The sequence below is a fragment of the Aromatoleum tolulyticum genome (assembly GCF_900156155.1).
Taxonomy (GTDB): Bacteria; Pseudomonadota; Gammaproteobacteria; order Burkholderiales; family Rhodocyclaceae; genus Aromatoleum; species Aromatoleum tolulyticum.
This window is the reverse complement of sequence record NZ_FTMD01000009.1, coordinates 170,593-228,263: the sequence shown is the minus strand read 5'-3', so window position 1 is coordinate 228,263 and position 57,671 is coordinate 170,593. Positions and strand designations below refer to the sequence as shown.

Sequence of the window (57,671 nt, the reverse complement as noted above, 5' to 3'; positions counted from 1 at the left end):
GCCTTCCAGATCGGCCTCGTCTTCGGCCGTACCGGGCAGTTCAAGCAGGTCGGCCAGCGGGAAATCGCGGGCTTCGCCAAAACGCAAGGCTTCGCGGCCCACGGCGTCGAGCCGGCGCAGGCGGTCCAGGCCACAGGCTTCGTCGCCTGCCACCCAGAGCCAGTCGCCGGTAAAGGCCGCACCCGACAAATTGTTTTGAACCAGGGAGCCGGGCGCGAACTCCAGACGAACGGCGTTCGGGTTTCGGGTGTTGGGCATAGGACGTGTTCTCCGGAAGATGCAGCGCTCTATGAAGTCTGCGGATTGGAAAGAATTGCCGAGACATCCGTCTTTCTGGCCTCTGACGCTGCGAAAAACATTTTCGGACAGGAAATCGTGGTCGATGGCGGCTATACCGTCGGGTAGCGTGAGGCGCTTGGCGAAACCGCTCTCGTGAACTGCAGCGCCGGCGAGGGCGGAAGGGCCGGGGCTGGCGGTTCGAACCAGTCGGTGAATGAACAGCGTCACGGCGCGGCGCGCACCGGGATGAGTGGGGTGGGGGCGGGCCATACGCCGCGCTCGACAAGCCGCGCGCCCTCGAATACCAGCCAGCTCTGCGCGCCGTAGTGAGGCAGGGGGCGCAGCAGCGCCCGCAGCGATTCCGCGTCCCGCGCCGAGATCACCGCCACCGGTGCGCCGGCCGGGACCGCGACGGTCCACACCTGGGCGCTGCCGCGACCGGCCAGACGCTCCGGCCGGGGCGGCAGGCCGGCGCGTTCCAGCGCAGCATCCACGTCCGCGTGCAGGCCGGCCAGCAGCACCGGCCCGCTTCCCTTGGTGATCTCGCCCGGCGCGATCGCATGGGGGCTGACTTCGAACAGGCGCTGGGCCAGCGCGACGCTCGCTTCACGCACGTCCGGCGCAGCAGAGGCCTGCGCCAGATAAGGATTCCGCGCAATGACCCACTGCCGCAGGATGGGCGGCAACTGTTCCTGCCCGAGCATGCGCCAGACCTGCAGTTCGGGGTCCAGGCGTACGCCTGTGGGCATCGCCACCACATCCAGCGTAACCGCCTGCCGCGCCTTGTCGACGTCGATCCAGCGCATTTCCGCGCGGTCGGGAAAGACAAGCTGCACGGGAAGGTGCAGGGCATAGGCCGGCGCGTTCTGCTCCACCGCGAGCGTCAGCCGCGCACCCTCCGCCGTGCGGCGTGCATCGGCTGCGGTGATCCTGACCGCCGGGCCGCCCGCACGGTTGATCCACTGCTTGAAGAAGGCGTCCAGAGACCGCCCCGAGGCGCGCTCGAAGGCCGCCTGCAGGTCGCTCCAGGAGGCGGTGCGGAAGTTCTGCGTCTGCCAGAACGCACGGATGCCGCTCCGGAAGGCCTCCTCGCCGATGGTGTCGCGGAGCATCACGAACAGCATCGCCGCCTTGCCGTAACCCACCGCCGCCGCAGCGCCGTGGGTGCGGGAGCGGAAATCGGCCAGCGACTGGTGGTCACCCGCGGGTACGGCGGCAAAATCGCGCAGCCATCCCAGCCGCATCGCGCCGGCCGCCTCGGCGGACTCCGATTCCTTGTAGGCGTAGTCCGCCATGAAGGTGGTCAGCCCCTCCGACCAGTTGCCTTGGGCAAAATCGACGTAGACGCCGTTCCCCCACCAGTTGTGCAGCACTTCGTGGCCGAGCGAGGTCGCGCGGATGAACGGCAGCTTCAGCACGTCGGCGCCGAGGTAGGTCAGCGTCGGCATGCCGAACCCGGTCGGCAGCGGGCTCGCCACCACCGAGAACTCGGTGAACGGATAGGTCCCGATCTCCTTTCCATAGCGCTCGAGGTAGCGCTGGCTGTCGTCCAGATAGCCCTCGGCAAGGCCGGGGATGGCGTCCAGATCCCGGAAGAAGTAGGTGCGCAGGCGCACCGGCTCCGCTGACGCCCGCGGCATCATCTTCTCGCGGACGACCCAGGGGCCCGCCATGAGGTCGATGCCGTCGGCGGGCTGCGCGAATTCGAAGCGTGCCCGGTAATGGCCAGATCCGTGGCCCGCAAGTTCTTCGGACTTCAGCCGCCCGGCCACCAGCGCCCGCTGGTTCCCCGGCATGGTCAGTGTCACGTTGTATGCGAACAGCGCCGCCGGCCGCGGATACCACCCGCCGCCGGAGGGCAGGAAGCTCCCTTCCGCCGAGGCCACCGGCGACAGGCCCTGGACCACGTCGCGATGATCGAGCGTGCGGTCCAGGGCGGGCAGGGTGCCGGCATATTCGAGATGCAGCCGCTCGGCGGCGGGAGGCAGTGCGACCTGCCAGGTGCGGATGAAACCGCGGCGTTCCGCTGGGCGGACCGCAACGGGCTTGCCGTCCGCCGTGGCAGCGGTCACTTCCAGCGCCTCGTGCAGCTCGAAACGGAAATCGCGGGAAGCTGGGGACAGGTCGGCCCGCACCGCGAGGCGGCGCGTGGCGGGATCGAGCTCGACCGCGAGCTCCAGGGTCGGGGCCTCCGCCCGCGCCGCGGACGGGAAAAGGAACAGGATGGGGAGCAGAACAGCGAGCAGAACCGCCACAAGGGCTGACACCACTCGCGCGAGGGAACCCGTCTTCACGGCGCGGGGGGGAATTTGACGACGAGATCGACCGTCTCGTTGCCGCGCTTCACGCGCATCGGCAGCCAGCTCCCCGGAGGCTGCGCGCGCACCGATGCGATCACCGACCGCAGCTGCTTCGCGGGCTGGCCCCCCACTTCCACCAGATGGTCGCCGTTCTTCAGGCCCGTCTTGTCGGCCAGGCTCCCGGCGGTGACGTTGGCGATGCGTACGGCGCCACCGTCCTCATCCAGCCGCACGCCGAGCCGCGGGGGCTCCGGCTTGGCCGCCGCGTACGTCGGCAGCGCGAACACGGCGTCTGCGAAGCCGGTACGAACGTCCTCGCAGTTGAAGTCCGCCGGCACGGGGAGCAGGGTGCCGATGCGGGTCACACCGAGGTTGCGCAGCTGATGGGGCACGCCATGGCCGTAGCGGATATGGCCGCTGCCCATGACGCCCACCACCAAGGGCTTTTCCCCCGCCGGTCCCGCGGACAGAGCCCGCGCCAGGGCTTCAGCCATCGCCCGGTCCCAGGTGGTCTGCGCCTCGACGAAGTGGGCGAACGCCGCATCGCCGCGCGCCGCCTTGTCATCCGCCGTGCCCTTCCGGGCCGGGTGTTCGCGATACACCTGGAACAGAACGTCGCGATAGTCCTCGGCCGGTGCCGCGGGGCGGCCCACGCCTTCCCGCTCTGCCGGCGGGATCGCCTCCCAGCCCTTGTCGGCGATGGCGCGGGTGAGCTGCTGGTCGACGTTCAGCGCGACCATGCGAATACGGTTGATGCGGGCGAATTCGAACAGCGGCAGATACAACTCGGCCGGCAGGTTCCACACCTTGTCCCACTGGGACTGCTCCAGAAACTCCTTGACCGTGAGTTCCCCGGCCACCCAGCGGTCCAGCGCCGGCTGCACACGGCGCGGGAACATCTCGAAACCCAGCACCATGTTCGGCCGCTGGACATGGAGGGCGGCGAGCGCCTGCAACTGCCAGCGGTGATGGTCGTGCTCGTCGTGGAGCTCACCGAGCAGCACAACGTCGCGCTTCGCCATTTCCGTCAGCAGCGGCAAAGCGCTCGTGACGCGCGGCCGCTCCCCGTCAAGGCTGCTCCAGGCAGCGGGTGTGAGACAGGCGGAGGCGGCGGCCGCGGTGGGGAGGTCGCGGGCGGCGGCCCCGTCGTGGAAACCGGGTGCCGCCAAAGCGATGGCGGCCGTGAACAGGCGAACGAGGTTCGAGGTCATCGCTTTCCGAGAGTGCGGTGGCATATCTCCGATTGCATCGTGGGCGCCGAGTTCCCGGAGGGGAAGAACTCTGGCATGCGTCTGGCGTCACTTCGCTGTCCTGCCAGCCTTCGCCCGAGGGCAGGGCAGGGGCAAATCGTCAGCTGGCCGCTTCGGGCCGCGGGTGTTCGAGGAAGAAGCGCAGCAGGTGCTCGGCCGCATCCGGGTCTTTGGGATCTATATAAGAGCCGCACGCACTGCCGCCGTATTGGCTCGCCGCGCGGTGAGCCCCCAGGCCCCTGGTGCTCGGCGAAACCGGCGTCGGCAAGGAGATTTTCGCGCGCTGGCTGCACGAGCACGGCGACCGCGCGGACCAACCCTTCGTCGCGATCAACTGCGCCGCGATTCCGCACGACCTCACCGGCAACCGCTCGGCGGAAACTCCTATACTGTCATTTCCGCAATCGCCCGACGGCGCCGCCAGTGACTGCGCATCCTATCCGGACAAGAGGCAGGAAGATCATGGGCAGATTAGCGCCACCTGAGGCCGTGCCTGTGCGATGGCAAAAGGCGGGATCACGGAACGAATTCACGGCCGATTCGATTCGGACACGGCCCAAGAATCCGGTGTCGCAAGTCGGCGTCGCCGCGCTGATCGACGTCGAATCGCTGCGTTCGTTTCTCGACGGGCTGTCCGACCTGGTCGGTATCGCCACGGCGTTGCTCGACCTCGACGGCAACATCCTGCAGAGCGCCGGCTGGCAATCGGCCTGCACGGCCTTCCATCGCGCGGTTGCGGGTTCGGCCGTCAATTGCACCGAGAGCGACCTCTTTCTCGCCAGCCATCTGCGAAAGGGCGAGTTTGTCGATTACAAGTGCAAGAATGGATTGTGGGACGTCGTCACGCCCGTATTCGTCGGCAAGGAGCATCTCGGCAATCTCTATTGCGGCCAATTCTTCTACGACGACGACGTCGTTGACGAAAGCTTCTTTGCGGCCCGGGCCGAGCGTTTCAACTACGACAAGACCGCGTATCTGGCGGCCATCGCCGGCATCCCGCGCTTCAGCCGCGAGAAGGTGCGCAGCGTGATGGGCCTGGTCGTCAACCTGGCTGCCTACCTGTCGCATCTGTCGCTGACCAATCTGCAACTGCGCGAAAGCCAGGGGCGCATGGAAGCGCTCATCAATGCCTTGCCCGACCCGGTCTGGCTCAAGGATACGAACGGCGTGTACCTGTCCTGCAACCGGGCGTTCGAGCGCCTGGTAGGCAGTACCGTCGCTAAAATCGTCGGTCGCCGCGACGAAGACTTCTTCCCGGCCGAACTGGCCGAATTCTTCCGCGGCAAGGATAGGGAAACCATCGCCGCCGGTGAGCCGCGCCGCAACGAGGAGCTGGTTCCGGCGGCCGACGGCGGGCCGGCGATCCTGCTGGAGACCGTAAAGGCACCATTGCCCGGCGCGGATGGGGCGCCGGCCGGCGTCCTCGGGATCGCGCGCGACATCACCGAGCGCAAACGGGCCGAGGACCGGATCCGTTTTCTCGCCCACCACGACGGACTGACCGGCCTGCCCAACCGCAGCAGCCTTTACGAGCGCATGGAACAGAGCATCGCCATGGCTCGGCGATGCGGCAAGGCGATGGCCGTCATGCTGATCGACCTCGACGGCTTCAAGTCGATCAACGACACGCTCGGTCACCACGTCGGCGATCGACTGCTGATCGAGGTCGCAAAACGCCTCGAGCACTCCGTGCGGCACAGCGATATCGTCGCCCGGCTGGGCGGCGACGAATTCGTCGTCGCCCTGACCGCGATCGAAAATATCTCGGATGCGGCCGAGGTCGCCGCCAAGATCGTCGATCAGCTCGCCGCGCCTTATCCGATGGTCGACCATGAGTTGCGCACCTCGCCGAGCATCGGCATCTGCTTCTATCCCGACGATGCCACCGAAATCAACGAGCTCGTCAAGAATGCCGATATCGCGATGTACCGCGCCAAGGCGGCCGGCCGGTGCAATTTCCAGTTCTATACCGAGGAGATGCGGACGGCCGTCGCTGAGCGCGTAACGGCGGAGAAGGCGCTGGAGGTCGCGCTGACCGAAGGACAGTTCGTCCTGCATTACCAGCCGCAGATCGAGCTCGACAGCGGCCGGGTCGTCGGCGTCGAAGCCCTGGTGCGCTGGCGTCATCCGGAGCGAGGAACCATTCTCCCGGGCGACTTCATTCCCCTAGCCGAAGAAACCCGACTGATTCTGCCGCTCGGCAAATGGGTCCTCGAAGAAGCCTGCCGGCAGCTCAAGCGCTGGCACGACGCGGGGCTGAACGAGCTGGAGATGTCGGTGAACTTGAGCGCGATCCAATTCCAGGAAAAGGACCTGCCTGACTTGGTCAAGCAAGCCGTGGAGCGTGCTGGCGTGCCTGCCAGTTGCATTCATCTGGAGATCACCGAATCGATGGCGATGCGGAATCCGCAGCAGAACATCGTGATGATGAAGGCGCTGACCGATCTGGGCGTCAAGGTGGTCCTCGACGATTTCGGTACCGGCTACTCATCGCTCGCCTATCTGAAGCTCTTTCCCATCGACATTATCAAGATCGATCGCTCATTCGTGAGGGATCTCGAAACAGACGAGAACGACTCAGCGATCTGCGAAATGACGATGCTGCTGGCGCGAAAGCTGGGCCTGCAGGTGGTGGCCGAAGGGGTCGAGACGGAGGCTCAGCTCAACTTTCTGGGGAGCATCGGGTGCCAGAGGATTCAAGGGTATTTGTTCAGCAAGCCCATCGCAGCCGAGCAGGTCGAGGAATTTGTTGAAGGCTTTCGGGCGCCGCGGGTGGAAGTGGAGCGTGGCTAGGCTGCTCGGATCGGGCGCGTGGCTGAAGGGCGGCGAAGGGCAAAGTGGCTGGCCCGTTGGGATAGGGATCGTGGGCATTGCCTGCAGCCGCCGACGATACTAGAACGGTGGAAAGGCTTCGCTTCTGCGCGGAGCGGCAGTTGTCTTCGACCTCATCGACAAGAGGGGCAGCGAAATGAGCAATGCCAACCGAGAGCTGGTCAAGTTGTGGTTCGAGCAGGTGTGGAACAAGGGCGACGAGAGCGTGATCGACCGGCTGATGTCACCGACCGCGACGGTCCACGGGCTAGGTGCTGCCGACGACAAGCCGGTCAGCGGTCCCGAAGGATTCAAGACCTTCTTCCGGGCCTTCCGCACGGCCTTCCCCGACATCAGGATCCGTATCCTGCGCACGATCTGCGATGGCGACATGGTGGCCTGCCACTGCGCCGTCACGGCGACACACACCGGCGGAGGCCTCGGAGTTGCCCCGTCCAAAGCGCCGATCGAGATCTATGGCGTTTCGATCGCGAGAATCGAGAATGGCCAGATCCAGGAAGGCTGGAACTGCTACGACTTCTTGTCCCTCTATCAGCAGATCGGCCTGCTTCCCAAGCTGGCTGAGAAGCCAGGGGAAGCGCCGCCGCTCGCGTGACTGGCTACTTCCGCCGGAACGGCAGGAATTGGCGAGAACTGCCGCAGCTGGAAGGTCATCTGTTTCGGCCGGCAGGCGCTGCGTCTCGGCGGCCGAGTGGGCGGATAAAGTTGTGGGCTGTCCCCTATTTCACCTAAAGATTCCAGCACTTAGGCCAACCCAACCGGGGTTGGCCTTTTTGTTCCATGGTCGATGTCTGGTCGCAGCTGGATCACACCCAGTACACCCAAGTCACGCACGGAGCCGATCTTCGCGTCGAAACGGCAACGACTGCCCGCAGGCCATTCCAAGCTTGAGAGCACCGCGCGCTACCTCGGCATCGAAGTCGATAATGCCTTGGAGATATCCAAGCAAATCGAGATCTGATGGTGACTCGGCCGCTGGTCGCACGCGTTCGGCACGACTGACGGACGCTCGCGGGCTAGATGCTGGAGGGGTCGTATCGGCCAGGAGCAGCTCCTCGGGTCCGCGTGTCGGGCGCCCGTTCCTGGCTAGGTGCGGAGTTCGTAAACCGCCATTAAACTATGCCGTGATGGCATAGAACAATCTCATGAGACGTGGCGTAGACAGCCGTCCTTCGAGGGAGGAAGAATGATTGATGAGCGGGCCGTAGTGACGGCCAAGTTCTGGGAGGCGCTGCGCTCGTTGCGTGCTTCCTCCGGGCTAAGGGAAAGTGAGTTCGAGCAGTTCGCGCTGATGGTACTCGGGCTCGCCTGCGTGGCGGAGTCGTCCTGGCGTTGGGCGGATGAGGCAGTCGTCCGGACGCGAAGGTTTTTTGAACTTTTGAATACGGAAGGACCACACTGGAATGAAGCTCAGTTTCGGCAAGTATGGAACGACGCTTGCGACGCACTGACCGGCATATTCAAAGCTGATGTTCCAAGAGAGCCGGCTTCCTCCGAAGCATGCCATCGCATCGTCAGGCTCCTCAACGGCTTTGAGTGGAGTTGGGGCTCCAGAGCAGAGTTTCTGACGGAATGCTTTGACGAGGTGTTTCACCGAGTCGTCGGCCGCCTGACGGGAGCAGGGTACCGCAGTGGTGACACGGCAGCGGCTCTGGCCGCTCACCTCTCCGCGCACGTCGACCGCCTCTCTGAGTACTTCGCCACGACAGGCGAATGCGCCGTGTTGCGGCGGACGGTCTTCGATATTGGATCGACCGCGCGTGTCGCGGTAATTGACCGCTTGCACTTTCTTGTCGGTCTGCGGCTGGCCCTGCACGGCATCAATGCCGAGGACAAGTTGCCAAGCGAAGGCGACCTTGCATCGTTCTTCGGCGGTTCCTTTTTGTTGGTCGATCATCCGCGCCGAAACGCCACTGTGCGGCGTCCGCATTCGCAAATATGGGCTGATCAACAGACGTCGCTAGAGGCCCTCGACCATCTCCTCCAGAACCGTTCCGATTTCGAAGTGGGCCTGATCGTTGTTCCTGGTGCGGATCGATCGGCCGGTGGGTGGCGCAGCGAGCTGCGAGCGCACCTTGTACAGAGCGGTCGACTGCTCGCGGTGATCGATTTGCCGCAGGAACGCAGCAATCGATCTCGCAAGTCGATCTCAGCTTGGCTCCTTGCGGAAGGAGGACGTTCCGGCAACGATGTGCTCATGCTGGACGCAAAGAGCCTCGCAGGCAGCGGGGAGCTTCGCGACGCCAGCCTATTGATGGAATTCATGGCGGCCATTGTGTCGTTCGGCGTTCCGGAGGGTTGGCCTTCGCCAAGATCTGCGAGATCGCGCCGGTCTAGTTCGGACGACCTCGACGCGATGCTTAACTCCTTCTTCAAGGACGGGTATCGAGACGTTGAGGGTGTCTGCCGACGGGTGCGACCAAGCGAAATTGAGGCGAACGGTTTCAAGCTTGCTGCGTCTGCCTATCTCAGCAATGCCGTGAGGCGCAAGACCTTCATGTCGCTACTCAATAGTGAACCAATAGTGGCGGCCCTACGGCGAGGACAGGATCACGGCACGCGAATTTACGTCATCGGCAACAACGGCGAAGGCAAAAGCATGCTGCTCGCCGATCTGGCGGAGCGCCTAGTACAGCAAGGCCGACGCGTGGTGGGCGTCTCGTTCGGATTGACCGATAGATTTCCGTTCGAGCGACCGAAGAACGACGGACAACCCTTCATCTATGTTGGGGCTCGAACGTCCGAACGTGGCATCGCGCTGGGCCGCACTGCCGCGGACGTACATCGCATGGTGCGCGAGATACATGTGAGCGCCCCTCGGCTCAACGTCTTTGATACGATCGTGAGGCACCTCGGCTTCGGCGAGCGTAGGTACCTAGTGCCGCTTGGTCTAGGCAGCTCGTTCGATGACGATCGAGCACGCTATGCCGAACTGCAGCAACTCACGGAGAGCGCTGACGACAACGCGCGCATCTTTCAGCGCGCGACACCCAACAGGTATGCACTAGGTCTGATGCGGCAGGAATCGCAGAGCTCCATCACTACCTTCGGCGAGTTGAGCTCTGGCGAGCAGCAATTGTTGATTCTCGCGCTCAAGCTCACGGCTTACGCCGCTGATAGCACTGTAATATTGGTCGACGAGCCTGAGTTAAGTCTTCACGTGAGTTGGCAGCGCGCCATCCCCACGATGCTGGAAATCGTTAGCTCTCGCCTTGGCTGCTCAATCGTCGTAGCGACACACTCACCTGTCATCGTAGCTAGCGCGACCCATCGTGACGACCTGTGCTTTGTCGCGCGCAGGCATGCGCTGACTGAACTCAGCCTTCGCCAGCGTCGATCGGTCGAGACGGCGCTTTTCGATGGATTCCGAACCTATACGGCGAACAATCGGCAGGTGCATGAGCGGTGCGCCGCCATGGTGTCGCAGGCCATCCAACGTCTCAACGCTCCGTCGCCCATACAGGATGCGGAACTTCCGACGGTGAAGTCGCTGCACGAAGAGCTGGAGTTAATGGAGCGAATCATTCAGATGGCGGGCTCGGCGCAGTTGTCGCATGCTCGGCAGGACCTTGAGCTGGTTTCGCACACACGGGCGGCCCTCAATGAACTCGTTGCAATCGAAGGAGGAGGCACATGAGTTGGTTCGCGGGAGCCCATCCGTTACCAGCCGAGATGCGTCGGGAAGTCCAGCTGTACCTGCACGTAGCGCATGTAGCCAAAAAGCATGTCCCGCGCACGCGCGTGGTGCTTCGAGATCTTTGGAAGCAATCACGCAGACGCCCATATATCGACGTGTGGCCGATGCTTGATGCAATGCAGGATGTCACGACGCGTGGGACGATCACAGGTGCGGCCATCAAGTCTGCCTTCAGGCGCAGACTGTTGGAGCTGCAGGGCGGGCGTTGTTGCTATTGCCGCCGCTGGCTGGTCAGTACCGCGTTTGCCAAGCCTATTGAGCATATCCTGCCGCGGCGACGCTATCCGCAGTTTTCGATCGAGTTTTGGAATCTGGCGGTAGCGTGCAGCGATTGCAACGGTGCCAAGAAAGATCACGTGTGGGGGACTATTTCCACAGTGCGACGCCGGTACCCGAGACCCAGAGAGTTCACTGATGCTTTTCATCCGCGGTTTCATCGATACGATGAGCATGTCCGCTACGTGAGGCTGGAAACAAACGCGACCACTGTGGCGCTGTTCACCGGGCTGACGCCCCAAGGACGGCACCTTTGCAGAACCTTGCTGCACAGAATCGCAGCAAAGGAGACCTTGGTCGAGAACAACCCGGCCTTAGCACCCGCGATGGACCAGATCCGCAGCTTCGAGGTCAAGGCCGAGGGCCTGCGTCTTGCAAAGTTCGACACTTTTCGAGAAGCTCTTGAGGAAAGCTTTCTTCACCTAATTAGCTAGGTTGTCAGTGGCGCAGAGCAGCCTTCTCAATACGCGGGCGTATTCACAGCTCGTGAGCGCTACGAACGACGCTTTGCGGCGATACTGCGAGTTCAGAAATCGGCTGAGACTGGCCGCAATTGTCTTTTGCGGATGTTGATACCGCCAGCTCGATGAACCAGAGACCTGTCCGCTCGACGACGGTGGGCGTTGTGCGGCAGCTGTCTGCACAACTGCAACCGCTCAACCAACTCAGGCCGGCTGGCAGCAAAGGCCGACTAGGCGACGGAGACGAACAGGCCGCGACCGGGCGAATTCCGATCGGAACACCCCGCGCGTCGCGCGGGCGCACCAAGCCGGCGCCCGGTTATGGAGTTCTCGCTGCCGATGCCGGCCATTCAGCAGCGGCGAGATTGATCACTTCGAGCCGTGCGTCTCGTAGTAGCGCGCAATGGCAGGAATCCCGGCGATCCGGTCGACGAAGGCCGCTAGCTTTGGCGTTACGGTCTCGACCAGGTCGGCTGGAATGTGGTCCAGCTTGCCGGAGCCAAGCCAGCGCAGGACGACGAAGGCCTTGAGGTCGGCCACGGTCAGGCGATGGTCCGCACAAAACTCGCCACCGTGACCTTCGAGCTGGTTCTGCAGCCATCGCAAATAGCGTGGCAACGTTTCCGTTGCCAGCTCCTCGCGGGCGTTTTTCAGCATATCCCCGGTCATTCCGAAGGTCGCCACGAGTTTTGTGTTGATGTCTTCAAGCGCGCCCATCACTTCGTCGCAGAACAACGCTTGCAGGTCGTCTTCAGGGTAAAGCCCGGCGAGCTTGCCGGCATAGCGCGTAATCGCGTCGCTCTGGGTGACCTGCACGTCATTGATGTGAAGAGTCGGAACCTGTTTCAGCGGCGTGGTTCTACGGATCTCTGGAAAATCGCCAGGCGCAAAACGATTGTCCTCGAACGGAATGCCGCCGATGTGCAGGGCCAGCCGCGCGGGCTCCGCCCGTCCGCCGGAAAAATCGAAGTAAGTAAGCTTGAGTTTATCCATGGGTCCTTTGTCGTGCGTGCGCGCAGCGTTGTGGGTCGGGGAGCCCTGCGATCGGGCCGGAGCAGGCGGGTACTGCAAGAAATACGTATAGGCCACGTCGCGCGGGCATGCAAGGGCATCCAGTTCGTCCAGGAAAACTTGTGCACCGCACCGTGACACTTTTGTAAGGCGAAATCCGCCGATGGACAAAAGTGTCAGCGGGGAATTTCACCCAATGGGTGCGCAAATTTTCCCAACGTCACAAAAACAACGACTTACGGCGCATGGCACGGCGGGTGCATTAGTAGGCCTGAGGGCGGCATAAGCGAGTTTGATTGATCGCCCCGAGTGACGAAAACGTCAGCCCCCGTCCAGCGGCGTGAAAACGACCCCGAGACGCAAGGGCAGGCGAGTCAGAGTCCTACGAATAGAGGAGACAAGAGACATGGCAATGACAGGCGTACTTCGCCCCGGTCACGCGCAGGTTCGGGTGCTGAATCTGGAAGAGAGCGTACGGTTCTACCGCGACGTGCTCGGTCTGGTCGAGACCGGCCGTGACGCGCAGGGCCGCGTGTATTTCAAATGCTGGGACGAGCGCGATCACAGCAGCTACGTGATCCGCGAGGCCGACAGTGCGGGCCTCGACTTCTTCGCCTTCAAGGTGCTCGACAAGGCCACGCTGGAGAAGCTCGACGCCGACCTGCAGGCCTACGGCCTGAAGACCGAGCGTATTCCCGCGGGCGAGATGCTGGCGACGGGCGAGCGCGTGCGCTTCGAGCTGCCGTCGGGTCACCTGATGGAGCTGTACGCGGAGAAGACCGCCGTGGGCAACGGGTTGGGCGTCGTCAATCCGGCGCCGTGGGGGCGCGAGCGCGAGCATGGCATCGGCCCGGTGCGCCTCGACCACGCGCTGCTGTACGGCCCGAACGTGGCCGAGGTGCAGAAGATCTTCACGGAGGTGCTGGGCTTCTACCTCGTCGAGCGCGTGCTCACGCCGGACGGCGAAAACAACGCGGCGATCTGGCTGTCGTGCTCGCACAAGGTGCATGACATCGCCTTCGCCGAATACCCGGAGAAGGGCAAGCTGCACCACTGCTCGTTCCTGATGGAGACGTGGGAGCAGGTGCTGCGCGCGGGCGACATCATGTCGATGAACAAGGTGGCGGTGGACATCGGCCCGACCCGTCACGGCGTGACGCGCGGCTGCACGATCTATGCGTGGGACCCGTCCGGCAACCGCTTCGAGACTTTCATGGGCGGCTACCAGCCGTATCCGGACAACACCGAGCCGCTGACCTGGACCTTCGACAACTTCGGCCAGGGTCTCGACTACCCGCAGCGCAAGCTCCACGAAACCTTCCTCACGGTCGTGACCTGAGCGGAGTGCGCGCGATGAGCAGCCAGCATTCCCCGAACGTGATGGCGCCCGCCGGCTTCGATATCACGCGCCGCTTCGTGCGTGTGACCGGAGCACGGTCCGGCGGCTTCGTCGAATTCGATTTCGCGGTCGGCGAACCCGAGCTTGCAGTCGAGATGATCCTGACCCGCGAGGCCTTCGCCGAGTTCTGCGAACGCAACGCGGTCGAGATCCTTCCCCCGGTGGCCGACGTCGATTCGACGGACGCCTCGACCGGCGACTCGAAGGAATCGAGCGACTGGGACTGGCGGCTCGCCGACGCGACCCGCACCCGCTTCAGATAAACGGAAATCCGCGCTCCCGCCGTGGAGCGCGTTTCAGGAGACACACATGCAGATCGACCTCCGCACGGTGAGCATCCAGCCGCTGCGCCAGACTTTCGACCACCTGGCCCGCCGCTTCGGCGACAAGCCGGCGTCGCGCTACCAGGAAGGCAGCTACGACATCCAGGCCGCCGAGAACCTGCACTACAAGCCGACCTGGGATCCCGACCAGGAGCTCTACGACGCGAAGATCACGAAGATCGTGATGCAGGACTGGTACGCGCTGAAGGATCCGCGCCAGTTCTACTACAGCACCTACACGCTGGCGCGCGCCCGCCAGCAGGACGCGACCGAATCCAACTTCTCCTTTGTCGAGTCGCGCGGACTCGCCGACATGCTGCCGCCCGCGGTGCGCGAGATGGCGCTGAAGCTGCTGGTGCCGCTGCGCCACGCCGCGTGGGGCGCGAACCAGAACAACACGCTGATCTGTGGCTACGGCTACAGCACCATCTTCACGCAGCCGTGCATGTACCACGCGATGGACAACCTCGGCATCGCGCAATACCTGTCGCGCCTGGGGCTGCTGCTCGGCGACACCGAAGCGCTGGACGAGGGCAAGGCCGCATGGCTGGAAGGCTCCGCGTGGCAGCCGCTGCGCCGCTACGTCGAGGACACGCTGGTGCTGCGCGACCCGTTCGAAGCCTTCGTCGCGCAGAACGTCGCGCTCGACGGCCTGCTGTACCCGCTGGTGTACGCCCGTATCGTCGATGACTACCTGTCGGCGCAGGGCGGCTCGGCCGTCGCGATGCTCACGCAGTTCATGACCGACTGGTTCGACGAGACGAAGAAGTGGGTCGATGCCGTGCTGAAGGTCGCTGCGGCCGAGTCCGACAGCAACCGCGCGGTCTTGCAGGACTGGATCCGCGCGTGGAGCACCCGTGCCGCGTCGGCGCTGCTGCCGGTGGTGGAAATCGCGCTCGGCGCACAGGCCGACGACGCCGTCGGCGAGCAGCTCGCGGACTTCCGCGTGCGCATCCAGAAAACCGGCATCACGCTCTGAGAGGCCCCGCATGTCTACCGTATTCATCGCCCTGCAGGCCAACGAAGAAACCCGCCCGATCATCGAGGCGATCGAGATCGACAACCCCCTGGCGGTCGTCAATCGCCAGCCCGCGATGGTGAAGATCGACGCGCCGAACCGGCTGGTGATCCGCAAGGAAACGATCGAGGAGCAGATCGGCCGCGAGTTCGACCTCCAGGAACTGCACATCAACCTGATCACGCTCGGCGGCAACGTCACCGAAGACGACGACTCGCTCACGCTGAGCTGGGCCGAGTAATCGGGCCACGAGTTTGGGTAAATTGAGGAGACCGACATGGATATGAAAGTTGCGAAGAAGAAGCTCGGCCTGAAGGAGAAGTACCGGCTGATGACGCGCGATCTCGGCTGGGAGCCGACCTACCGCGCCAAGGACGAGGTGTTCCCCTACGTGAATTACGAGGGGATCAAGGTGCATGACTGGGACAAGTGGGAGGACCCGTTCCGCCTGACGATGGATTCGTACTGGAAGTACCAGGCCGAGAAGGAGCGCAAGTTCTACGCGATCATCGACGCCCATGCGCAGAACAACGGCCACCTCAACATCACCGACGCGCGCTACCTGTCGGCGCTGAAGATCTTCCTGCAGGCGATCAGCCCGGGCGAATATGCCGCGCACAAGGGTTTCGCCCGTGTCGGCCGTGAGTTCCCCGGCGTCGGCACGCAGGTGGCCTGCCAGATGCAGGCGATCGACGAGATCCGCCACGCGCAGACGCAGATCCACGCGCTGTCGAACTACAACAAGTACTACGACGGCTTCCACGCCTTCGCCGATGCGCGCGACCGCATCTGGTACACGTCCGTGGCGCGTTCATTCTTCGACGACGCGATGTCGGCTGGTCCCTTCGAATTCATGATCGCGATCGGCTTCTCGTTCGAATACGTGCTCACGAACCTGCTGTTCGTGCCCTTCATGTCGGGCGCGGCCTACAACGGCGACATGGCGACCGTGACCTTCGGCTTCTCGGCCCAGTCCGACGAAGCGCGCCACATGACGCTGGGCCTCGAGTGCATCAAGTTCATGCTCGAGCAGGACCCGGACAACCTGCCGATCGTGCAGGGCTGGCTCGACAAGTGGTTCTGGCGCGGCTTCCGCGTGCTGGGCCTAGTCTCGACGATGATGGACTACATGCTGCCCAAGCGCGTGATGTCGTGGCGCGAGGCGTGGGAGATCTACGGCGTCGAGAACGGCGGCGCGCTGTTCAAGGATCTGGCGCGCTACGGCATCCGCCCGCCCAAGGGCTGGGATGACGCCGAGAAGGCCATCGACCACATGTCGCACCAGTTCATGCTGGGCTTGTACCAGTGGAGCTTCGGCACGTCCTTCCACTCGTGGATTCCGTCCGACGAGGACATGGACTGGCTGTCGGCGAAGTACCCGACGACCTTCGACAAGTACTACCGCCCGCGCTGGGATCACATCCGCAAGCTCGCCGCCGCCGGTACGCCGTTCAAGAACTTCGGCCTGGCGAAGCTGTGCCAGACCTGCCAGTTGCCGGTCGTGTTCACCGAGCCCGACGACGCGACGATGTCCTGCCATCGCGAGACCGAATACAAGGGCGAGAAGTACCACTTCTGCTCCGACGGCTGCCAGCACATCTTCGACAACGAGCCCGAGAAGTACGTGCAGGCGTGGCTGCCGATGCCGTCGCTGTTCCAGGAGCTCGACGGCGACATCGGCGCCTGGATGAACTGGGTGAGTCTGCGCGACGGCGAGGACAACGGCGACTACTCGGGTTCCCGCGACCAGCGCAACTTCGACCAGTGGCGCGGGATGGCGACCTCGAACACCTGAAACCGACCCGGAGGAGACAAATCATGACCGTAGCAGCAATCAAGGAATACGTCGGCGTGCCGCGCGACCGCGTCGAGAATTTCAACGGCAAGCAGCTCGTATATGTGAGCTGGGACCATCACCTGCTGTTCGCGGCGCCGTTCCTGCTGTGCCTGGCGCCGCAGACGAGCTTCCGCGAACTCGTCGAAGGACCGCTCACGGCGCTGGTGCAGCCGGATCCGGACAGTGCTGCCATCGACTGGACCAAGGTGGAGTGGCTGAAGTCGAACCAGCCGTGGATGCCGGACTTCGAGCGCAGCCTCGCAGACAACGGCATCGGCCACAAGGATCAGATCCGCATGCGTACGCCCGGCCTCGCTTCGCTGTCGGCGGCTGCCTGAGGGGTTTGCCATGAGTTATGAGCTGACGATCGAACCGCTCGGCCAGACCATCGAGATCGAGGAAGGGCAGACGATTCTCGACGCGGCGTTGCGCGCGGGCATCTATCTGCCGCATGCGTGCTGTCACGGCCTGTGCGCGACCTGCAAGGTGCAGGTCGTCGATGGCGAGATCGAGCACGGCGAGGCATCGAGCTTCGCGCTGATGGACTTCGAGCGCGACGAGCAGAAGACGCTGGCGTGTTGCGCGACGGCGCAGAGCGACCTCGTCATCGAAGCCGAGATCGAGGAAGACCCGGACGCCGAGAACCTGCCGGTGCGTGACTTCGCCGGCACCGTGACGCGCATCGAAACGCTGACGCCGACGATCAAGGGCGTGTGGATCAAGCTCGACGATCCGCAAGGCATGCGCTTCCAGGCCGGGCAGTACATCAACCTGCAACTGCCGGACGGCATCGGCAGCCGGGCGTTCTCGGTCGCGAGCGCGCCGTCCGACGCGGGCGAGATCGAGCTCAACATCCGCATCGTGCCGGGCGGGCAGGGCACGCGCTACGTGCACGAGACGCTGCGCGTCGGCGACCGGACGAAGATCTCCGGGCCTTACGGACGCTTCTTCGTGAAGAAGTCGGCGCAGGTGCCCGTCGTGTTCATGGCGGGCGGCTCGGGGCTTTCGAGCCCGCGTTCGATGATCCTCGACCTCCTCGCGGAGGGCTTCGAGCTGCCGATCACGCTGGTCTACGGCCAGCGCACGCGCGAGGAGCTGTACTACCACGACGAGTTCCTCGCGCTGGCCGAGCAGCATCCGAACTTCCGCTACGTGCCGGCGCTGTCGCACGAAACCGAAGGGTCGGACTGGCAGGGCTTCCGCGGCTTCGTGCACGAGGCGGCGAAGAACCACTTCGACAACGACTTCCGCGGTCACAAGGCCTACCTGTGCGGGCCGCCGCTGATGATCGATGCGTGCATCACGACGCTGATGCAGGGGCGGCTGTTCGAGCGCGATATCTACACCGAGAAGTTCATCTCCGCGGCCGACGCGCAGCAGGTGCGCAGCCCGCTGTTCAAGGCGATCTGATAGGGATCTGGACGGCCCTGCCGGCGAACCGCCCCCGGCGGGCGGTATTCCGCCCCCTCCTTCAACGCGTGGCGGAGGCGTCGGCGCCGAACACCGCCCACCGGGGGCTGCGTTGTGCCGGAAATTCAGGACGCAGTGGACGGGGATCGACCGCGAAAGTCGATACCTAACAAGTATCGAGAATCGAAATTAAAAGTATTGGACGGTATATCTGACCGTTCATAGACTGATCCTCAAGCCCGCAACGCAATGAGCATCATGCGGACGGGATGACAGCCAACAGGAGTGAGGACGACCATGCGTCAGATTCAGAATTTCATCGGCGGCGAGTTCGTGGCCGCTGCGAGCGGCAAGCGCTTCGACAAGCGTTCGCCGCTCGACAACCGGGTGATCGCGTCGATCGCCGAGGCCGGCCAGGCCGAAATCGACGCCGCCGTGAAGGCCGCGCGCAGCGCACTGCACGGCGAGTGGGGCGGGCTGACCACGGACCAGCGTGTCGAGCTGCTGTACGGCGTCGCGAACGAGATCACGCGCCGCTTCGAGGACTTCGTCGAGGCCGAGATGGCCGACACCGGCCAGCCGCGCCACGTCATGACGAACGTGTTCATCCCGCGCGGGGCGGCGAATTTCAAGGTGTTCGCCGATGTCGTCAAGAACGTGCCGACCGAAGCCTTCCAGATGGCGACGCCGGATGGACGCGGCGCGCTGAACTATGGCATCCGCGTGCCGAAGGGCGTCATCGGGGTTGTCTGCCCGTGGAACGCGCCCTTCCTGCTGATGACGTGGAAGGTCGGCCCGGCGCTCGCGTGCGGCAACACGGTCATCGTGAAGCCGTCGGAGGAAGCGGCGAACACGGCGACGCTGCTGGGCGAGGTGATGAACGCGGTCGGCGTGCCGAAGGGCGTCTATAACGTCGTGAATGGCTTCGGCCCGGATTCGGCGGGCGAGTTCCTGACCCGTCACCCCGGGGTCGATGCGATCACCTTCACCGGCGAAACCCGTACCGGCACGGCGATCATGAAGGCCGCGTCGGAGGGGATGCGCGATGTGTCCTTCGAGCTCGGCGGCAAGAACGCCGGCATCGTGTTCGCGGACGCCGATTTCGACGCCGCGGTCGAAGGCATCTTCCGCTCCGCGTTCCTGAACTCGGGCCAGGTGTGCCTCGGCACCGAGCGCGTGTATGTCGAACGCCCGATCTTCGAGCGCTTCGTGCAGGCGCTGAAGGAGAAGGCCGAGGGTGTGAAGTTCGGCCGCCCGGATGACCACGACGCGGACTACGGGCCGCTGATCAGCCAGGAGCACCGTCAGAAGGTCCTGTCCTACTACCGCAAGGCGGTCGAGGAAGGCGCGACGGTGGTGACCGGTGGCGGCGTGCCGCAGATGCCGGGCGCACTCGCCGAAGGTGCGTGGGTGGAGCCGACGATCTGGACCGGCCTGCCGGAAACCGCGTCGGTGGTGCGCGAGGAGATCTTCGGGCCGTGCTGCCACATCCGCCCGTTCGACAGCGAGAACGAAGTCGTCGCGCTGGCCAACGACACCGACTACGGCCTGTCGACGACGATCTGGACGACCAACCTCGCGCGCGCGCACCGCGTTGCCGCCCGGGTCGAGGTCGGCATCACCTGGATCAACAGCTGGTTCCTGCGCGACCTGCGCTCGGCATTCGGCGGTTCCAAGCAATCGGGCATCGGCCGCGAAGGCGGCGTGCATTCGCTCGAGTTCTACACGGAAACGCGAAACATCTGCGTGAAGCTCTGAGGACGTCATGAACGAAGAAAAGATCAGGCAGTACGGCGACGAGCTCTTCGACGCCTGGCGTGAGCGCCGCACGGTGGCTCCGCTCCTCGAGCGCGAGCCCGATATCACGCTCGACGACGCCTACCGCATCCAGCTGCGCTTCATCGAGCGCCGCGTGCAGGCGGGCGAGAAGATCGTCGGCAAGAAGATCGGCGTTACGAGCAAGCCGGTGCAGGATTTCCTCGGCGTGTTCCAGCCGGACTTCGGCCAGCTCACGTCCGGCATGGTGTACCAGGAAGGCGACGTCATCGATCTGGGCACGCTGATCCAGCCCAAGGCCGAGGCGGAACTCGCGTTCGTGCTGAAGCACGACCTGAAGGGCCCGGGCGTGACCGCGATGGACGTGATCCGCGCGACCGACTACGTCGTGCCGTGCTTCGAGATCGTCGATTCACGCATCAACGACTGGAAGATCCGCATCCAGGACACCGTCGCCGACAACGCCTCCTGCGGCGTGTATGTGCTGGGCAAGACCAAGGGCGACCCGAGGAAGCTCGACATCACGCTCGCCGGGATGGTGCTGGAGAAGAACGGCGAAGTGCATTCGACCGGTGTCGGCGCCGCGGTGCAGGGCTCGCCCGCCAATGCCGTCGCGTGGCTCGCCAATACGCTCGGCGAACTGGGCATTCCGTTCAAGGCCGGCGAGGTGATCCTCTCCGGCTCGCAGTCGGCCCTCGTGCCGGTCGTCGATGGCGACGAACTCGTGTGCACGGTCGGCGGCCTCGGCAGCTGCCGGGTGAAATTCTCGGGAAGGAGCGCGGTATGAGCCACAAGAACGAATTGACGCTGTCGCGCGAGGACATCGTGCGCCTGTGCGAGCGCGTCGAAGGCGCCCAGACGCGCGCCTACGCGATCCCCAAGCTGACCGACGAATATCCGGCCATGACGATCGCCGACGGCTACGCCGTGCAGAGCGAACTGCGCTTGCGCTACCTTGCGGCGGGCCACCGGCTCGTCGGCTGGAAGGCCGGACTGACGTCCAAGGCCAAGATGCAGCAGATGGGCGTGAATGTGCCGTCGATCGGCTTCCTCACCGACCGCATGGCGCGGCCCGAGAACTCCGCGATCTCCACCGCCGATCTCGTGCATCCGCGCGTCGAGTGCGAAGTCGCGTTCGTGATGAAGAAGGACCTGCACGGCCCGGGCTGCACCCGCGAGGACGTGCTCGACGCGACCGACTACGTGTTGCCGGCCGTCGAGATCATCGATTCGCGCTTTTCCGGCTTCAAGTTCGACCTCGCCAGCGTGATCGCCGACAACGGCTCGTCCGCACGCTTCGTCGGTGGTGGCCGCGCGCGCTACGTCGAGGAACTGGACCTGCGCACGCTGGGCGTCGTGATGGAAAAGAACGGCGAGATGGTCGCGATGGGCGCCTCGGCGGCCGTGCTGGGTCACCCGGCGGAGGCGATCGCGATGCTGGTGAACATCCTCGCCGACATGGGCGAACACCTGCCCGCGGGCAGCTTCGTCATGAGCGGCGGCATCACCGAGGCGATTCCCGTGAAGCCGGGCGACAGCGTCATCGCGCGCTTCCAGGAACTCGGCAGCGTGTCGATGCGCTTCGTCTGACCGACTGAATACTCCCGACTCCAATAAAGACAGAGAGACCCATGCCAATCATCGAAATGCACCTTTCGCACGGGCGGACGGCCGAGCAGAAGCGCAAGGTCGCTTCCGCCGTGACCGAAGCCGTCATCCACGCGCTCGGCGTCAAGTCCGAAGCCGTGCGCGTCCTGATTACCGAACACGCCAACGAAGAGTTCTTCGTTGCCGGCGAAACCCTGGCGGAGCGTGCCGAACGGCAACGTGTCGCCGCACTGCAGGAGCAAGCCCAATGAAGAAGATCAAGTGCGCCTTGATCGGGTCCGGCAACATCGGCACCGACCTGATCTACAAGATCAAGCGCAGCCCGGTGCTGGAGCCGGTGTGGATGGTCGGCATCGACCCGTCGTCCGAAGGCTTGGCGCGTGCTCGCGAGATGGGTCTGAAGACCACCGCGGAAGGCGTCGACGGCCTGCTGCCGCACGTGCTGGATGACGACATCCAGATCGCATTCGACGCGACCAGCGCCTACGTCCATGCGGAGAACAGCCGCAAGCTCAACGAGCTGGGCGTGATGATGATCGACCTGACGCCGGCCGCGATCGGCCCGCTGTGCGTGCCGCCGGTGAACCTGCGCCAGCACGCCGACAAGCTCGAGATGAACGTGAACATGATCTCGTGCGCCGGCCAGGCGACGATTCCCGTCGTGCACGCCGTGTCGCGCATCCAGAGCGTCGAGTACGCCGAGATCGTCGCGAGCCTCGCATCGAAGTCGGTCGGCCCCGGTACGCGCGCGAACCTCGACGAGTTCACCTATACGACGTCGAACGCGATCACGGTAGTGGGTGGCGCGCGCCGCGGCAAGGCGCTCGCGATCATCAACCCGGCCGAGCCGCCGATGATCATGCGCAACACGATCTACTGCCTGACCGACGACGAGCCGGACCACGCGCGTATCACCGAGTCGATCCTGCAGATGATCGGCGAAGTGCAGAAGTACGTGCCGGGCTACAAGCTCGTGAATGGCCCGATCTTCGACGGCAACAAAGTGTCCGTCTTCCTCGAAGTCGCCGGTCTCGGCGACTACCTGCCCAAGTACGCCGGCAACCTCGACATCATGACCGCGGCCGCGACGCGCACCGCCGAGATGTTCGCCGAGGAAATCCTCGCCGGAAAGATCCAGTTGAAAGCCGTGGAGACCGCATGATGAGCCAGTCCAACACTTCCTCCAGCCTCAAGGGGCGCAAGGTCGTCCTGCACGACATGTGCCTGCGCGACGGCATGCACGCCAAGCGCGAGCAGATCAGCGTCGAACAGATGGTGAAGGTCGCCACCGCGCTCGACGACGCCGGCATCCCCTACGTGCAGGTCACGCACGGCGCGGGCCTCGGCGGCAACTCGCTGCAGCACGGCTTCGCGATGGCGACCAACGAGGAATACATCTCCGCGGTCGCCGCGAGGATGAAGCAGGCCAAGGTGTCGGTGCTGCTGATTCCCGGCCTTGGCACGATGAAGGAACTGCAGTCGGCGTATGACGCCGGTGCGCGCAGCGTGCATGTGGCGACCCACTGCACCGAGGCCGACACCTCGCCGCAGCATATCGCCTACGCGCGCAAGCTCGGCATGGACACGACCGGCTTCCTGATGATGTCGCACCTCAACGACGCCGCCGGCATCGCGCAGCAGGGCAAGCTGATGGAGTCCTACGGCGCGCAGACCATCTACGTCACCGACTCGGCCGGCTACATGCTGCCCGATGACGTGAAGGCGCGCGTCGGGGCGCTGCGCGAGGTGCTGAAGCCGGAAACCGAGATCGGCTTTCACGGCCATCACAACCTCGGCATGGGCATCGCGAACTCGATCGCCGCGATCGAAGCGGGCGCGAGCCGCATCGACGGCTCCGTCGCCGGTCTGGGCGCCGGCGCCGGCAACACGCCGCTCGAAGTCTTCGCGGCGGTGTGCGAGCGCATGGGCATCGTCACCGGCGTCGATCTCTTCAAGCTGATGGACGTCGCCGAAGACGTCATCGTGCCGATGATGGACCACATCGTCCGCGTCGACCGCGAATCGCTGACCCTGGGCTACGCGGGCGTGTATTCGACCTTCCTGCTGCACTCGAAGCGCGCGGCCGAGCGCTTCGGCGTGCCGGCGCGCGACATCCTGGTCGAGCTAGGCCGCAAGAAGATGATCGGCGGCCAGGAAGACATGATCCAGGACACCGCGATGACGATGGCGAAGGCGCGCGGTCCGCTGCAGGGTGCGGCGGCCTGAGCGCGGGCGATGAAGTTCGCCGTCACGATCGAGGACACCGGCGAGCGCTACGACTGCGCCGACGAGGAATCGTTGCTGTCGGGGATGGTGCGCCTGGGCCGGCGCGGCATCCCCGCCGGCTGCTGCGGCGGAGGCTGCGGCGTATGCAAGATCGAAGTGACCGCGGGCGAATTCGAGGCGCGGGTGATGAGCAGGCAGCACGTGAGCGTCGTGGAACAGGCGCAGGGGCGTGTGCTGGCCTGTCGGGTGTATCCGCGCAGCGACATCTCGCTTCGGGTCGTTGGCAAGATGCACAAGTGTCTTGCTCGAACTGCTGTGCCCTCCCCTCGACTGCCAGGCAAATAACGACCGCAGTCGTTCGCCAGCACGTTTCTAGGCTGCAGCGGAACCTGTCGCCTGTGCGGTGTCTGTGCACCTATCAGGTCCAACAGGAGAGCAAAGATGGCCAGCAAGAACACGATTTGCCTGTGGTACGACGGCACCGCGCTGGACGCAGCTAAGTTCTACGCCGAGACCTTCCCGGACAGCGCGGTGGGCGCTGTCCATCGCGCTCCTGGCGACTATCCGTCGGGCAAGCAGGGCGATGTCTTGACGGTCGAGTTCACCGTGATGGGGATCCCTTGTCTCGGGCTGAACGGAGGCCCGGAGTTCAAACACAATGAGGCTTTCTCGTTCCAGGTCGCGACCGATGACCAGCCCGAAACCGACCGTCTGTGGAACGCGATCGTCGGAAACGGCGGCGAGGAAAGCGCCTGTGGCTGGTGCAGGGACAAGTGGGGGCTTTCCTGGCAGATCACCCCCCGCGCGCTGATGGACGCGATCACCGACCCTGATCGGGCGGCGGCCAAGCGGGCGTTCGAGGCGATGATGGAGATGACAAAGATCGATATCGCTGCGATCGAGGCGGCTCGCCGCGGGTGAATCCGGGCGTCGGCAGCATCACCTTGCCCGGATCAAAGCGCGAAGCAGCCCGTTGTCGGCGAGCGCTTCGCGCATTCTTCACCGCATGTCGAAGGCTTCCTGATGGAAGCGGAAGCGGCCGAGCCAGGCTCGCGCGAATCCGCTTCGCAGCTGCTCAGCAAAGGCACGCGGGCCGCAGAACCACACTTCCACCCGCTGACTGCGGTCATGCAAGCTCGCCAGCCTTTCGGCGCTGAGGGCGCCTTCTCGAGCGGTGTCATGAACATGCAGCGTGACAGACGGCAGGTCTCGGCATAGCGCTTCCAGTCGGCCCACGAACGGGTCGTCCGCGCCGGCGCGGGTGCAGTAGTGCAGGTCGGCAACCGGCGCTGCGGAGGGATTTCCCCGAAGCGCGTCGAGCCAGGCGAGGAAGGGCGTGATGCCGATTCCGCCAGCGACCCAGATCTGCCTCGCCTTGCGGTCCTGACGCGCCAGTTCGAAGCGTCCATAGGGGCCTTCGACGGTGACGGGTTGGCCGACGGCGATGCGGCGCGAGAGCTCACGAGTGTAGTCGCCGAGCGCCTTGATCTGGAACCCCACGCTGCGGTCGCCCTGGTCCGCGCTGGCAATCGTGAAGGGATGCGCGCCCTCCAGCCGATTGAAGGTCACGAACGCGAACTGACCCGCCTGATGTCCGCGCCAGTTCCCGTCGAGGCGACAAACCACTTCGGTCACGTTCGCCGTCGGTGAGGCCACTGCTGTCACGATACCCCGGGCCTGCCGGTCGCGGCCGATGCGCCCGGTCAGGGACCAGACGGCGGCGAGCGTGCCGGCGGACAACGCCGTTGCAAGCAGCAACCCGATCGGCTCGCTCCAGTAACTCGTTGGCGCCAGCACGGCGGCGTGAAAGGCGAGCATCAGGTACAGGACCGGCATCGCGCGGTGAATGTGGCGCCAGAATTTGTATGGAAAGCGCTTCCACAGCGCCAGGACGACCATCGCGAGGACGAGGTAGATTGCGAACTCGCCGAGCTCCTCCCCGGCATCCCTGAGCGTATCCAGCACGCCCGAGACGTCCTCGTCACCCGCGCGGCCGGCTTCACCGTACAGTGTCTCGATCACGTCATCGGCCATCTCGAGCAGCCAATGCAATGCTGCGAATCCGGCGGCCAGAATGCCCGCCCACTTGTGCAGTCGGTAAGTGCGGTCCATGCCCCCGAGTACGCGCTCGGCCCAGAGCGGTCGCGCCGCCATCACCATCGCGAGCGACATCAATGCAATCGCGAGCAGGCCGCTCAGGTAGAGCCCCTGGTCGTAGACAACCCACGGCAGTGATCCCGGACCCGCACCGTTCACGACAAGGCCCCAGCCCCAGGTGCCGGCAACAATGGCGATCAATGCAGTCAGTACGGGAATCATGCGCGTTCTCCAGCGGGTGGGGGATTACCAGCGATGGGAGCGTCCAAGGCAAGCGTCAGGCCAGGTCATGATTGCTTCCTTGCCTGCCGAGGTCGCATGGAACGCATTGTGCGCACGCAGATGTGAATCGATTCTGAACGGTGCGCGAGCTGAAATTGCTTGCCGTCGCCGGCCTGACGCTGAGCGCCGTGCGGACCCTGCGCGCGGGACAAGAGTGCGAATCGAAAGAACGCAGTCGCAGTTCCGGAGGGCGCTTGGTTCTGATCGCCTCAGGCATCAAATGCCGAAATGAAAGCGAACCCGCTCTTCCAGCAGGCGCCGGACATCGTCCTCGTTACAGCTGCCAAGGCAGTTGAACACCTCGCGCGCGATGGGGCGGAAGGCAGTCATCACGTGCGGGTCGAAATGGCTTCCGGTGTCGGCCTCCAGGATCGACATCGTTGCCTCGAAGCTCATCGGCTCCTTGTACGGGCGTTTCGAGCTGAGCGCATCGAAGACGTCCGCCACGGAGAATATGCGGGCGGAAAGCGGGATTTCGTCACCCGACAGTTTGCGCGGGTAACCCGAACCGTCCCACTTTTCATGATGGGCCGCGACAATCGCATGCGCGTCCTCCAGCCATCCGATGCCGGAAACAATCTCCTCGCCATGCGCCACGTGCGTGTGCATGATCTTGCTCTCTTCGGCGTCGAGCTTGCCCGATTTGAGCAGAATCGCATCGGGAATGCTGATCTTGCCGACGTCGTGCAGAAAACTCCCGACGATCAGGGATTGCATCGCCCTGCCGGCCAGGTCGAGGCGTTCGCCGATGCGCGCAGCAATCCAGGCAACGCGAAAATTGTGGGTCCCGGTGTCGGAATCCCGCATCGCGACGGCACGCCCGAGCGCTTCCATCATCGAGAGGTGCGAATCGAGGATTTCGCGGGCCTTGCGCTCATTGTCGGCGGAAAGGCGCACGACGACGGGATAGATTGCGCTGCCGCACAGCACTGCGGCGAGCCCGACCATCAGGGCAGCGCTGAACGCGTTCGCACGCAGCTGTTCGCGCTGCCACGGTGGAACGACGCGGACACCTTCGAAGTATCCAGTGATCCGATCCGCGTCGGCGGCCCCGCGCAGTGGCACAAAAACCCGCAACGCCCAACGCGTGTCTTCAAGTCTGAAGCTCTCGTGAAAGCCGGCACGGTAAGTGGGACGAGCGTGCGAGGGGAGCTGTTGCTCAACCGCTTGGCCCTCCTCGGTCATTGCGTGTGCGAGCTTGAGTCCCTCCTGATCGTAAATTTCAGCAATGTCGAAGAGTCCCCCTGCAAGAACATCCGCCGCCTTGCGGGCGTTGTCCCCTGCATCCAGGCCGGTCAGGTCAATGGCGCCGAAATGATGCAGAAGACGGCGTGACTCGTCGATTGCAAGCCAAACCGTTCCATCCTCGGCACGTTTATACGTGACGAACCACGCGACAGGACTGGCCAGCGCGGCGAGCAGCGCGCTGACGACCGCAATCCGTACCGCGGTTCGCTTGTTGAACGAGTTCATGTGCTGCTCCCAACGAGTGGCAACCCAACCCGCGACGAGACTGACCAAGAATCTTCGCATTCTCGAGTGGTGGTGCGCTTGGTGGGCCGCTGTGATCTCACTGTAGGTTAGCCACTCGGGGAGAACACGGTCAGGGAGACGCTGAAGAAATGACTAACGCGCCGGGGTTGGTCGTCCGACCCGGAATGCGGTTCAGGATTCTCGACGGAGCGTTCGCCGAATCGTTGAAGGGCCTGCTTTCTGGGGGCTCTATACGGGGTGTTTGCCTCACTTTCCGGCGGGCCCGAAACGCAAGCAACGCCTCCCCGACAGGGCGAGCGCATACTCCCCCTATGTCGGTCGTGTTACGCCGGTCTTGGTCCACCGCGTGGATGTCAGGGACCCTTGTGTGCGCTGCCAGACAGACGCCCCCGATCAAATCGAATATTGATAGACGCATGGCGGGCGGCGCTCCCGCGATCGAGGTCGATCGCAAGCCGCCGGCGCGGCCCCGGATGACGCGTGATGGCGCGGATCCGGCCTGACAAGCGAGGAGGAATCCATGCTCTATACCATTGCAGTCGTACTGCTGGTCCTGTGGTTGCTCGGCCTGGTCACGTCGACCACCTTGGGCGGTTTCATTCACGTCCTGCTGGTGATCGCGATCGTGGTTGTGTTGCTCAGAGTGATCAGCGGACGCGGTCCGCTATAGCCGTGCGCCCGTCCGCGCGCCACGTCGTGCATATCCTCCGCTGCGGGTGTTGCGGCCCGGTTGGCGAATTCGGGTGTCGCCGCCATTGAACCGCGGGCTGACGGCATGAGGAAGGCGCAATGTCGCATTCGCTGATGCACAACCCGAGGCAGAACCGCATTCTGGCGGCGCTGCCGGTGAAGGAGTATGCCCGGCTGGTGGACGACCTGGATCTGGTCGCCTTCAGGCCCGGTGAGGTGCTCTATGAGTCGGGTGACCACCTGGCGTTCGTCTATTTCCCGACGACATGCATCGTCTCGATGACCTTTTCGACCCAGGATGGCTCATCGACCGAGCTGGCGATGACCGGCAATGATGGCCTGGTCGGCATTCCGCTGGTGCTCGGTGGCGAAACCACGATGCACACGGTGACGGTTCAGAACGGTGGCAGTGCGTACCGTCTGCGCGCGGAAGTGATGCGCTGGGAACTCGACCAGGGCGGCAGCCTGCAGCGTCTGTCGCTCTCTTACGCCCAGGCCCTGATGACGCAGATGGCGCAGAGCGTGGTGTGCAATCGACACCACGCGGTGGACCAGCGGCTGTGTCGCTGGCTACTCCTCAGCTTTGACCTGCTGCCGGGCAATCAGCTCGATGTGACCCAGGAACTGATTGCCCGCATGCTGGGGGTGCGCCGCGAAGCCGTTACCGAGGCCGCCGGAAAGCTGCAGGCGGCCGGCCTGATCCATTACCACCGCGGGCATATCAAGCTGACCGATCGGGCAGGTCTGGAGGCGCGGGCGTGCGAATGCTACGGCGTGGTCAAGTCGGAATACGACCGTCTGTTCAGCTTGGTGCCGGCCGATCTCACCAAGTATCGCGCGCGGCCGAATCCGGCGACCCTGCGCAAGCGCGCCGAGGCCCGATTAAGGCAGGCTCAACCGAGCGTGCCGACCACGCCCTGGGATACCGAGCGCATGCTGCACGAACTGCAGGTGCACCAGATCGAACTGGAACTGCATAACGAGGAGCTGCGCCAGGCGTACGACGAAGCGGATTCGCTGCGAAAGCAGTATGCCGATATCTACGACTTTGCACCGGTCGGCTACTTTACGCTGGATGCGCTCGGCGTCATTCTCGATGTGAATCTCGCTGGTGCCATCCTGCTCGGCATCAAGCGTTCACAACATGGACGGCATCGCTTTGTCACTTTCGTCAAGCCGGAATGCCTACCGGCATTCCAGCGTTTCTTCGACGAGGTGCTTGACGCAAAATGCAAGAAGAAATGTGAAGTCGTCCTCATGGCCAGCAGCCAGCGTCCCGAAGCGATCGTCAGGATCGAGGCCGTGGCGGACGAAACCGGTCGTGAGTGCCGCATGGTGGTGAGTGATATCACCGCCGAAAGAATGGTCGAAAAGGTCCTGCAAGAGCGTGATCCGTCGTGGCGAACGCGGCTCGAGGATTTGCGCCGAGCTTGATGGTGCCCGTGCGGCGGTCGCGTTGTCCGGATTGAGCCCCATGGAGTGTCCAACGTGAAGTTTGCCCGACGTCACGCCGAACGCCATCGCACCGACCGAATCGGCTGGATGCGTGCGGCCGTGCTCGGCGCCAACGACGGCATCGTGTCGACCGCCAGTCTCGTGATCGGCGTCGCGGCTGCCAGTGCGGCGCAGGGGGAGGCCGTGGTTGCCGGCGTTGCCGGGCTGGTGGCCGGCGCGATGTCGATGGCCGCAGGGGAATACGTCTCCGTCCAATCGCAGGCCGACACCGAACAAGCCGACCTGTCGCGCGAGCGTGCCGAACTCGAAACGCATCCGGTCGCGGAACACCGCGAGCTGGCGGCGATCTACGTCGCGCGGGGAGTCGAGCCGGGTCTTGCGCAACAGGTTGCCGAGCAGCTGATGGCGCGCGACGCCCTCGGTGCCCATGCGCGCGACGAACTCGGAATCTCCGAAGCACTGAGCGCCCGGCCGGTCCAGGCCGCGCTGTCGTCGGCCGCGAGCTTCGCGGTCGGTGCGGCGCTGCCGCTCGCGGTAGCGGCCCTGGCGCCGGCGCAGGGGCTGATTCCCTGGGTTTCGGGAACCTCGCTCGCCTTCCTCGCCGTCCTGGGCGGCGTTGCCGCGCGGGTGGGCGGGGCTGCCGTGGCAACGGGCGCGTGGCGGGTCACCTTCTGGGGCGCGCTCGCGATGGCGATCACCGCGGGCGTGGGGTCGCTGTTCGGGGCGGTCGTTTGAGCCGGGTCCGACAACGATCGGCGCGGTCAGTTCGGATTCGAACGTGGTGAGCCGAGGAGTTCCGACAGCCAGTCGTGCAGGATCGCGGTAACCTGGTCCGGCTGCTCCAGCGGCAAGAGATGGCCGCATTCCTCGACGATCACGAGCTGCGCCTCGGCAATCCCGGCGACGAGCTCCTCGTGAAGTTCCGGCGGCGTCACCTGATCATCCCGCCCGCACAACACCAGCGTCGGGCAGCGGATGCCGGCGAGGGTAGGGCGGCTATCCGCGCGTCCGATGATGGCGCGCTGCTGACGCACGAACACGTCGCGCCCCAGGCCGTTCGCCATCGACTGGAAAACACCGCCCACCTCGGGTGTATTCGCATGGTCGGGATGCGCCATGCGCGCCAGCAGTTTTTCGATGACCGCGGGGAAGTCGGTTTCGGCGAGTGCGATGAGTTCCTCACGGGCCTTGGTGGCGTCGGTCGTATCGGGGCGTGCACTCGTGCTCATGAGTACCAGCGCGTGCACGCGCTCTCCCGCCTGGCGCATGATCTCGAATGCGACATAGCCCCCCATCGACATCCCGGCGAGCATGAAGGGCCCCGCAGGGGCTTGTGCCAGGACGTCCGCGGCAAGCGCGGCAATCGAATCCGAACCGGTCAGGTCGGCGACCGTGATGCCGACCAGGTCCGCCAGCGCGGCCGCCTGATGCTCGAACAGGCTCGCGTCATTGACCAGCCCCGGCAGCAAGAGCAGGTTCATCTTGTCCATGTGATCCATCTCCTCGATCCGTCGGCGAGGTGCAGATGCGCCCCCGCGTCCTGCAAACGTAAAAAGTCTGGTCGCCCGGGCGGGCCGTGTCGGTGCGGTGCCGCACACAGGCTTTCGGGCGGCGAATCGCAGCCTCATCCGTGTGTGTTGCCGTACAGACGCAAAGTCGTCCGCTGAGCATTCTTGCCGCTCCAGACGCCCGGGATGCGGCACGCCGCTCCGGGCTCTGGTCAGCAAATCACGAGGAGCAAGGCATGAACAAGGATCAAGTCAAAGGCCGGCTGAAGGAAGCGGAAGGTGCGGTCAAGGAAGCTGCCGGCAAGATCGTCGGCAACAAGGGCCTGGAACGAAAGGGCAAAGTCGAAAAAGCGGTCGGCAAGGTCCAGTCGGGCTACGGCGATATCAAGGAAGACCTCAAGAACGGTTGAGGCATCGATTACAGCAAGGAGACGAGCATGAGCGACGAAACAAGCAATCCGAGCGGTCTTGACCAGATCGGGGTCGGCACCACGCCCGCACCCGCCATGATGAGCGCAGGCACGCTCACCGGAGACGATGTCTACAATCCGCAGGGCGAAGATCTCGGCGAGATCAAGGAGATCATGCTGGATATGCGCAGCGGCAGAGTCGCCTATGCGGTACTGTCGTTTGGCGGCTTTCTCGGGATGGGGGAAAAGCTGTTTGCGGTGCCGTGGGGCGCGTTGAAACTCGACGCCGCAAACAAGCGTTTCGTGCTGAACGTGGAGAAGGAGCGGCTCGAGACTGCGCCGGGCTTCGACAAGGACCACTGGCCCGACATGGCAGACCAGACGTGGGGGCGGGACATCCATACCTACTATGGCACTACGCCGTATTGGGACTAGCCGCGCGCTTGACGTGTTCGCGGTGCCTGCTGCCGTCGCGGCCGGAAGGTTTGTCGGGGGCCGTGCCCGCGGCGCGCCATGCCGATCCTCGGCGCGGAGGCCCGCGCATCGCATTTCCTGTCGGCAGCCTGTCGGACGCATGTCCGGCAGGCTGTTAAAGTGTGGCCTCACACGTTGTACGACGTTCGGGTGATCCGGCAGCGCAGCGCCTGCGGGCGCTGTCGTTGCGAGTTGCCAGGAACTGAAAGGAAATGGCCATGGCCGAACAGGAATCCGATATCCACGCTTCCGCCGGATTGCCCAAGTCACCCAAGTCACCCAGGGCAGCCGGCGCCGAAGTGTTTCCGATCGTCGGTATCGGCGCGTCGGCCGGCGGTCTCGAGGCGCTGGAGCAGTTCCTGTCCAGGGTGCCGGCGGACAGCGGCATGGCCTACGTGATCGTTCAGCACCTCGATCCGACCCACAAGGGAATGATGCCGGACCTGCTGCAACGCGCCACGGCGATGCCGGTGGTGCAGGCAAGGAATCGTCTCAAGGTCAAGCCGGACCATGTCTATGTGATCCCGCCGAACCGCGACATGTCGATGCTGCGCGGTGCGCTCTACCTGTTCGAGCCTGCAGCGCCGCGCGGCTTGCGCCTGCCCATCGACTTCTTCCTGAAATCGCTGGCGGAGGACCGTCACCAGCTGGCGGTCGGGGTGATCCTCTCCGGCATGGGATCGGATGGCAGCGCCGGCATGCGCGCCATCAAGGAAAACGCCGGTCTCGCCCTGGCGCAGGATCCGGCCACGGCGGCCTTTTCCGCGATGCCGCGCAGCGCGATCGACGCCGGTCTGATCGATATCGTCGCCCCGGCGGCCGAACTGCCCGCACGCATCCTCGCCAGCCTCAGGCACGGCGCGCACGCTGCCGCAGCCGAACCCGTCGTCGACAACCAACTGCAAAGCGGGCTGGAAAAGGTGCTGATTCTCCTGCGCGCGCACAACGGCCAGGACTTCTCGCTCTACAAGAAAACCACGCTTTACCGCCGCATCGAGCGGCGCATGGGCATTCACCAGATCGACCGCATCGCCACCTACGTGCGCTTCCTGCAGGAGAATCCGCAGGAACTCGAGCTGCTGTTCAGGGAATTCCTGATCGGCGTCACCAGCTTCTTCCGCGACCCGGCAGCCTGGGACAGCCTGCGTGATGCGGCATTGCCGCCGTTGTTCGCGCGCGGATCCGAAAGCCGCGTGCTGCGCGCCTGGGTGCCGGGCTGCTCGACCGGCGAAGAGGCCTACTCGCTCGCCATCGTCTTCAAGGAGTCGATGGAGAAGTTCAAGCCTGGCGGCCGTTTTTCGCTGCATATCTTCGCCACCGATCTCGACAGCGACGCGATCGACCGGGCGCGTCAGGGCCGCTATCCGGCCAATATCGCCGCCGATATTCCGCCCGAGCGGCTGGCGCGTTTCTTTGTCGCCTCCGACGACGGCTATCAGGTCTGCAAGGAAATCCGCGAGATGGTGGTGTTCGCGCCGCAGAACCTGATCCAGGATCCACCCTTCACCAAGCTCGATCTGCTGCTATGCCGCAACGTGCTGATCTACTTCAGCGCCGAGCTGCAAAAGAAGCTGCTGCCGCTGTTCCATTACAGTCTCACGCCCGGCGGCGTGCTGTTCCTCGGCAACTCCGAGGCGCTCGGGGTGGCGAGCGACCTGTTCGCCCCGATCGATGCCAAGGCGCGTATCTTTCGCCGCATCGACATGCCGGCGCAGGCCGTCGACATCGACTTCCCGGCACGTTTTCGCAGTCTTCCCGCCTGGGAGGGCGAGGCCAGGGTGTCGCCGCCGCCTGCCAACCTGCAAGGCCTGGCAGACCAGTTGCTGTTGCGGCAGTTCGCGCCGGCGGCGGTGCTGGTCAATGACCGCGGCGACATCGTGTATATCAACGGCCGCACCGGACGCTACCTGGAACCGGCCGCCGGCAAGGCCAACTGGAACATTTACGCGATGGCGCGCGAGGGGCTGCGCGCGGAAATCGGCAGCGCGCTATACCAGGTCACGCGCAATCGCGGCCGCGTCGAGCGCACCGACATCCGCGTGAGCGACGACGGAATAACGCGCAGGGTCGGCCTTGTCGTGCAGCTGGTCGAGGAGCCTGAGCCCCTGCGCGGCATGGTGATGATCGTGTTTGCGGAGCTGCCGCCGCTGCCCGAAACCCGCAAGGGCGGTCGCCGGGCACCAAACAGCGCGCGGCAGGCCGAACTGGAGCGCGAGCTGCAGCAGGCGCGCGACGAAATCCACACCTTGCGCGAGGAGATGCAGACCTCGCAGGAAGAACTCAAGTCGGCCAACGAGGAATTGCAGTCGACCAACGAGGAGCTGCAGTCGACCAACGAGGAGCTCACCACGTCGAAGGAAGAGATGCAGTCGCTGAACGAGGAGCTGCAGACGGTGAACATCGAGCTGCAATCGAAGGTCGATGACCTGTCGAGCGCCAACAACGACATGCAGAACCTGCTCAACAGCACCGAAATCGCCACCGTCTTCCTCGACTGCCGGCTTCATGTCCGGCGCTTCACGCCGTTGGCGACCCGTGTCATCAAGCTGATTGCAGCCGATGCCGGGCGGCCGTTGTCCGATCTCGCGACCGATCTCGACTACCCGGCGCTGGAAGACGACGCCCGCGAGGTGCTGCGCACCCTGATGTTCTCGGAAAAGCAGATCGCCACGCGCGACGGCCGCTGGTTTACCGTGCGCATCATGCCGTATCGCACCATGGACAACGTGATCGAGGGGGTCGTCATCACCTTCATCGACATCAGCGTGGCCAAGCGTCTGGAAGCGGAGCTGCGCGCTGCGGTCGCCGGGGGGCTCAAAGTTACGCGCGCGCAGGGGGCCGGGGCGTGATCCGGCCGGACCAAGCGGGCTGGCTGCTGCGAGACGCCTGACTCAGAGCCAGTATTCCCACACCCGTGCAAACCACTCCTGGAGGCGCAGGTGGAGCGCGCGCCGTTCCCATTCCTCCAGCACGATCGCGTCGGACTCCGCCAGGTCCTTCTTGAACATCGCCTGCACCTGGCTGCCGAACTCTGTCCCCAACACAACCGCGTTCAACTCGTAGTTGTGCAGGAAACTGCGCCAGTCGAGGTTGGTCGACCCGACCGTGGCCCACACGCCGTCGATCAGCGCCGTCTTGGAATGCAGGATCGCCCCGCGCCGCTCGTAGATCTTGACCCCCGCTCGCAGTAGCTGCCCGTAGTAGCGGCGTCCGGCATGGAACACCAGCCAGGAGTCGGTCTGGCTGGGCAGGATCAGCTTCACATCGACGCCGCGTCCGGCCGCCGCTTCCAGTGCGGCGAGCAGCTGCGGGTCGGGGACGAAATACGCGTTGGTCAGGTGCACGCTGGTCTCGGCGCTGCCGATGGCAGAGAGCAGCGTGGCGTAGATCAGGCTGTAGGGCTCGTCGGGCGAGCTGCCGATCGCGCGCACCACCTGCCGGCCGGCGTTCTCCAGGCGCGGGAAATAGTCTTTCCCGGCCAGCGGATCGCCTTTCTGGGCTTCCCACGTCGCGAGGAACAGCTTCTGGAACTCGGCAACCACCGGTCCCTGCAGCTGCAGGTCGGTATCGCGCCACGCCACGCTGCCGTCGGCGCGGGGGCGCGAACGCTTGCCGAGGGAGCCGCCGGAGTAGACGCTGCTGATGTTGATGCCGCCCAGGAATGCGGTCCGTCCGTCGACGATCAGCAGCTTGCGGTGGTCGCGCTGGTTAAGCTCCCATTCCGTGCGGCTCACCATCGGGTTGAGCGGATTGAATTCGAGCACGCGGATGCCGTTGTCGCTCAGCCGCTGGAAGAAGGCCGCCGGCGTGCCGATGGTGCCTACGCTGTCACGGATGAGATTGACCTGGACGCCTTGCTGCTGCTTGTCGATCAGCGCCTGCGCGAAGCGCTGGCCGACCTCGTCGTCGTCGAGGATGTAGGTCTCCATGTTGATGTGGTCGCGGGCGCCCTGGATGGCCGTCATCATCGCCTGGTAGGTGGCGGGGCCGTCCTGGAGGAGCTGCACGTGGTTGCCGGTCGTCAGGGGACTGCCGACGATGGCCTCTTCGAGCGCCAGGTGACGGGCGAAGATGTCGGTGTCGCGGCCGCCGCTCGCCAGCCGCTCGAGGATCGCCTTGCTCTGCTCGGCCGACAGCGGGCCGCGCGCGCCCTGCAGTTGCACCGCGGGGCCGCGGCGCGGGGCGAGGTCGGGCACGATGGTAGGCAGGCTCATGCAGCTGGCGAGTGCCAGAATCAGCACGCCAACTACACAAATCAACGGGGCGATCGATTTCGGCATCGAACCGTCCTCCGGAATCCTGTGTACAGGCAAAAGCGCAGCAGGGCTGGCCACGGCACGTCTGCCGGCAGGCAGGGACGTGATCCGCAGCACAGACTAAGTGTAGGCCATGCTTCGTTCCGTGCGCTGTCGAACAGAGCAGCGGGGTGTCTGCAGGGTAAAGTTGCCGTGGATCAGTCCCGACGAAAGCGGTCATTCCGGGAAATCCTGTTCGGATACCACGGCAACTTGCATTGCCCAATCCGGGTCATTCCGATTGGAATTTCGTCAACCATGACCGGAACCGTGCCGGGATCGGCGTAGCATACCCATTGCAGGTATGCAGTCCGCTACATTCAGGGAGGCCCTGTGGCAACCAGCAAGGCAGCAGGAAGAACGCCCCGGACGTCCGGGTTGCAACCGCCGCCCCGGCCTCCCCCTTTGACTCGCCGACAAGGGGGCCTCCGCCCCGCAAGATTGTCATCGTCGGCATTCATGCATGCACGCGCGAGGATCAGGGGCGATGGGCAAGAGCGCGGGTAGCAAAGACCCCCTGCGGATCGCCGCCGAAGCGCAATTCCGCACTGCCGGGGCGGTGCCGCAAGGATCGGGCGATGCGCTGCTGCACGAACTTCAGGTGCACCAGATCGAACTGGAGATGCAGAACGAGGCGCTGCGCCAGGCCCACATCGAGATGGAGGAGTCGCGCGATCGCTATGTCAATCTCTTCGATTTCGCTCCGGTCGGCTATCTCACGCTGTCCCGGGATGCGGTCATCACCGAGGCCAATCTCGTCGCAGCGGCGCTCATGCGTGTGCCGCGATCAAGACTGAATCAGCGCAACGTCATAGACTTCATTGCCCCGCATGATCAAGACAATTGGCGACGGCACATCGCGGCGGCGTGGCAGGGCCAGGCCAACCTGACGCTGAATTGCGAACTGCGCCTGAAGAGAAGCGACGGTTCGCTTTTTCCGGCCCAGTTGCAGTGTGTGGTGATGGAAATGGCGGGAAGAACACCGGTGATGCGCATCGCGTTTACCGACATCACCGAGCGCCGCCAAGCCGAGGAAGAGCGGCGCATCGCCGCCATTGCATTCGAGTCGCAGGAGGGGATGATCGTGACCGACGCCAATGGCGTCATCATCAGGGTCAATCACGCCTTTACGGAACTGAGCGGCTACAGCGCCGCCGAGGCAGTGGGGAAGACGCCGGCCTTGTTGCGGTCGGGACGCCACGACAAGGCGTTCTACCGGAACATGTGGCAGGCACTCAAGGCAACGCGCTACTGGCAGGGCGAAGTCTGGAACCGGCGCAAGAACGGACAACTCTACGTCGCATGGCTGACCATCTCCGCCGTAACCACGCCCGAAGGAGGCGTCTCCCATTACGTCGGCGCATTTTCCGACACGACCGAAAAGAGCGAGGCTGCGGCGGAGATCCACCGTCTGGCGTTTTTCGATCCGCTCACCCATCTGCCCAACCGGCGCCTGCTGCAGGACCGGCTGGGGCATGCGCTGGCTGCGATCTCCCGCAATGGTCTGTATGGGGCGATCCTGTTCCTGGACCTGGACAACTTCAAGACGCTCAACGACACCCGTGGCCACGACGTCGGCGATCTGTTGCTGGTCGAGGTGGCGCAGCGCGTGCGCGCCGGCTTGCGTGAAGGCGACACGGTGGCGCGCCTCGGTGGCGACGAGTTCATCATGATTCTGGAAGGCTTGAGTGCGGAAGCGGAGGAGGCCGCGCTGCTGGCCAAACAGATTGGCGAGAAACTCGCCGAAACCATCGCGCAGCCATTCGATCTCGGCGGCGCCGAATTTCACTGTACGACCAGTATCGGAGCGCGCCTGATGGGGGCACACGATACCGTCGAGGAACTGTTGAAACACGCTGATCTCGCGCTGTATCAGGCCAAGACGGCTGGCCGCAACACGGTGCGCTTCTACGATCCGTCCATGCAGGCGGCGCTCGACCGGCGCAGCACGCTCGAGAACGAATTACGCCACGCGATCAAACGTGGCGAGTTCACGCTGCATTACCAGCCGCAGTTCGACCGCTTGCACCGCCTCATCGGCGCCGAGGCCTTGCTGCGCTGGCAGCACCCGAGAGACGGATTGATCGCACCCGCGGAGTTCATCCCGGTCTCGGAGCAGACGTCGATCATTCTGCCGATTGGCAGCTGGGTGCTCGAGACGGCCTGCGCTCAACTCGCTGCATGGTCACATGGAGAGAGGACCCGCGGATTGATGCTGGGGGTCAACGTCAGCGCGCGCCAGTTTCGCCAGCCCGATTTCGTCGATCAGGTGCGCAATGTGCTCGACTCGAGCCATGCCAATCCGGAGCTTTTGACGCTCGAACTGACCGAAAGCATGGTGCTGGGCGACGTCGCCGATACGATCCGGAAAATAACGGCGCTCAAGCAATTGGGTATCCATTTTTCCCTTGATGATTTCGGTACCGGTTTTTCATCCTTTTCCTGCCTGACGCGCCTATCGCTCGATCAGCTCAAGATCGACAAGTCGTTTGTCGTCAATCTTCCGGGCAATGGCGCGGACGCGGCCATTGTCACGGCCATCATCACGATGGCGCGGAGTCTCGGCTTGAACATCATCGCCGAAGGGGTGGAAACCGAGATGCAACGGGCGTTCCTGGATAGTCAGGGGTGCCATGCCTATCAGGGACACCTGTTCAGCCGCCCCTTGACCGGCGAAGCCTTCGAGGCGTTCGTCGGCGGAATCTGAATTCGCTTGAAGCTCCCCTATGCGCGTTGCCGTACAGAGCCGACGGTGGCGTTGAGCTAGTCTCATCGCTAACGGCGACGCGCCGAATCCCTGCCATCCCTCGCTTTGGAATTGCGGCTGCGACCTGTACCGCCAGCGCGGCATCTGCCGCCGCCGTTGGCGTATCGATCGGCATCGGCGCTCCCGGCTCAGACAGCGTACAAGGCGGACCCGTTGCGGCGGCCGTCGACGAAACGAGGATGAGACATGAAGACCGTGCAGGTTGATGTTGCAGTGGTCGGTGCCGGCACCGCGGGTCTTGCCGCGTTCCACGCGGCGAGGAAGGCCGGGGCTGGCGCCGTGATCATCGAAGGCGGCGAGTACGGCACCACCTGCGCACGCGTCGGTTGCATGCCGAGCAAGCTCCTGATCGCCGCCGCCGAGGCCGCCCATGCAGTCGGGCGGGCCGCGGGGTTCGGGGTCCATGCCAACGGCGGTATCCGCATCGATGGCCACGCGGTGATGGACCGGGTGAGACGCGAGCGCGACCGCTTTGTCAGCTTCGTGCTGCGCGACGTCGAGGACATTGCCGATGCGGAGCGCATTCGCGGGCAGGCCAGTTTCGTCGACGACCATACGCTCGTGGTCGCCGACCATACCCGGGTGACGAGCAAGGCCATCGTCATCGCAACGGGTTCGCGTGCCACGTATCCGGATTCGTTCGAGTCCCTGGGCGACTGCCTGATCACCAGCGATGACGTGTTCGACTGGTACGATCTGCCCAAGGCCGTGGCCGTGATCGGCCCGGGGATCGTCGGGCTGGAACTGGGACAGGCTTTGCACCGGCTGGGCGTGCGGGTTGCGGTGCTCGGTCGTGGTGGCCGCGTCGGCCCGATCAGCGATCCGGAGATCCGCGCATACGCCTGCGCGACCCTCAACGAGGAATTCACGCTGGCGCCCGATGCGCACATCGCCGACATGCACCGTTACGGCGATCGTGTCGCCATTCGACGCGCGGGGCCGACTGGCGCCGAGCTCATGGAGTATTTCGATTATGTTCTGGCGGCGACCGGTCGTACGCCCAATGTGACCGACATCGGGCTCGACAGGACCACGCTCGAACTCGACGCGAAAGGCGTACCGGTGTTCGATCCGTTGACCACCCGGACGGTGAGCGCAGACGGGGCAAGCCCGATCTTCATTGCGGGCGATGCCGGCAACTACATCCCGCTGCTGCACGAGGCGACCGACGAGGGGCGTATTGCCGGCCACAACGCCGCACGCCTCGCGCTCGGCAGCGCAGTGCAGCCGGGCCTGCGCCGCGCGCGCATCGGCGTGGTGTTCACCGATCCGCAGATCGGCATCGTGGGGGGCGGCCTGCGTGCGCTGAAACCGGGCACTTTCGCCACCGGACAGGCGAGTTTCGAGGACCAGGGCCGTTCGCGCATCCTGCTCAGGAACAAGGGCCTGCTGAATCTGTATGGCGAGGTCGCGAGCGGCCGCTTCCTGGGCGCGGAAATGCTGGCCCCCGCGGCCGAGCATCTGGCACACCTGCTTGCCTGGGCGCTGCAGAACCGGATGACGGTCGCGCAGATGCGCGAGATGCCGCTCTATCATCCGGTGATCGAAGAAGGATTGCGCACGGCGCTACGTGATCTTGACATCAAGCTGGGCGCTGCGCGGGGAAACGCCGGAAACGCGGCCTGAGTTCATCAGACCCCGTTTCCGTGGGGCCGTGCGGTCACTTTCGACCTCTGAATCCCATGACAAGCGAGACGATGAAGAGGATGAGGAAAATGAAGAACAGGATTTTGGCGATCTCGACGGCACCGGCTGCGATGCCGGTAAAGCCGAGCACCCCCGCGATCAGTGCGATGACCAGGAACACCGCGGCGTAATACAGCATATTTGTTGCTCCCGTTGAATGAAGGCCACGCGGCGAACATCACAGGCCCGAACTGCGACCCGAGCTGCGCACCGCATGGTCTGCCTGAGCGCCCTCAGGGCCGGACGCCACAACGCGCTATATCTTGCCCAACAGCAGCAGGATGAGCAGGATCAGCACTACCAGCCCGAGACCACCGCTGGGACCGTATCCCCAACCCCGGCTGTGCGGCCAGGCTGGAATCGCGCCGATCAGCATCAACACCAGGATGATCAGCAGAATTGTTCCGATTGACATCTTGTTTCTCCCGACAGTGAGCCGGAGCAGCGCAGCGTTCGGGAAAACTCCCGAAGCGCGCCAATGCCGCTCTTCTCGGCGCGCACGCACCAACCGGCGATTCCCGTAGGGTCGTCGCCCCATGCTTGTCTGCAATCCTACTCACTGGATTGCACCCGTCTGTACGCCAGCGCACAGACGGCATGCCTGGTGAGGAACAGGATGCATACCAGAGGAGTACCGGGGCTTGGATGTATGGTCATCCGCCAGCAACGACATGTGTGTAAATGTCGCAAGCGAGCGCGGCAAATCGGTTCCTCGTCGATGGCGATGCTGCGGTGGCAAGTCCGGCCGCGACTGTCGTCCCACCCATTCATTTTCTCCGGGAGACATGACGATGAAGGATCTGACCCACGGCCATGGCAGTGTCGAAGAGATGAAAGACAAGCTGGTGAGGGATCTGAAAAGCGTGGGCGCCGATGCCGACGGTCTGCTGAAGGAAGTCGCCAATTCCACCGCCGAGGAATTCGCCGCGGTCCGCACGAAGATCGAAGGAAAGCTGGGAGAGGCCAAATCCAGACTCGACAGCTCGCGACTCGCGGTTACGGAAAAGGCCAGGCGCTCCGCAGACGCCACACATGAGTACGTAGTGGAGAACCCCTGGAAAGTCCTCGGAATTGCGGCGGCCGCAGGAATCATCATCGGAATCCTGATGAGCCGCCGTTGAGTCATGGGCTGGCCCAGATAATCGTTTCAGTAACAGCGAGTCGGCAGGGCGTCGCAGGCAAGAAGCAAGAAGTCCTTTCTTATGCATCACTGGAGAATTCATCATGAAACAGTTCGGCAAATATATTTCCGCTTTTTTCCTGGCCCTTACGCTGGTGACGGCCGTAGGCTGCTCATCCACGCCGAAGCAGGAAGGGACCGCTGAGTACATCGACGACAGCGTCATCACGACGAAGGTGAAGGCGGCGATCCTCAAGGAATCCTCGCTGAAAGTTGCAGAAATCAACGTCGAGACGTTCAAGGGCGTCGTGCAACTGAGCGGTTTTGTTGCCGAGCAGGGCGACATCGCCAAGGCGGCCCAGGTGGCACGCGGCGTCGGCGGTGTGAAGTCGGTCAAGAACGACCTGCGGCTCAAGTGAGGACTGACCGTCGCGGATCGCTGTCGGACCAAGGGTTCGGGAGTGGCCGCGACGGTCTGCTGCTGTTCATCGGAGTTTTTTCGCGGCGAAACTGCTCAACGAATGGCACGACACCTCTTGTGAATCCCACGTAACGCTTGGCGCTCAAGCGCGAGGCGTACGCTGAGGTGCGAGGACGATGACACACTCCGGCGACATTCCGGCTGCAGCGCCCGTGAAGCCGGAACCCCAAGCCGGTGAAGGAAACGGTGGCGCGGGTGCGGTGGTCATCCCGGCTGCGGTTGCCGATGACACGACCGCGCCCACGGTCGATGCGGGAACGGATGCGCGAGGCCTGGCGCTGGGCATCCTCGCCACCGTGGCGGTGGTGTTCGTATTGGAGTGGGCGCAGAGCTTCTTCATCTCGATGCTGCTCGGGATCCTGTTCGCCTACACCCTGAACCCGCTCGTGGTGTGGCTCGAGCGGATCCGGGTTCCGCGCGTGGTCGGGTCCGTGGTGGTGATGGTGGGAGTCGTGTGCGCGCTCGGCCTGGGGACATTCTCCTTGCGCGGGCAGATGCAGACGATCCTCGATCAGGTGCCCGAAGCGGTCAGCAAATTGTCGGCCGGCCTCACCAGTCTGCGCAAAGGCGAGGCGAGCACGATGCAAAAGGTGCAGACTGCGGCGAGCGAGATCGAGAAGGTCACGAGCCAGGCTGCCGGCATGGGCGCCGCGCCGCGGCAGCCCACGCGCGTCGTCGTCGATTCGCCCGGCTTCAAGCTCGGCAACTTCCTGTTGGTGGGATCCATGGGAGCCGTGGGGCTGATCGGCCAGGCAGCCATGGTGCTGTTCCTGACTTTCTTCCTGCTGCTCTCCGGCGATACCTACAAGAGGAAGCTGGTGCGCCTCACGGGCCCCTCGATCTCGAGCAAGAAGATCACCGTGCATATCCTCGACGACATCAACGAATCGATCCAGCGCTACATGTTCATGCTGCTGGCGACCAATGTGCTGGTGGCCATGCTCACCTGGATCACGTTGCACTGGGTGGGGCTCGATAACGCCGGCGCCTGGGCCGTGGCGGCAGGGCTGCTGCACGTCATCCCGTACTTCGGTCCGGCCGTGGCGGCCGCCGGCATCGGCATGGCGGCCTTCATGCAGTTCGACGTCCTGTCGACGGCCCTGCTGGTTGCGGGGGCGTCGGTGGCGATCGCGACCTTCGTCGGCACCTTCGTCACCACCTGGATGACTGGGCGGATCGCCCGGATGAACACGGCCGCCGTATTCGTCTCGCTGCTGTTCTGGGCATGGCTGTGGGGGGTCTGGGGTTTGTTGTTGAGCATTCCGATCACCGTCATCGTGAAAGTGGTGACGCAGCATGTGGAGCAACTCGAGTCGGTGGCGGAGTTGCTTGGAGAGTAGGCGTTCCCGCGCGCGTGATGCGATGCCCTTATTGAAGTTTCATTTTCTGGAAAAAGGCCCCTGAATTGAACGTCGGCACGAAGCTCATCGCATACTTGCAGCAGTTGGAGACGCAGCTTCGCGCCGGCGGCTGGCCACGGATCTCGCCCGACGAGGAACCGCCGCTGCGATCGGAATTGTTCAGCGCCGATCAGATGGAGCAGCATGGCAAGGCGCTCGCGGCCGCACACCGATTGGCCCCGGAACGAGGCCCGGATCAGCTTCTGCGGCGACTGGCGGCGAATGAGAGCGCCCTGGTCGGCGTGTGCAGGCTGTTGACCGTCGCGGTGACGGAGAACCGCCGCATCACGCCGGCGGGGGACTGGCTGCTCGACAATTTCTATCTCATCGAAGAACAGATCGGCACGGCCAAGCGGCACCTGCCCAAAGGCTACAGCCGGGAGCTGCCGCGGCTGGATGAGGGCACATCGGGGGTGTCAGCCGGACGTCCGCGCGTCTATGACATTGCGCTGGAAGCGGTGGCGCATGGCGACGGTCGCGTGGATACCGAAAGCCTCAGCCGCTTCGTCGCGGCCTACCAGAGCGTGACGCCCCTCAAGCTGGGTGAATTGTGGGCCGTGCCGATCATGCTGCGGCTGGCATTGATCGAGAATCTGCGCCGCGTCGGCGTACGGATCGCGGCCGGGTGGGCGGAGCGCAATCTGGCCGATTCGTGGGCGGACCAGATGACGGAGACCGCCGAGAATGATCCGAAGAGCCTGATCCTGGTGATCGCGGACATGGCGCGTTCGGATCCGCCGATGGTCAGCGCGTTCGTCGCCGAACTCGCGCGCCGCCTGCAGGGGCGGGGGCCTGCACTGGCCCTGCCGCTGACCTGGATCGAGCAGCGACTCTCCGAATCGGGTCTGACGATCGAACAGATGGTGCAGTCGGAGAACCAGCAACAGGCCGCCGATCAGGTCTCCATCAGCAACAGCATCGGCAGTCTCCGCGTTCTGGGCGCGATGGACTGGCGCGAGTTCGTCGAGCGCATGAGCGTCGTCGAGCGGACACTGCTGGAGGATCCGGCCGGGGTCTATGGCAGGATGGACTTTGCGACCCGCGACCGCTACCGCCATGCAACGGAAGCGATCGCACGGAAGGGGCGGCTGACGGAGGGCGAGGTCGCCCGGACGGTCGTCGAGATGGCAAGGGCCGGCGCGGCCATCGATCCCGTCAGCGGAAGCGTTGGCCGTGCCGGGCATGTCGGCTACTACCTGATCGACCGGGGCCTGCCTGCGCTCGAGCAGGCGGCGGAAGTCCGTCATTCCAGCTTCGAGGCCTTGCGCCGGAAGACAGGCCGGATTCCGCTGGTCACGTATCTGGGCGCGATCGCGCTGATCACCTTGATCCTTGCCGGGTGCCTGCTGACGCAGGCGCTAGACGCCGGAACATCCGTCTGGGCGCTGCTGCCGATTGCCTTCGTCGTGTTGCTGGCGGTGAGCCAGTTGGCCGTGGCGCTGGTGAACTGGCTGGCAACGCTGCTGGTGGCGCCGCATCCGCTGCCGAGGATGGATTTTTCGGATGGCATCCCGGCGCAATCGCGCACGCTGGTGGTGGTGCCGACCATGCTCACCAGTGCACAAAACGTCGAGGATCTGGTCGAGGCGCTGGAAGTCCGGTTCCTGGCGAATCGCGATGCGAGCCTGCACTTCGGTCTGCTGACCGACTTTCTGGACGCGCAGCAGGAATCGCTGCCCGAGGACGGCCCGCTGATGGCGTTGGCGCGGACGCGGATCGAAGCGCTGAACGAGAAGTACGGCAGCGGCGAGGGCTGGATCCGGGGCGACATATTCTTCCTCTTCCACCGCCCGCGGCGCTGGAACCCGCAGGAACGGGTGTGGATGGGGCATGAGCGCAAGCGCGGCAAGCTCGCGGACCTGAACGCGCTGCTGCGGGGACGCGTGCGCGATGATGCCGGGGAGCACTTTTCGCTCGTCGTCGGGGATACGGCGATCCTGTCCGGCGTGAAGTACGTGATCACCCTGGATACGGACACGCAATTGCCGCGCGATACGGCGCGGCAGCTTGTCGCCGCCCTGGCGCATCCACTGAATCGTGCATGCTACGACAAGGACAAGTGTCGCGTGTGCGAAGGCTATGCCATCCTCCAGCCGCGCGTGTCGGTCAGCCTGCCGGGGACGAACCGTTCGCGCTATGCGCGCCTGTACGGCGGCGAACCGGGCATCGACCCGTACACGCGCGCGGTGTCGGACGTCTATCAGGACGTGTTCGGCGAAGGCTCGTTCATCGGCAAGGGGATCTACGACGTCGATGCGTTCGAGCAGGCGCTCGACGGCTGCTTTCCGGAAAATCGCATCCTCAGTCACGACCTGCTCGAAGGCTGTTACGCGCGTGCCGGGCTGTTGAGCGACGTGCAGGTGTACGAGGACTATCCCGCCCGCTACAGCGCGGACGTGAGCCGCCGTCATCGCTGGATCCGGGGCGACTGGCAGCTGGCGGGATGGTTGCTGCGGCGCGTTCCGGGCGAGGGGGGCGGCCGCCGGCCGAACCCGCTGTCGATGCTCTCGCAGTGGAAGCTGGTCGACAACCTGCGCCGCAGCCTCGTTCCGGCGGCGCTGACGCTGCTGTTGCTGTGCGGATGGATGCTGATGTCGCCGGCGTGGTTGTGGACCGTGACGGTGATCGGCATCCTGCTGGTCCCGTCGCTGTGCGCCGCCATTGTCGATCTGTTGCGCAAGCCGGATGAAGTGCTGTTGCGCCAGCACCTCGCAGCGGTTGCAAATTCGGCGGCACGGCGCTTGATGCAGGTGGGGTTCGAGCTGGCCTGCCTGCCGTACGAGGCGTTTTTCAGCCTCGATGCGATCGTGCGCACGGCCTGGCGGATGCTCGTCGGGCGCAGACGGCTGCTCGAATGGAAACCGTCGAGCGAAGTCGATCGCGAGTTGGGCGAGCGCGACCGCAGCGAGGCTGCCGCGTGCTGGCGGTCGATGTGGGCGGGCCCCGTACTTGCCGCGGCGACGGCGGCTTGGCTGGGGGTTGCAGCGCCGATGGTGCTGGTGGCGGCGGGCCCGGTCCTGCTGCTGTGGTTCGCGTCGCCCGGCATAGCATGGTGGATCAGCCGCCCGCTGGCGCGCCGCGCGGCGGCCCTGACGCCCGACCAGTCCTTCTTCCTGCGTGCGCTGGCGCGCCGCACCTGGGCGTTTTTCGACACCTTCGTCGGTGCGGACGACCACTGGCTGCCGCCGGACAATTATCAGGAGTATCGCGTTGCCGCGGTGGCGCATCGCACGTCGCCGACGAATATCGGGATGGCCTTGCTGGCGAATCTGTCCGCGTACGACTTCGGCTACATCACGGCCGGACGACTGATCGAGCGCACGACCAGCACCCTGCGCACGATGAACGCGCTGGAGCGGCACCGGGGGCATTTCTACAACTGGTACGACACCCAGACGCTGCACCCCTTGCCGCCGCTGTATGTGTCGACCGTGGACAGCGGCAACCTCGCCGGCCACCTGCTGACCTTGCGTGCCGGGCTGCTCGCGCTGGCCGATGAAAGGATCCTGACGGGGCAACTGTTCGACGGCCTGCGCGACACGCTCACGGTTTTCGCGGATGTCGCCGAGACGACGACGGGCAAGGCGGCTGCGGGCGCGTGGACGGAGTTCAGGAGCGCCTTGGAAGCGGCCTCCGCCGCCCCCCCGGATACCCTCGCCGCGGCGCAATCCACCCTGATGCGCCTGGCGACCGGCGCTGGCGAACTCGCTGCGCGGGTCGTCGCCGGCCTCGATGTCGGGGATGGCCCGCTGCCCGAGCGGGATGCGAAGGCGGAGGAGGCGCGGGGATGGGCGCAGGCGCTGGAGCGGCAATGCCGCGAGGCGCTGGACGAGCTGTACTTTCTTGCCCCGTGGCTGGCGCCACCGGCGGCGCCGGATCGGGCGGAGGCGCATGTCGCCGAACGCGTCGGCGATTGTGTCGCCGAATGTGCCGACCCGAGCGGCATCCCGACCCTGCGCGAATTGGCGGCGGCAGGGAGCACCCGCGCCCAGGACAGGATCGCGGCCATCGAGCGCCTGGCGCTGCAATGCGGCGACTTTGCAGCGATGGACTATGAGTTCCTGTTCGACAAGACGCGGCACCTGCTGACCATCGGTTACAACGTGGAGGAGCGCCGCCTGGATGCGAGTTACTACGATCTGCTGGCCTCCGAAGCACGCCTGTGCAGTTTCGTGGCCATTGCCCAGGGACAGGTGCCGCAGGAAAGCTGGTTCACGCTCGGACGCCTGCTCACCGCCACCGGTGGCGAGCCGGTGCTGCTGTCGTGGAGCGGTTCGATGTTCGAATACCTGATGCCGCTGCTGGTGATGCCGAGCTACGACAACACGCTGCTCGACCAGACGTGCAAGGCGGCGGTGGCACGACAGATCGAGTACGGCGACCAGCGCGGCGTTCCGTGGGGTATTTCGGAATCCGGCTACAACACCGTCGACATGCACCTCAATTACCAGTACCGCGCCTTCGGCGTGCCGGGGCTGGGACTCAAGCGCGGGCTGGCCGACGATCTGGTGATCGCGCCCTATGCCTCGGTGCTCGCGCTGATGGTGGCGCCCGAGGAGGCATGCCTGAATCTGCAGCGGCTCGCGGCCGAGGGCTTTCTCGGCAAGTTCGGCTTCTTCGAGGCGATCGACTACACGCCGGCCCGCCAGCGTCGCGGGCAATCGCATGTGGTGGTGCGCTCCTTCATGGCCCACCATCAGGGCATGAGCCTGCTGGCGCTCGCCTACCTGCTGCTCGACCGTCCGATGCAGCGCCGCTTCGAGTCGGACCGCCTGTTCCAGGCAATCATGCTCCTGTTGCAGGAGCGCATCCCGAAAGCCACGGCCTTGTTTGCGCATACCGCGCAACTCTCGGAAGTGCGCGCGACGTCGGTCGCGGCGGAAACGCAGATCCGGGTGTTCAACACCCCGCATACGCCGATTCCCGAGGTGCAGCTGTTGTCGAACGGCCGCTACCACGTGATGGTCACGAACGCGGGGGGTGGCTACAGCCGGTGGAAGGACCTCGCCGTCACGCGCTGGCGTGAAGACGGCACTTGCGACAACCGCGGAACGTTCTGCTATGTCCGCGAAGTGACCGGCGGCGCAGGCGGTGAGTTCTGGTCGGCCGCCTATCAGCCGACGCTCAAGCGCCCCGCAACCTACGAAGCGATCTTCTCCGAAGGGCGCGCCGAGTTCCGCCGCCGCGATGCGGTTGGCGGCGGCGATGGCGATTTCGAGACCTACACCGAGATCGTCGTGTCGCCCGAGGACGATATCGAGCTGCGCCGGGTCCGCATAACCAATCGCTCGGGCCTGCGTCGGGAGATCGAGGTCACGAGCTATGCCGAGGTCGTGATCGCGCCGCCGGCCGCGGATGCGCTGCATCCGGCCTTCAGCAATCTTTTCGTGCAGACCGAGATCCTGCGCGAGCGCTGCGCGATCCTGTGCACGCGCCGGCCCCGCTCGGCCGGCGAGCAGGTGCCGTGGATGCTGCACCTGATGGCGGTGCATGGCGCGGCCGTCGGCGAAGCGTCCTACGAGACCGATCGCCTGCGCTTCATCGGCCGTACGAGAAGCGCCGCCGATCCGCTGGCGATGGGCGAGCCGGGGCCGCTCTCGGGCACCGACGGTTCGGTGCTGGATCCGGTCGTCGCCATCCGTCATCGCATCGCGCTCGATCCGGAACAGGCGGTCACGATCGACATCGTGTCGGGCATCAGCGATACCCGCGATGCGGCGGTGAGCCTGGTCGAGAAATACTTCGACCGCCACCTTGCGGACCGCGTCTTCGACCTGACGTGGACCCACAGCCAGGTCATGCTGCGGCAGCTCAATGCCAGCGAGGCCGATGCGCAACTGCATGCGCGCCTGGCCAGCTCCGTCATCCACGCCAACGCCTCCCTGCGCGCCGACCCGGCGGTGCTGATCAAGAACCGCCGCGGGCAGTCGGGGCTATGGGGTTACGCCATCTCCGGCGACCTGCCGATCGTGCTGCTGCAGATCGGGGATTCGGCCAATATCGATCTCGTACGCCAACTCGTGCAGGCCCACGCCTATTGGCGGCTGAAGGGGTTGGCGGTGGACCTGGTGATCTGGAACGAGGAGCACTCCGGGTACCGGCAACGCCTGCAGGACCAGATCATGGGGCTGATCGCCTCGGGGATCGAGGCGAGCGTGATCGACCGGCCGGGGGGCATCTTCGTGCGGCCGGCGGAGCAGATGTCGGGCGAAGACCGCATCCTGCTGCAGTCGGTGGCGCGCGCCATCATCACCGACGGCCGCGGCACGCTGGTGGAACAGCTCGATCGTCGCCCCCTCGCGGAACCACGGCCGCCGCGCTTCGTGCCGAGTCGCACGCCGCGCACCGAGGGCTCGTCCGCCACCGCCGCGCCGCGCCGCGATCTGATCCTGTTCAACGGGCTCGGCGGATTCACGCCCGACGGGCGCGAGTACGTCATGGCGCTCGCGCCCGGCGAGGTGACGCCGGCGCCGTGGGTGAACGTCCTCGCAAACCCCCACTTCGGGACGATCGTCTCGGAGAGCGGCGCCGCCTACACGTGGAGCGAGAACGCGCACGAATACCGCATCACCCCCTGGCACAACGACCCGGTGAGCGACCTGGGCGGTGAAGCGCTGTACCTGCGCGACGAAGAGACCGGCCAGTTCTGGTCGCCCACGCCGCTGCCTGCCGGTGCGGAGTCGTCCTGCGTCGTGCGCCACGGATTCGGCTACAGCGTTTTCGAGACCCAATTCGCGGGCATCTGGTCGGAACTGCGCGTCTTCGTGGCGCTGGATGCCGCGGTCAAGTTTTCGGTGTTGAAAGTCCGGAACGAATCGGGGCGTCCGCGCCGGCTCTCGGTGACCGGCTACGTCGAGTGGGTGCTGGGAGATCTCGGCGCGAAGTCGGCCATGCATGTCAGCACCGAAATCGACCCCCGCAGCGGTGCGCTCTACGCGCGCAACCCGTACAGCATGGAGTTTGCCGATCGGGTGGCCTTCTTCGACGTGGACGATCCGACGCGCAACCTGAGCGGCGACCGCATGGAATTCCTCGGGCGCAACGGTACCCTGCGCAATCCGGCAGCGATGGGCCGTTCGCGCCTGTCCGGCAAGGTGGGCGCCGCCCTGGACCCGTGCGGCGCGATCCAGGTGAGTTTCGAGCTGGGCGACGGGCACGAGCGCGACATCGTCTTCCGGCTCGGCGCGGGGCGCAACGTCGAGGACGCCGGCAAGCTCGTGCAGCGCTTCCGCGGCAGCCTGGCCGCGCGTGGTGCGCTGGAAGCCGTGCAGCAACACTGGACGCACACGCTCGGCGCGGTGCAGGTGGAAACGCCCGATCCGTCCGTGAATGTGCTGACCAATGGCTGGCTGGTGTACCAGACGCTGGCGTGCCGCATCTGGGCGCGCAGCGGTTACTACCAGTCGGGTGGCGCCTTCGGTTTCCGCGACCAGTTGCAGGACGTGATGGCGCTGATCCACGCCGAGCCCGCGCTGGTGCGCGCGCACCTGCTGCTGTGCGCGAGCCGCCAGTTCCAGGAGGGCGACGTCCAGCACTGGTGGCATCCGCCGGCAGGCCGCGGGGTGCGCACGCGCTGTTCGGACGACTACCTGTGGCTACCGCTGGCGGTGTGCCGCTACGTGACGGGCACCGGCGACTTCGCGGTGCTGGATGAGGCCGTGCACTTCCTCGAAGGCCGCCCGGTCAACCCGGAAGACGACTCCTACTACGATCTGCCCGGCCGCTCGGTCGATGTGGACAGCCTGTACCAGCACTGCGTGCGCGCCATCCGCCACGGTCTGAGCTTCGGCGAGCACGGGCTGCCGCTGATCGGCGCCGGCGACTGGAACGACGGCATGAATCTGGTGGGCATCAAGGGCAAGGGCGAGAGCGTCTGGCTGGGCTTCTTCCTGTGCGAAGTGCTCAGGCAGTTCGCCGGGGTGGCGCGGGCGCACGGTGATGCAGCCTTCGCCGACCTGTGCGCGGAGGAGGGGGCGCAGCTGCGCCGGAACATCGAGCAGCACGCCTGGGACGGCCAATGGTACCGCCGCGCCTGGTTCGACGACGGCACGCCGCTCGGCTCCGCGGGCAACGTCGAATGCCGCATCGATTCGATCTCGCAGAGCTGGTCGGTGCTGTCCGGGGCCGGCGACACGGAGCGCTCGCGCATGGCTATGAAGTCGGTCGACGACCACCTCGTGCGCCGCGACTACGCGCTCGTCCAGCTTCTCGACCCGCCCTTCGACAAGTCGACCCTGGACCCCGGCTACATCCGCGGCTACGTGCCGGGCGTGCGCGAGAACGGCGGGCAATACACCCACGGGGCGATCTGGGCGGCCATGGCGTTTGCCGCGCTGGGTGACGGCGCGCGTGCGTGGGAGCTGCTGACCCTGATCAACCCGGTCAATCACGCGCTGTCGGCGCAGGGCGTCGCCACCTACAAGACGGAACCCTACGTGGTCGCGGCCGACGTCTACGCGCTCGCGCCGCACATCGGCCGCGGCGGCTGGAGCTGGTATACCGGCTCGGCCGGCTGGATGTACCGGCTGATCGTGGAATCGCTGCTGGGCCTGAGGCTGGCGGGCGACACCCTGCATCTCGCCCCCTGCCTGCCCGCGGACTGGCACGCGTACAAGATCCACTACCGCTATCGCGATACCGTCTATCACATCGCTGTCGCGCAAACGCGCGTCGGTGACCTGGGTGAAAGCGGCGTGAACCGCGTGACGGTGGATGGCATCGAACGACCCGACAAGGCGATTGCGCTGCTTGATGACCGGCAGGAACACCTGGTCGAGGTGAGCGTACATGCGAAATGAGCATGCACGCCCGCCATTGCAGCGGTGCGGCTCCGCCGGTGCTTCAAGTTGCGGCGCGCTCGCGATCGGTCGGGCTCGATAGGCATGGCCGGACGCAGGCGAAATGTCCTTTTAAGCCGATCCTTCCAGCGGGCACTGACCGCGATGACGCGGACGGCGATTCGCGCCGGCTCGAAGGCGATCACCCAGGCGCTGAAGGCAAAGCCTGCACGCAAGCCCGCAGCACTCAAACGTCCGCTGGCCGGACGCACGGCGACCAAAGGCACGGCGACCAGGCGTGTCGCAAAGAACCGCGGGTCGGTGGCCGTCGGCGACTGGAGCGCGGGCCTCGCCATCGGCACGGCAGGCGCCCGGCGTTACTGGCTCTACAAGCCTCCCGGCGTACAGCGCGGCGAGCGCCTGCCGCTCGTGGTGATGCTGCACGGTTGCAGGCAGGGCGCGGAAGCCCTGGCCTCCAGCAGCAAGATGAACCGCATCGCCGCGCGCGAACGCTTCTTCGTGCTGTACCCCGAGCAGGACCGCCTGTCGAATGCGCAAGGTTGCTGGAACTGGTATGACACGCGCTCCGGCCGGGCGCAGGCCGAGGCCGGCGCCATCGATGCGGCGATCGATCAGGTTTGCCAGCTGCACGCGGTCGACCCGGAGCGCATCGCGTTGGCCGGGCTGTCGGCGGGCGCAGGGATGGCCGCGCTGATGGCGGTGCGTCACCCCCAGCGTTTTCGGGCGATTGCGATGCATTCGGGTATTGGAACGGGCGTCGCGCATTCATCGGCCTCCGCCTTGCGGGCCATGCGCGGGCGCCGGGTCGCAGGCACTGCGCTCGCGCCAATCGCTGCCGGAACACGGTCGCCAGCGTTGCTGGTCATCCACGGCACTGCCGACTACGTCGTCGCGCCCGGCAATGGCGCCGAGGCGGTACGGCTGTGGGCCGCGCGGGCGGGTGCAAAGCCGGGTACGCCGCGCACCGTGCAGCGCGGCACGCGCTACGCCACAACGATCACCGACTTCCGAACGCGCGGCCAGCTGGTCGCGACGCTATGCGAGGTCAACGGCCTTGGCCATGCGTGGAGTGGCGGCGCCGCGGGGCAGCGCTACAGTGACCCGAAAGGCCCGGACGCGTCACGCATGATGTGGACCTTCATGGCCAAACAGTTCGCCAGGGGCGCCGGCTAGGGGGCGGCATCGAGGAAGATGGCGACCACAGGGGGCCGTCGCCGCGCCTCGCCAAGACCGGGCGTTCCGGCAATTCAGGCGGACCCGACCTGTCGCTTCAGACGCTCGACTTCCTCCAGCAGATCGACCACCAGGGCGGCCAGTTCCGGCACGGCATCGAAGGCGGATTCGAGCTGCCGCATGCGCCGGGCCCGCGTCAGGTCATGGCTGGCGAAGCGCCAGTACGTCATCTGCATCGAGCCGTCGCCGAGAAAGCCGGCCTCGACGCGCTCGACAATCCACTGCGGCTCGACCCCGCAGGCTTGCGCCGCCTCTTCCAGGGTCAGGGTGACTTCGTCGACCAGGACGCCCGTCACGATCTCATTTTGCGTCACGGCTCACTCCCTCATCTTTCCGCGAGGATCGAAGTCCAATTCCCGCGCCATCGTTGCATAGATCTCGCGGGCCTTGTCGCTGTCTGCGGGAGGCAGCACGACGTCCAGTACCAGATACAGATCGCCCGGCGGCGTTCCCGGTATCCCGCGTCCTTTCAGGCGCAGTTTGCGGCCGCTTTGCGAGCCCCCAGGCACTTTCACCTGCACCGGACCCGAGGGTGTGGGCGCTTCGATGGACGCCCCCAGCGCGGCTTCCCACGGCGTCACCGGGATGGTCTGAAAGACATCCCGCCCCTCGATGCGATAGCGTGCGTCGGGCGCGAATTGCACTTCCAGAAACAGGTCGCCCGCCGGGCTGCCGCCCAGGCCGGGGCTGCCCTGGCCGCTCAGGCGGATATGCTGGCCTTCCTTCACGCCTTTGGGAATCCGCACGTGCAGGGTGTGCGCCCTGACTCCGACGCGGCCGTGTTCATCCGCCTGGGGGACATGCAGGGTGATCGTCCGCGTCGCGCCGTGATAAGTGTCGGCCAGATCGATCAGTATCTTGGCGTGGCGGTCCTGGCCGCGCATGCGGAAGTCGTCGGCGCCATGCCGGGCGCGGCCCGTGTGGCCGAACAGGTTGGCGAAAAAGTCGCTGAAGTCCGCATCGTCCGCGGGCGACGGACCGGGTCCCGAAAACTCGAATCCCGCGTCCCAGTCCGGTGGCGGCTGAAACTCCTGACCGGCCCGGTAACGGCTGCCCAGCTGGTCATAGGCCGCGCGTTTTTCCGGATCGGAAAGCACGGCGTTGGCCTCGTTGACCTCCTTCATATGCTTTTCCGCTTCCGGCTCCTTGCTGACATCCGGATGGTACTTGCGCGCGAGCCTGCGGTACGCCTTCTTGACCTCATCGGTGGTCGCGGTCTTCGCCACTCCGAGGATCTGGTAGTAATCCCTGAATTCCACGCTCTCAGCTCCCGAATCGATCGGCGTTGCAGGGTCCCCGCTCAGTGCGGGGCGGGGAAGCGGTAGTGCAGCGCATTCAGGTAGCGCGCAACCTCCTCGATGTCCTCGTTGCCCCAGCCCGCCCCGGCGACATCCTGCCAGCGGCGCACTTCCAGCCTCAGGCTTTTCCAGTCGGTGACGACCCGCTTGTCCCGCCAATGGACATCGAGGTTGTGGCACGCCTCGCAATGCGTCGAGTACAACAACTCGCCACGGGACGCATCGCGCGTGGTTTCGCCGGCATCAGCGAGATTCCCGCAAAGCATGAACGGCACGATGAGCATCGATTTCCGGAGCATATCCTTACCCCTCCCAGATACGGCCCTCCCATTAACTATAGATCGGAGATTTCGCTCCGCATTGCCGGCCCGAAATATAACGCTTGACTCTCAGCCCAATGGGGCCACACTGTCTGTGCGTGCTGCGTCGCAACATAAAAACTGGCACCCGAAGACAGCGAGCAATGCCGAGCTGATTTCATTCCAGACCACTTTACGCAGCAATTCCCACAAGGAAAGAAATAATGCAAACCACCACACCCGAACAGATCCGCGCTGCCAAGACGTACACCAACGCTTTGATGGCGCTGTCGCAGGTCGCTTTTTCCGGCGTCGAACGACTGGCTGCACTGAACCTGAATGTGGCTCGCGTCGCACTGGAAGACGCCTTCGCCGCGTCGAACAGTCTGCTGCAGGTCAAGGACGTCAGCGAGCTCAAGAACTTGCAGACCGCGATCAGCGCCCCGGCAACCGAGCACTGCGCAGCCTACTTTCGCAGCGTGCAGGAGATTGCTGCCGATTCGCAGCAGCAGGTCACCCAGCTCGTGACTTCGTACTTCGCGACACTCGGCTTCGACGCAACTGCCAAAGCCGGCTCGAATGCGGGGTTCGACATGTTCTCCAAGTTTGTGAAGGACACGAACAGCATGTTCGAAGCCAACGCCAAAGCGGTCGGCGACGCAACGACGAAAATGATGGCCCCGGTGACGTCTCACCCGAAGAAGGCTGCGTGAGTCTTCAGGCAAACGTAAGTAAGTAAGGAAGAAGCCCCGCGAGTCGGGGCTTTTTCCATTCTGCGCCGACGTTTAGGCCTGGTCCGACAAGTGATCGGCGAGGAAGCGCAGGAGGGCAGCAAGGACCGTGAGCAGTACCGGGCCGATGATGAGGCCGATGATGCCGAAGGCCGAAATGCCGCCGATGACGCCGACGAACACGGCGAGCATGGACACCTGTGCCTGGCTCGAAATCAGCAATGGGCGCAGCAAGTTGTCGGAAACCGACACGCCCAGCCCCCAGATCAACATGAAGATCGCCCAGCCCCACTCGGCGTTGGCGGCCAGGAAAAGGACCCCGGGCACCCAGACGAGCGCGGCACCGCCGACCGGCACGAGTGCCAGAAGCGCGGCCAGCACGCCGAACACCACCGCAGAGGGCAGGCCCGCCATCGCGAAGCCGATGCCCACCAGCGCCCCCTGGGCAAGGGCGGTCAGGCCGGTGCCGTAGACGACGGCGCGTGTCGTGTTGCCGATCAGGATGAGCAACTCTCCCTTGCGCTGTGCCTCCATCGGGACCAGGCGCACGACGCGGCCAAGCAGCTTCGGCCCGTCGCGCAGCAGGAAGAAGAGCAGGAACAGCATCATGAAGAAGTGGACGATCGTACCGAGGGCACCGAGAACAAAATTTCCACCCGTCGCTGCCAGCGACTTCAGCAGCATCTGGGTGCCGCTGCTCAGCCAGCGTTGGAGCTGCTCGGTGGTCGCAGTGAGGTTCTGGCGCAGCCATTCGACAACACTCCCGATGATGGGGTATTGCTCGAGCTGCGCGAGCAGATGGATATCGAACCGCAATTCCTCTGCCTGGAGACGGGTGATCAGCTCCGTCACCTGATTCGCGAAGGCGATGCCGAGGCTGACCAGCGGGCCCGCAAGGATGACGGGAACAAGCACGGTGATGATCCCGGCAGACAGGTCAGCGCGCCCTTTGAGCTTGCGGGTCAGCCTGCGGTGTACCGGTGCAAGCAGAAAGGCGAGGCAGATGCCCCACGCAAGGGCACCCCAGAAGGGCGCCAGCATCCAGTAAAGGGCGAGGGCGAAGAGGGCCGCCACGACAACTACGAAGGCCTTGCGATAGTCGTCCACGCGTGCTCCTTGCGCAAGTCCAAGCCGTGGGAAAGCTACAGCAAATTCTGCCTCGAATCAGCGCGCTTGCGCGGGATTCCGACCTTCACGACCCACCGGTTCGCAGCGCGCGCGCACTGGTGGCGTTTTTCATCGCAAGTTGAGGTTGCCGCCGCCGAAGAGCCCGATCAGTCCGATGAGGATCAGATAGATCGCGACGATATAGTTCAGCAGCCGCGGCACGAGAAGAATGAGAATCCCGGCGATCAGCGATACCAGGGGACCAAGAGCCAGGTTGATGGTCATGGGGGCACCTTTTCCTTTCGGTCACTTTTTCGATAGGACGGCGTAGGCGATCACGCAT

General features: G+C 64.8%; 50 protein-coding genes and 1 pseudogene (2 of these 51 only partly in view). 35 read left to right on the top strand and 16 right to left on the bottom strand.

The window, feature by feature from the left end; translation table 11 throughout:
* Nucleotides 1-258, bottom strand: the beginning of a protein-coding gene (locus BW991_RS15035) for a DUF3616 domain-containing protein (RefSeq protein ID WP_076602922.1). 831 nt of this gene lie to the left of the window's left edge; the window shows 258 of its 1,089 coding nt (coding positions 1-258); it begins with the start codon at nt 256-258; its stop codon lies beyond the left edge, outside the window.
* Between BW991_RS15035 and BW991_RS24365 the strand changes: the two genes are divergently transcribed.
* Complete coding sequence (locus tag BW991_RS24365) at nt 196-405, top strand: SDR family oxidoreductase (protein ID WP_280174124.1); 210 nt, start codon at nt 196-198, stop codon at nt 403-405. The two genes, BW991_RS15035 and BW991_RS24365, sit on opposite strands and share 63 nt — an antisense overlap.
* Nucleotides 406-503: 98 nt before the next feature.
* Here BW991_RS24365 and BW991_RS15025 read toward each other — a convergent pair whose 3' ends face one another.
* Both BW991_RS15025 and BW991_RS15020 read right to left on the bottom strand, forming a co-directional pair.
* A complete protein-coding gene (locus BW991_RS15025; protein WP_076602953.1) occupies nt 504-2,525 on the bottom strand; it encodes a M1 family metallopeptidase in 2,022 nt (673 codons plus the stop codon).
* A 44-nt stretch (nt 2,526-2,569) separates the two neighbouring features.
* Nucleotides 2,570-3,790 (bottom strand): ChaN family lipoprotein, encoded by a 1,221-nt coding sequence (locus tag BW991_RS15020; protein WP_076602921.1) that lies wholly within the window; start codon nt 3,788-3,790, stop codon nt 2,570-2,572.
* Between the two features lie 278 nt (nt 3,791-4,068).
* Between BW991_RS15020 and BW991_RS24475 the strand changes: the two are divergent.
* From BW991_RS24475 to BW991_RS14990, 5 genes and pseudogenes are all read left to right on the top strand, one after another.
* A pseudogene (locus BW991_RS24475) lies at nt 4,069-4,188 on the top strand (sigma 54-interacting transcriptional regulator); the annotation flags it as partial.
* Nucleotides 4,189-4,396: 208 nt separating this feature from the next.
* The gene (locus BW991_RS15010) at nt 4,397-6,622 is read left to right on the top strand and encodes an EAL domain-containing protein (RefSeq protein ID WP_076602920.1); all 2,226 of its coding nucleotides are present in this window, start codon (nt 4,397-4,399) and stop codon (nt 6,620-6,622) included.
* Nucleotides 6,623-6,797: 175 nt separating this feature from the next.
* Complete coding sequence (locus BW991_RS15005; protein ID WP_076602919.1) at nt 6,798-7,256, top strand: ester cyclase; 459 nt, start codon at nt 6,798-6,800, stop codon at nt 7,254-7,256.
* Nucleotides 7,257-7,847: 591 nt separating this feature from the next.
* On the top strand, nt 7,848-10,298 hold the full coding sequence (locus BW991_RS14995) for an AAA family ATPase (protein WP_076602918.1): 2,451 nt from the start codon (nt 7,848-7,850) through the stop codon (nt 10,296-10,298).
* Nucleotides 10,295-11,068: an HNH endonuclease gene (locus tag BW991_RS14990; RefSeq protein WP_076602917.1), complete on the top strand. Its 774-nt coding sequence runs from the start codon at nt 10,295-10,297 to the stop codon at nt 11,066-11,068. Before BW991_RS14995 ends, BW991_RS14990 begins: the two co-directional genes overlap by 4 nt.
* A gap of 396 nt (nt 11,069-11,464) precedes the next feature.
* On the opposite strand, the gene BW991_RS14985 is transcribed toward BW991_RS14990, so the two are convergent.
* Entirely contained in the window at nt 11,465-12,088 is a 624-nt protein-coding gene (locus tag BW991_RS14985) for a glutathione S-transferase family protein (RefSeq protein ID WP_076602916.1), read from the bottom strand.
* 424 nt (nt 12,089-12,512) lie between these two features.
* Between BW991_RS14985 and BW991_RS14980 the strand changes: the two genes are divergently transcribed.
* The 15 genes from BW991_RS14980 to BW991_RS14910 all read left to right on the top strand — a co-directional run bounded on the left by BW991_RS14980 (nt 12,513) and on the right by BW991_RS14910 (nt 24,624).
* Nucleotides 12,513-13,445, top strand: a complete 933-nt coding sequence (locus tag BW991_RS14980; RefSeq protein WP_076602915.1) for a catechol 2,3-dioxygenase — start codon at nt 12,513-12,515, stop codon at nt 13,443-13,445.
* A 14-nt stretch (nt 13,446-13,459) separates the two neighbouring features.
* Complete coding sequence (locus BW991_RS14975) at nt 13,460-13,768, top strand: phenol hydroxylase subunit (protein WP_076602914.1); 309 nt, start codon at nt 13,460-13,462, stop codon at nt 13,766-13,768.
* A 46-nt stretch (nt 13,769-13,814) separates the two neighbouring features.
* Nucleotides 13,815-14,807, top strand: a complete 993-nt coding sequence (locus BW991_RS14970; protein WP_076602913.1) for an aromatic/alkene monooxygenase hydroxylase subunit beta — start codon at nt 13,815-13,817, stop codon at nt 14,805-14,807.
* Nucleotides 14,808-14,817: 10 nt separating this feature from the next.
* Complete coding sequence (locus BW991_RS14965) at nt 14,818-15,087, top strand: MmoB/DmpM family protein (RefSeq protein ID WP_076602912.1); 270 nt, start codon at nt 14,818-14,820, stop codon at nt 15,085-15,087.
* A gap of 36 nt (nt 15,088-15,123) precedes the next feature.
* Nucleotides 15,124-16,641, top strand: coding sequence for an aromatic/alkene/methane monooxygenase hydroxylase/oxygenase subunit alpha (locus BW991_RS14960; protein WP_076602911.1), 1,518 nt, complete (start codon nt 15,124-15,126; stop codon nt 16,639-16,641).
* A 23-nt stretch (nt 16,642-16,664) separates the two neighbouring features.
* Entirely contained in the window at nt 16,665-17,021 is a 357-nt protein-coding gene (locus BW991_RS14955; RefSeq protein ID WP_076602910.1) for a phenol hydroxylase subunit P4, read from the top strand.
* Between the two features lie 10 nt (nt 17,022-17,031).
* Nucleotides 17,032-18,093: an NADH:ubiquinone reductase (Na(+)-transporting) subunit F gene (locus BW991_RS14950; protein ID WP_076602909.1), complete on the top strand. Its 1,062-nt coding sequence runs from the start codon at nt 17,032-17,034 to the stop codon at nt 18,091-18,093.
* Between the two features lie 297 nt (nt 18,094-18,390).
* Nucleotides 18,391-19,851, top strand: coding sequence for a 2-hydroxymuconic semialdehyde dehydrogenase (locus BW991_RS14945; protein WP_076602908.1), 1,461 nt, complete (start codon nt 18,391-18,393; stop codon nt 19,849-19,851).
* Between the two features lie 7 nt (nt 19,852-19,858).
* Entirely contained in the window at nt 19,859-20,656 is a 798-nt protein-coding gene (dmpE, locus tag BW991_RS14940; RefSeq protein ID WP_076602907.1) for a 2-oxopent-4-enoate hydratase, read from the top strand.
* Nucleotides 20,653-21,459 carry a 2-oxo-3-hexenedioate decarboxylase gene (gene dmpH / locus BW991_RS14935; protein WP_076602906.1) on the top strand — a complete coding sequence of 269 codons (807 nt, stop codon included), beginning with the start codon at nt 20,653-20,655 and terminating at the stop codon, nt 21,457-21,459. Before dmpE ends, dmpH begins: the two co-directional genes overlap by 4 nt.
* Nucleotides 21,460-21,500: 41 nt before the next feature.
* Nucleotides 21,501-21,728, top strand: a complete 228-nt coding sequence (locus BW991_RS14930; RefSeq protein ID WP_076602905.1) for a tautomerase family protein — start codon at nt 21,501-21,503, stop codon at nt 21,726-21,728.
* Complete coding sequence (locus BW991_RS14925) at nt 21,725-22,639, top strand: acetaldehyde dehydrogenase (acetylating) (RefSeq protein WP_076602904.1); 915 nt, start codon at nt 21,725-21,727, stop codon at nt 22,637-22,639. Before BW991_RS14930 ends, BW991_RS14925 begins: the two co-directional genes overlap by 4 nt.
* A complete protein-coding gene (gene dmpG / locus BW991_RS14920) occupies nt 22,639-23,703 on the top strand; it encodes a 4-hydroxy-2-oxovalerate aldolase (RefSeq protein ID WP_076602903.1) in 1,065 nt (354 codons plus the stop codon). The genes BW991_RS14925 and dmpG overlap by 1 nt, the downstream gene beginning before the upstream one ends.
* A 9-nt stretch (nt 23,704-23,712) precedes the next feature.
* Complete coding sequence (locus tag BW991_RS14915) at nt 23,713-24,048, top strand: 2Fe-2S iron-sulfur cluster-binding protein (protein WP_076602902.1); 336 nt, start codon at nt 23,713-23,715, stop codon at nt 24,046-24,048.
* Between the two features lie 96 nt (nt 24,049-24,144).
* On the top strand, nt 24,145-24,624 hold the full coding sequence (locus tag BW991_RS14910; RefSeq protein WP_076602901.1) for a VOC family protein: 480 nt from the start codon (nt 24,145-24,147) through the stop codon (nt 24,622-24,624).
* A gap of 78 nt (nt 24,625-24,702) precedes the next feature.
* Here BW991_RS14910 and BW991_RS14905 read toward each other — a convergent pair whose 3' ends face one another.
* Nucleotides 24,703-26,022 (bottom strand): ferredoxin reductase family protein, encoded by a 1,320-nt coding sequence (locus tag BW991_RS14905; RefSeq protein ID WP_076602900.1) that lies wholly within the window; start codon nt 26,020-26,022, stop codon nt 24,703-24,705.
* 276 nt (nt 26,023-26,298) lie between these two features.
* Nucleotides 26,299-27,555, bottom strand: a complete 1,257-nt coding sequence (locus BW991_RS14900; RefSeq protein ID WP_076602899.1) for an HD-GYP domain-containing protein — start codon at nt 27,553-27,555, stop codon at nt 26,299-26,301.
* A 541-nt stretch (nt 27,556-28,096) separates the two neighbouring features.
* Between BW991_RS14900 and BW991_RS23700 the strand changes: the two genes are divergently transcribed.
* The 3 genes from BW991_RS23700 to BW991_RS14890 all read left to right on the top strand — a co-directional run bounded on the left by BW991_RS23700 (nt 28,097) and on the right by BW991_RS14890 (nt 30,456).
* Complete coding sequence (locus tag BW991_RS23700; RefSeq protein WP_139335946.1) at nt 28,097-28,246, top strand: lmo0937 family membrane protein; 150 nt, start codon at nt 28,097-28,099, stop codon at nt 28,244-28,246.
* Between the two features lie 119 nt (nt 28,247-28,365).
* A complete protein-coding gene (locus BW991_RS14895) occupies nt 28,366-29,700 on the top strand; it encodes a helix-turn-helix domain-containing protein (protein WP_084205096.1) in 1,335 nt (444 codons plus the stop codon).
* 54 nt (nt 29,701-29,754) lie between these two features.
* Nucleotides 29,755-30,456, top strand: a complete 702-nt coding sequence (locus tag BW991_RS14890) for a VIT1/CCC1 transporter family protein (RefSeq protein WP_076602898.1) — start codon at nt 29,755-29,757, stop codon at nt 30,454-30,456.
* Nucleotides 30,457-30,482: 26 nt separating this feature from the next.
* On the opposite strand, the gene BW991_RS14885 is transcribed toward BW991_RS14890, so the two are convergent.
* Complete coding sequence (locus BW991_RS14885) at nt 30,483-31,211, bottom strand: alpha/beta fold hydrolase (RefSeq protein WP_076602897.1); 729 nt, start codon at nt 31,209-31,211, stop codon at nt 30,483-30,485.
* 254 nt (nt 31,212-31,465) lie between these two features.
* On the opposite strand from BW991_RS14885, the gene BW991_RS14880 reads away from it, so the two are divergent.
* The 3 genes from BW991_RS14880 (at nt 31,466) to BW991_RS14870 (ending at nt 34,962) form a co-directional block, all read left to right on the top strand.
* Nucleotides 31,466-31,639 (top strand): CsbD family protein, encoded by a 174-nt coding sequence (locus tag BW991_RS14880; RefSeq protein WP_076602896.1) that lies wholly within the window; start codon nt 31,466-31,468, stop codon nt 31,637-31,639.
* Nucleotides 31,640-31,666: 27 nt separating this feature from the next.
* On the top strand, nt 31,667-32,074 hold the full coding sequence (locus tag BW991_RS14875) for a PRC-barrel domain-containing protein (protein ID WP_076602895.1): 408 nt from the start codon (nt 31,667-31,669) through the stop codon (nt 32,072-32,074).
* Nucleotides 32,075-32,331: 257 nt separating this feature from the next.
* Entirely contained in the window at nt 32,332-34,962 is a 2,631-nt protein-coding gene (locus BW991_RS14870) for a chemotaxis protein CheB (protein WP_076602894.1), read from the top strand.
* A gap of 42 nt (nt 34,963-35,004) precedes the next feature.
* Here BW991_RS14870 and cls read toward each other — a convergent pair whose 3' ends face one another.
* Nucleotides 35,005-36,393, bottom strand: coding sequence for a cardiolipin synthase (gene cls, locus BW991_RS14865; protein ID WP_076602893.1), 1,389 nt, complete (start codon nt 36,391-36,393; stop codon nt 35,005-35,007).
* Between the two features lie 502 nt (nt 36,394-36,895).
* On the opposite strand from cls, the gene BW991_RS14860 reads away from it, so the two are divergent.
* Both BW991_RS14860 and BW991_RS14855 read left to right on the top strand, forming a co-directional pair.
* On the top strand, nt 36,896-39,115 hold the full coding sequence (locus BW991_RS14860) for a putative bifunctional diguanylate cyclase/phosphodiesterase (RefSeq protein ID WP_076602892.1): 2,220 nt from the start codon (nt 36,896-36,898) through the stop codon (nt 39,113-39,115).
* Nucleotides 39,116-39,361: 246 nt separating this feature from the next.
* Nucleotides 39,362-40,801 carry a dihydrolipoyl dehydrogenase gene (locus BW991_RS14855; protein WP_076602891.1) on the top strand — a complete coding sequence of 480 codons (1,440 nt, stop codon included), beginning with the start codon at nt 39,362-39,364 and terminating at the stop codon, nt 40,799-40,801.
* Nucleotides 40,802-40,835: 34 nt separating this feature from the next.
* On the opposite strand, the gene BW991_RS14850 is transcribed toward BW991_RS14855, so the two are convergent.
* Entirely contained in the window at nt 40,836-41,000 is a 165-nt protein-coding gene (locus BW991_RS14850; protein WP_076602890.1) for a DUF1328 domain-containing protein, read from the bottom strand.
* Between the two features lie 117 nt (nt 41,001-41,117).
* Nucleotides 41,118-41,276: a DUF3309 family protein gene (locus tag BW991_RS14845; protein ID WP_076602889.1), complete on the bottom strand. Its 159-nt coding sequence runs from the start codon at nt 41,274-41,276 to the stop codon at nt 41,118-41,120.
* 376 nt (nt 41,277-41,652) lie between these two features.
* Between BW991_RS14845 and BW991_RS14840 the strand changes: the two genes are divergently transcribed.
* From BW991_RS14840 to BW991_RS14820, 5 genes are all read left to right on the top strand, one after another.
* On the top strand, nt 41,653-41,982 hold the full coding sequence (locus tag BW991_RS14840) for an ElaB/YgaM/YqjD family protein (protein ID WP_244551704.1): 330 nt from the start codon (nt 41,653-41,655) through the stop codon (nt 41,980-41,982).
* Nucleotides 41,983-42,085: 103 nt separating this feature from the next.
* On the top strand, nt 42,086-42,400 hold the full coding sequence (locus BW991_RS14835) for a BON domain-containing protein (RefSeq protein WP_076602887.1): 315 nt from the start codon (nt 42,086-42,088) through the stop codon (nt 42,398-42,400).
* Nucleotides 42,401-42,578: 178 nt separating this feature from the next.
* The gene (locus BW991_RS14830; RefSeq protein ID WP_084205094.1) at nt 42,579-43,802 is read left to right on the top strand and encodes an AI-2E family transporter; all 1,224 of its coding nucleotides are present in this window, start codon (nt 42,579-42,581) and stop codon (nt 43,800-43,802) included.
* A 65-nt stretch (nt 43,803-43,867) separates the two neighbouring features.
* Nucleotides 43,868-52,660 (top strand): glycoside hydrolase family 94 protein, encoded by an 8,793-nt coding sequence (locus tag BW991_RS14825; RefSeq protein ID WP_076602886.1) that lies wholly within the window; start codon nt 43,868-43,870, stop codon nt 52,658-52,660.
* 84 nt (nt 52,661-52,744) lie between these two features.
* Complete coding sequence (locus BW991_RS14820) at nt 52,745-53,833, top strand: extracellular catalytic domain type 1 short-chain-length polyhydroxyalkanoate depolymerase (RefSeq protein WP_076602885.1); 1,089 nt, start codon at nt 52,745-52,747, stop codon at nt 53,831-53,833.
* A 74-nt stretch (nt 53,834-53,907) separates the two neighbouring features.
* Here BW991_RS14820 and BW991_RS14815 read toward each other — a convergent pair whose 3' ends face one another.
* From BW991_RS14815 to BW991_RS14805, 3 genes are read right to left on the bottom strand one after another with little or no spacing between them, the layout of a single operon-like run.
* Nucleotides 53,908-54,207, bottom strand: a complete 300-nt coding sequence (locus BW991_RS14815; protein ID WP_076602884.1) for a chaperone modulator CbpM — start codon at nt 54,205-54,207, stop codon at nt 53,908-53,910.
* Nucleotides 54,208-54,210: 3 nt separating this feature from the next.
* Nucleotides 54,211-55,152 (bottom strand): DnaJ C-terminal domain-containing protein, encoded by a 942-nt coding sequence (locus BW991_RS14810; protein WP_076602883.1) that lies wholly within the window; start codon nt 55,150-55,152, stop codon nt 54,211-54,213.
* A 41-nt stretch (nt 55,153-55,193) separates the two neighbouring features.
* Nucleotides 55,194-55,490: a hypothetical protein gene (locus BW991_RS14805; RefSeq protein ID WP_076602882.1), complete on the bottom strand. Its 297-nt coding sequence runs from the start codon at nt 55,488-55,490 to the stop codon at nt 55,194-55,196.
* Nucleotides 55,491-55,714: 224 nt separating this feature from the next.
* On the opposite strand from BW991_RS14805, the gene BW991_RS14800 reads away from it, so the two are divergent.
* A complete protein-coding gene (locus BW991_RS14800) occupies nt 55,715-56,203 on the top strand; it encodes a phasin family protein (RefSeq protein WP_076602881.1) in 489 nt (162 codons plus the stop codon).
* Nucleotides 56,204-56,275: 72 nt separating this feature from the next.
* On the opposite strand, the gene BW991_RS14795 is transcribed toward BW991_RS14800, so the two are convergent.
* From BW991_RS14795 to BW991_RS14785, 3 genes are all read right to left on the bottom strand, one after another.
* Nucleotides 56,276-57,328, bottom strand: a complete 1,053-nt coding sequence (locus BW991_RS14795; RefSeq protein WP_076602880.1) for an AI-2E family transporter — start codon at nt 57,326-57,328, stop codon at nt 56,276-56,278.
* A 129-nt stretch (nt 57,329-57,457) separates the two neighbouring features.
* A complete protein-coding gene (locus tag BW991_RS14790) occupies nt 57,458-57,613 on the bottom strand; it encodes a DUF3096 domain-containing protein (protein ID WP_076602879.1) in 156 nt (51 codons plus the stop codon).
* A 21-nt stretch (nt 57,614-57,634) separates the two neighbouring features.
* Nucleotides 57,635-57,671: the 3' portion of a hypothetical protein gene (locus BW991_RS14785; RefSeq protein WP_076602878.1), read on the bottom strand. Its footprint extends 188 nt past the window's final position; only the last 37 of its 225 coding nucleotides appear in the window; its start codon lies beyond the right edge, outside the window; its stop codon occupies nt 57,635-57,637.

Coding starts and splice junctions, on each gene's coding strand:
- BW991_RS14875 (WP_076602895.1), top strand. CDS start 31,667: ATGAGCGACGAAACAAGCAATCCGAGCGGTCTTGACCAGATCGGGGTC.
- BW991_RS14925 (WP_076602904.1), top strand. CDS start 21,725: ATGAAGAAGATCAAGTGCGCCTTGATCGGGTCCGGCAACATCGGCACC.
- dmpG (WP_076602903.1), top strand. CDS start 22,639: ATGAGCCAGTCCAACACTTCCTCCAGCCTCAAGGGGCGCAAGGTCGTC.
- BW991_RS14955 (WP_076602910.1), top strand. CDS start 16,665: ATGACCGTAGCAGCAATCAAGGAATACGTCGGCGTGCCGCGCGACCGC.
- BW991_RS14870 (WP_076602894.1), top strand. CDS start 32,332: ATGGCCGAACAGGAATCCGATATCCACGCTTCCGCCGGATTGCCCAAG.
- BW991_RS14900 (WP_076602899.1), bottom strand. CDS start 27,555: ATGAACTCGTTCAACAAGCGAACCGCGGTACGGATTGCGGTCGTCAGC.
- BW991_RS14905 (WP_076602900.1), bottom strand. CDS start 26,022: ATGATTCCCGTACTGACTGCATTGATCGCCATTGTTGCCGGCACCTGG.
- BW991_RS14895 (WP_084205096.1), top strand. CDS start 28,366: ATGTCGCATTCGCTGATGCACAACCCGAGGCAGAACCGCATTCTGGCG.
- BW991_RS14960 (WP_076602911.1), top strand. CDS start 15,124: ATGGATATGAAAGTTGCGAAGAAGAAGCTCGGCCTGAAGGAGAAGTAC.
- BW991_RS14805 (WP_076602882.1), bottom strand. CDS start 55,490: ATGCTCCGGAAATCGATGCTCATCGTGCCGTTCATGCTTTGCGGGAAT.
- BW991_RS14835 (WP_076602887.1), top strand. CDS start 42,086: ATGAAACAGTTCGGCAAATATATTTCCGCTTTTTTCCTGGCCCTTACG.
- dmpH (WP_076602906.1), top strand. CDS start 20,653: ATGAGCCACAAGAACGAATTGACGCTGTCGCGCGAGGACATCGTGCGC.
- BW991_RS23700 (WP_139335946.1), top strand. CDS start 28,097: ATGCTCTATACCATTGCAGTCGTACTGCTGGTCCTGTGGTTGCTCGGC.
- BW991_RS14915 (WP_076602902.1), top strand. CDS start 23,713: ATGAAGTTCGCCGTCACGATCGAGGACACCGGCGAGCGCTACGACTGC.
- cls (WP_076602893.1), bottom strand. CDS start 36,393: ATGCCGAAATCGATCGCCCCGTTGATTTGTGTAGTTGGCGTGCTGATT.
- BW991_RS14850 (WP_076602890.1), bottom strand. CDS start 41,000: ATGCTGTATTACGCCGCGGTGTTCCTGGTCATCGCACTGATCGCGGGG.
- BW991_RS14790 (WP_076602879.1), bottom strand. CDS start 57,613: ATGACCATCAACCTGGCTCTTGGTCCCCTGGTATCGCTGATCGCCGGG.
- BW991_RS14930 (WP_076602905.1), top strand. CDS start 21,501: ATGCCAATCATCGAAATGCACCTTTCGCACGGGCGGACGGCCGAGCAG.
- BW991_RS14980 (WP_076602915.1), top strand. CDS start 12,513: ATGGCAATGACAGGCGTACTTCGCCCCGGTCACGCGCAGGTTCGGGTG.
- BW991_RS15020 (WP_076602921.1), bottom strand. CDS start 3,790: ATGACCTCGAACCTCGTTCGCCTGTTCACGGCCGCCATCGCTTTGGCG.
- BW991_RS14840 (WP_244551704.1), top strand. CDS start 41,653: ATGAAGGATCTGACCCACGGCCATGGCAGTGTCGAAGAGATGAAAGAC.
- BW991_RS14945 (WP_076602908.1), top strand. CDS start 18,391: ATGCGTCAGATTCAGAATTTCATCGGCGGCGAGTTCGTGGCCGCTGCG.
- BW991_RS14845 (WP_076602889.1), bottom strand. CDS start 41,276: ATGTCAATCGGAACAATTCTGCTGATCATCCTGGTGTTGATGCTGATC.
- BW991_RS14880 (WP_076602896.1), top strand. CDS start 31,466: ATGAACAAGGATCAAGTCAAAGGCCGGCTGAAGGAAGCGGAAGGTGCG.
- BW991_RS14860 (WP_076602892.1), top strand. CDS start 36,896: ATGGGCAAGAGCGCGGGTAGCAAAGACCCCCTGCGGATCGCCGCCGAA.
- BW991_RS14965 (WP_076602912.1), top strand. CDS start 14,818: ATGTCTACCGTATTCATCGCCCTGCAGGCCAACGAAGAAACCCGCCCG.
- BW991_RS14990 (WP_076602917.1), top strand. CDS start 10,295: ATGAGTTGGTTCGCGGGAGCCCATCCGTTACCAGCCGAGATGCGTCGG.
- BW991_RS14820 (WP_076602885.1), top strand. CDS start 52,745: ATGGCCGGACGCAGGCGAAATGTCCTTTTAAGCCGATCCTTCCAGCGG.
- BW991_RS14995 (WP_076602918.1), top strand. CDS start 7,848: ATGATTGATGAGCGGGCCGTAGTGACGGCCAAGTTCTGGGAGGCGCTG.
- BW991_RS14975 (WP_076602914.1), top strand. CDS start 13,460: ATGAGCAGCCAGCATTCCCCGAACGTGATGGCGCCCGCCGGCTTCGAT.
- BW991_RS15005 (WP_076602919.1), top strand. CDS start 6,798: ATGAGCAATGCCAACCGAGAGCTGGTCAAGTTGTGGTTCGAGCAGGTG.
- BW991_RS14950 (WP_076602909.1), top strand. CDS start 17,032: ATGAGTTATGAGCTGACGATCGAACCGCTCGGCCAGACCATCGAGATC.
- BW991_RS14885 (WP_076602897.1), bottom strand. CDS start 31,211: ATGGACAAGATGAACCTGCTCTTGCTGCCGGGGCTGGTCAATGACGCG.
- BW991_RS14985 (WP_076602916.1), bottom strand. CDS start 12,088: ATGGATAAACTCAAGCTTACTTACTTCGATTTTTCCGGCGGACGGGCG.
- BW991_RS14970 (WP_076602913.1), top strand. CDS start 13,815: ATGCAGATCGACCTCCGCACGGTGAGCATCCAGCCGCTGCGCCAGACT.
- dmpE (WP_076602907.1), top strand. CDS start 19,859: ATGAACGAAGAAAAGATCAGGCAGTACGGCGACGAGCTCTTCGACGCC.
- BW991_RS14855 (WP_076602891.1), top strand. CDS start 39,362: ATGAAGACCGTGCAGGTTGATGTTGCAGTGGTCGGTGCCGGCACCGCG.
- BW991_RS14910 (WP_076602901.1), top strand. CDS start 24,145: ATGGCCAGCAAGAACACGATTTGCCTGTGGTACGACGGCACCGCGCTG.
- BW991_RS14800 (WP_076602881.1), top strand. CDS start 55,715: ATGCAAACCACCACACCCGAACAGATCCGCGCTGCCAAGACGTACACC.
- BW991_RS14830 (WP_084205094.1), top strand. CDS start 42,579: ATGACACACTCCGGCGACATTCCGGCTGCAGCGCCCGTGAAGCCGGAA.